The following is a 54,305-nucleotide window of genomic DNA, read 5'->3' on the forward strand; positions in this document are numbered from 1 at the left end:
CAGCGTGACCAACGATTTTGGCGTGTTGCCAGAGCAAATTCGCATCGAGATCACCGAGCGGGAAGAACTCGTGTCCGCTGCCGCAAAGAGCAACATGCAGGCCCTCTCAGTTCTGGGATACCGGTTCTTGATCGACGACTTCGGGACCGGCAGCGCCAACTTCTCCCACCTCGCCCAATCGCCATTTCGAGGAATCAAGATCGATCGCATGTTCGTGGCCGCTATCAACGAGGACTCCCCCCTGCGGCCCGTTTTGCCAGGGATGTATCGCATCGCACGTGAGCTTGGGCTGGATGTCATCGCAGAAGGCGTCGAATCAGAGGCGCAAGATTTGCTGCTCTACCGGATTGCTCCAGAGGCTATTGGCCAAGGGTGGCACTATGGCTGCCCTCTCTCAACCAAAGACGCGCTTGCCGCCATCCAAGTTGGGTAGCCCTCGCGCACGGGTCGACCCGAGCGCGTTCACTGGCGCTTGACGTTCGCCCTAGCAAGATGTCCGTGCGTCCGATGGACGCGACAATCGTGAAAATCTCCGCTATGGCGCTGACCCCAGTTGGCGCCGCCGAACCCAACGGGGTGACTCCCCCTCCCCTAGGTGACGCCCCGGCAGTTCAGGGCATCGTCGTGATCGGCCCCCCTAGCAGGCGGCCTCTTTAGGGCAACGCGCGACACACACCCTCAGCAGTGGTCGCAACCGACTGGCCGCCGGTCTGGCCTTTTGCTGGTTAACGAACTGGCTCAGCGCTTTCCAACAGCGCCGCTCGGTTACTTCCCTGTGCCTAAGGCTGTCGCCGTGCAGCCCGCCTCTTTATCATGCTCCTGCGACGGCAATAGAGGGATCGGACAGCGGTATCTGGCGTGCGGACTGCGCGGACGACCCCGTAGATGAATTCTTCAGAATCCAATTGTCTCATCTGGTTCCGGTGGGGTTGTCGCGGTGCATCATATGCATTCCGCTCTGTTCAGCTTTTTGTTCATCTTCATGCCCAACATTGGACGTTTCTTCATCGATCAGATTGAGGGTGTGCGGCGGGCCGACGGCTCGCTCTTGCAGGTCACGCGGATCAGTTGCGCTTGTCTGGAATGCGGCCGCCAACTGCGATTGGTTCCAGGGCATGGCCTGCTGGACTTGGACGGCGCCGCCGTGCTCACTTGCCCGCTCTGTGACAACCGCTAGGCGGTGGCACGCGCGAGGTTGGAAAAGCTTTGCCCCCAACCTAACCACCCGCGCATGGCGAGTCTTGATTGAAGAGTGGACCGCTGTGTGCTGGCCCGAAAGGGCCGATTGACGGTGCAGTCAAGCGGAACGCTCACCGGTTTCCAACGCTTGAGCTTGGGGCCACCCTGCTGCCAGACCGCGATTCGGTGGCCAGCCAATGGAGGAGGGGTATGCACAAGGCTGAGACGGAGGCGTTGGTCAAGTTGGAGCTCCGCCTGAGCGAGTGCGAGAGGCGCCTGCCCAACGCTGAGGGCGAAACCAATGCCTTGGAGTATGCGGTCAGGGCTTTGGTGGCCAGTTCTGCCAATCCCACCGCGGTGCGCCTTGCATGGGCCCACCTGATGCCCATGATCGTCGACATCCATGTGCCTCCCCAGCCAACGCTCCAATGCGGACTTTCTGCTTGGCTTGCGTCATGGACTGAGGTCCGTGGCCGAGCAAATCGACGCTTTGCCCTGCCCCCTAGAGACCTCCCAGATCGAGAACGGTTGCTTGGCCCTTTGAGAGAATTGCTGCCAACAGACGACCGCCCGCTAATGGCCGCTCGCTGTCGCCATTGAGGTAAGCGGCTTGCAAGCGTCCTGCTGCCATCAACTCCGCCCGTCCCATGCCTGCTGGCTGATTCCGCAAGGGCTCTCCTGGCGACGCCAAGCCTCCCACCAGCGCTTGGACCACGGCGGGACGGCCATCTTCGGACTTTGCATAAGCGGTGGCAACCATGCGCTGGGCGTGCGCCGACCAGCCGCCCAAAACCAACTCGGTGTGCATAGCGCTGATGGGTATGCCAGCGGCTGCCGCCGCGCTCACGTAGTTTGGCCAGAGGCGATCAATCACGCCGCCAAGCTCGCCGGACAGCCGCTCTATCGTGAAGTCTGCTCGAAAACTGGCTTGGAGACAGAGCTCGTAGATTCTTAGGAAGAACTGGGCCGACCCACGCGTGGCCAAGACGGCGTTGTGCTGAGGCAGCAGAAGCAACTTGGCGCCCTCTGAGTGCGCCCCGGTTTGAGCATCTTGCGCAAGGGTATCGACGGTCACAGCCAAGTGATCGGCACTCAGCAACACGTTCAAAATGCTCATCTGCCGTCCTTGGGATCCATTCAGTCGATTGAACCTTCCAAAGCCAATTCAGCCATTGGGGTTGTTGAGAATCTCAGACGCAATCCGCTCTCCCGCGTCCAACGCATGGAGGCACGACGACGCTTTGATGCTCAAATCCGAGCGCCCTCCCACGCCGTGGACCTCGACAGCGAGAAGAACCCAACGGCTTTCACTGAGCCGCCAGATCTCGGAGGTGTAAACGTGCTCTCCCACCGACAAGGTGACCCGTTCTAAATCTTTGCCCGGCTTGGAAGTACCCATGGCCCTCGAACCCTGACTGTTAAAAAGCAGTGTGCACGCGAACGCCGCTGGCCTCAACCAATCCCGTATGTTCCACGCTTGCCCTTCCTGCGACGCGGAAAGTCAGGCTCAGACGACTGCAACCTAGCAATTCATCCCTCACTGGCGGCCGGCAATGTGACTCCGAGCGTCGCTTCGTTCCTGTGTAGCAGACCGCTTGCCTAAATGCTCAGTTCGCCCCTCCTTTGCTAAGTGGCCTAGACAGGGGCCCAACGTAGACCGAGGCAGCCGGCCCACCTGTGAATCGCACAAGGAGATCCATCGCCGTAGCATTCATTGCTTCCGCATCGCCCCGCTGCGCGAAGCCGGCCCAGCCCGCCATCGCGATGCTCTGCAGCTGGCCCTCATTGGCCTCAAACAATCGCATTGGCCACCGCGGCAGCCGGCGTTGCGAGACACGTCCGCGTGCCAACTCAATCAAGTTCAGGTGGCTGCGCGCTTCGGATGCCCTGGCGTATGCAACGCGAAGGCCGTCCGGTGCGCCTTCCATGTAGGACAGGAAGCGGGCCCCGTCGTAGAGGGTCACACCAGTCACCCCGGCTTGCCTGTTGAACCGCTCAGCATCGGCCATCAACTCAACCAGTCGGCCAGCGGAGAGGTAGGGGCTGGCCTCGCTCACAAAGACCACCGCACGATTTGGCATGACATGCTCCAATGACTGCTTCAGACCAAAAAAACTGCCGGGTCGTGGAGAGCGACACGCGCTACTCGGCACCCTTTGATTTTGCCTTCCAAGCGCCGGTTTCCAAGTCCTTCCGCAGCACCCAATCCTTAGCGGGAATCTTTGCACCACGGGCGGTCAGGTAGCTCGGCATGGAAAGAATGATCTCACCGTCTTGAACCAGACAATTGGTCGAAAGGACCACGCCATCGCTGAGCTCGACCAAGCACGTGGTTCCCTCGCCCGATTCGGCCTGCTCTCCGTTCAGGGTCGCTGCGGCCCCAGGGTAGATGTGGCTGTGAGTGAATTCCAACCGCATGGCAGGCCCCTATCGACTGTGCCAAATTGCCAACGCCCGTGCTTCCGCTTGTCCGATCTCAACCGCGGGACCTACAGGCAAGTCCGCTACCCCGTCATCGCGGGATGTCATTCATCCGACTGTTGACCAATTCGGCAAGCCGTTCCATTCCCGTTTCAGGCACGAACTTCCCACCGAAGCGCTGGGAGAAGTTAACCCAGTCCGACCTCATCAACCCTTTCATCTCGGCCTCCGACACTGGCAGGAAGAGCAACGCATGCGCAGGGAACCGCAACTGCTGGATGGAGCCCCGCGCCAGCTCAACGATTTCGGTATGCAGGGTGAAGGACTGGGTGTAAACGGAGCTCGCAGCCACCGCACTCGCTGTGCCTTCCAAATACGTTAAAAACCTGCTGCCGTCGAAGCATACAACTGCACGCGAGCCGCACTTGGCATTGAACTCTCGGCCTGCACGCATGACTTCGGGCAAGCGCTCCTCACCGATCTCTTCCACAGCCGCGCTTACGAACACCACCGCACACTTAGACATTACGGGCTACCTTTCACTCGGCACCAGTGCAAGCCGGCCAACGTGGATCAGCTGTGTACAAAACGCAGGCCAGCTTGAATTTCAGTTTTCAGTTGCGCTATTCCTGAACCTTTAAGAGTGCTCCATGGCTAGCCCCGTCCCCGACTCAAGTTGGCTGCAAGAGCGATGACCTCGCTAGGGATCACGGCCCCGAGGTGCGCGAGAACCGCGGCTTTCGTCCCTCTTGTGGCTCCGTGGGCGGCGCGAACTGCGAGCTACGAACGATGGACAGGATCAGTATCCGACAGCGGCAGCGGTGAGAGCAACGCCTGCGCGCCGCCCGTCATTTCGGCCGTCCGGGTAGATGGGCTCACCGCACCACAAACGGCCGATCTGTAAGCGAAACAAACCGAGCGGGTTGTGTAGGGCTTAAATCCTTTGGCGGCCCGCCAGGCTCAGCCGAAGCGATCATTGCTCCGCCGATTCAGGCCCCCGGTGCACGCGAGACAGACGCCAGCGACCGTGCGACTTGAAATAGCCGGTGTCGCCCGTAAACGAATAGCGGACTCCGGCCCAAATCGATGTCGCTACGGAGCTGTGCCAATCGCGAGCCTTCCGGTAGGCGTAGTGAAACGAACGCATCATCTCGCTCTCCTACGGCGCAACCATTTCCGGCAGGACGGCGGCTTGAAGAGCGCGATCACAAGCTGGAGCAGCGCCAGACCAGTTGCGCAGGCCAAGATAACCATAGCAAGACGCAAAAGTAGTTCCATGATGGGATCCTACAGGCCCGCGGGTGGCAGCAAGTCAAGGCGCCCGGGCCATTGGCGCTCAGCAATCTCCTGTTCGCTTGGAGTGAAGATCGCCATAACCGCGTGACAGTGGCGTGAAAGTCGTGTGGCGATCGCAAGTAGCTGGCGCATAGCGAGCTGCCGTCCGGACGCAGGTTGGCCCCCGTGTGCGCAGCCATGACCGCAGCCCCCAACAGGTGCACCTGGGTGCGCCCGTTGTCCTGCCACCCTTTGGGCAGCGATTCAATGGCCACCAAGGCTTCTTGCCCTGACAGGCATTGGATGCAGGTCAGGTAGGGCCATTAGGCACACTTCCTCGCGCAAGCGCCTGCCTGCGGGCTTCTCGTCCAATCGCCCCTCGGCACTGTCCAGCAGCACGTGGGCGGCCGCGATGGCGTTGCCTTGCGGCGAGAGCCGGCTCTTCTTCTTGGGGAACAGGCCGCGCATGATCAGGCCTTCTTGCTGGCCTTCTTGGCGACGGCATTCTTCGCAAGTTTCTTGACGGCCTTCTGGGCGGCCTTCTTCACCGGCTTGCCCGCCTTCTTGGCCACCCTGGCGGGAGCTTTCTTCACCGTCCCATCAGCCGACGGGAACTTCGCTCCGGGGTTGGCCTGAGCCCACGCCTTGCCCTCGGTGGACTTGGCCCACGCGGTGAAGACCTTGGGGGCCAAACCCCGACCGGCCCACGTCTCACCGGTTGGGAGGCGATACTTCGGCGCCACCTTGCCAAGCTTGCGGCCCTTTCGGGGTCCCGGGGCAGCCTTGGCGGCACGCGCCGGCTTGGCGTCGATCGTTTCCCCGATGAGCTTGGCCACCTGCCGCCGCTGGGCCGGACTGAGGACCTTCGCATACTTCTGCAGGACCGCCAGGGCTTTGGGCACCTCGCCGTCGCGCTTTTCGACCAGCTTCTTCTGGGCTTCGAGCTGTTTGATTTCGGCGTTGAGGGATTTCAGGGTGGTCAGGGCCAAAGGAGCGCTCCGTTCGGGAATCCAACGGTTATAGCCCATCGCCCATCGCATGGCCACCCGACCGGGCGCCGGGCCAGCCCTTCTCTGCAAATGAAAACGCTGTGAGAGTTGCACCTCTCACAGCGTTGAAGCTTCCGTTGGCTGCTACATGAGTTGCCTCTCTTGCAGCAAAGACACTTCGGGATCAAGAAAACGATCCGAGAAATCAAGCTCCTTCACGGTTTACTCACAAACCCATGAAGGTTTAATCCACCAGGCCGGCTTTGCCGGCCTTCCTTGTGCAGCACCACCCCATTCATGGACAAGCGCTACAGTTTCAGGAAACCACGTTTTCGGGGCCTGTAAAGGGGCACCCCACTTCTCCACTAAAAAACTGCGACGAATTCCCGCAAATTTTTTGCGCGCTGAAACACCCCTGCCCTACGCCTTCCCGCCACCGTCAAAGGTCGGTGGGGCAGGCGCCGTCTCACCCAACACCTGAGCCAGGCCCATGTCGCGCAGCATGGTGACGATCTCGAGTTGCTTCTCCGCAACCCATTGCGGCCGGGTAGCCACTTCTTCCTCTGGCACCCGCTTTCCGGCGAGTTCCACGGTTTCGAGAGAAGCATGGAGCGCCATGGACGCGCTGAATCCCAGCAGGTCCACCACCTCGTCAGGGGACGTGTCGATGACGCCGGAACGACGGATCAGGGACTGGTAGCCATGGTGGACGTAGCCGTGCATCGTCTTTTGAGACTGCTCCCAGGTATCCAACAAATCCGCGTAACGCTTTTCACCGGAACGCTGGACCACCCTGCGGATCATCTTCTCTGGGGTTGCAGTGTCATGGCCCTTCTGGAACCGCGCCAGCTCTTGGTCATCGGCCCATTGCAGCCACAGCCCGCGCACGAACGCCTCAAAGGCAGGCCGCATCAATGCCGTCGCAGAGCCCAACAACCCATGTTTGACCAGGAGCATGGCTGACGATTGGTGCTCGTGCACCACCGCGACAGCCACGACCGCCATGTGGTCTGGCTCCGACCCATGCAGGACCAATCCATAGAGTTGCTCCTCGTTCCAACGCCGCACGTGGTCGGCCCACTCCAGTGCCCGCTGCACGCGCGGCTCTTTCAACCAAACGGGCCATGCGTCCGGTGCTGCTCCGCCCTCAGCCATCGGTCTCCTCCCCGCTGGCCGGAACCGGACACAACGTTACCGAGGCGTCGAGCAGATCATTGGTTTGGTCAAAGGTAGTCATGGCCCATCTTGACACCCACCGCCCTGGGGCGCGATAACTCCCTTGCCGCGAGGGGAAATGCCCCCGGCGTATTGCCTGCTTAGCTCAAGGCAACAGGTTCCCGATTCGATCGCACAAGCGACGACGGGATGGTTTTTTCCTGTTTTTTGAGATCTAAGCATGCCCAAACTCCAACGCTTGAGAACCGACGCTTTCCACGCCCAGAAGGGCCGGTGCTGCTATTGCAGCGTGCCGATGTGGAACGCCTCTCCCGATGAACTAAAGCCGTTCGGCCTGCGCGCCAAAACGGCCACGCCGCTCCGTTGCACCGCTGAGCACCTGGTGGCCCAGCAAGAGGGCGGCAAGGACGTGGTAGGCAACATCGCTGCCGCCTGCTGGCTCTGCAACACACGCCGGCACAAACGCAAATCGCCGCCCTCCCCCGAGGCTTACCGCGCCTTCGTGCAGAAACGCTTGGCGAAGGGCAAGTGGCACCCGCCGGTGGTGGCCAGACTACGTGTCAAAGCACCTGGAACGCCACCACACGACGGATGAGCTCCGCTACGCTCACGTTCTGGCGCTGCGCCTCGCGGCGGACGCGGTCGGCCAGGTCTCGGGAAGCCCGGATAGGCGGCAAGCGGTCGTCCCTGGGGCCGGCAACGGGAGAGCGCAGCAGCTGGGGGCGCGCCAGGTAGGCGGTGAGCCATTGGCGCACGGCTTCGCTCTCGCTCACCCCGGCTGCTCTAGCGCGTGCGGCCAATGCCTGGCGCAAGGTTGAAGAAAGGGACACTTTCGGCAGCACGGCCGTCAAGGGAGGCTTGGGCGTCAGCGTCACAGCCTCTGCCTCGGTCGGCCCACGGGGGCTGGGCGGAAGAAGCGCTCCAATCGTTTGGTCTCCAGCAACGCTTCCATGAAGGCACCCATGGCGTGGGTGTAAGCGTCCTCGCTGGCCGCCAACCGCAAGCTCAGCGCAAGCCGTTCCCACTTTCCGTTCGGTGCGCATGCGATGGCGAACAACCAGTGGTGCGTCCAGTCATCCTCCAACCGATCGGATGCAACGAAGAGCACCCGGTGATCACGCTGGAACGGCAGGGACGACAGCGCCTGGTCAACGGCGTGGCGTTGGGCAGCCTGTAGCCGTGCCCTCTCCTCGCCGTCGGTGTCCAGTAACGCCGCGAACCCTTTGGGCAGGCGCAACGAGACTCGGTAGCCCGCCGCACAGGTGTGGTGGTCTTCGCCTTCCCACAACCGCTGTTGCCCATCGAGCTCCTGGCCCATAGCAAAGCGCCGCATGGCGTCCTCGGTCACCGGCCCACCGGGCTTCAACTGGGTCAACCACGCACCACCCCAGCGCAACGCGGCCAAGGGCGCGTCCAGCAGTTCTGCGAAGGAAAACCCATCGGCGAACACGTCCCCCCGGCAGAGGCAGGTGAGTTGCAGGTTCATGGGATCACCCTCATAGCCGTGCCCTACTATTCGGAACGGCTTTCGTTGCGCCAGGGAGAGTCGCATCCAAACGCAGGGCCTCTTGTTCCGTTTTCCATCTGCATAGGCGATCGCGTATTTCCGGACGTTGCTGTTCGAGCCACGCATCGGGACGTGGCTCTGCATTGACAAACTGCAACCAAGCCTTCGAACGCGGATTGGCCCCTGCCTGCAACAACAGGTCGAGCAGCTCCACGTTGCCCGCCAGATAGGCGAAATAGATAGGTGACCGCCTTATCTCGCCACAGTCGTAATCCGCGTCCGGATCTGCGCCAGCTTCGAGCAGCACGCGACAAACCTCGAGCCACCTTCGCCCATTTTCTTCCCATGGACTGTCCTGCATAACAGCAAAAATAAGTGGCGTTATTCCATCTTTTCGCTCCCGAGCGTTCACATCAGCGCCATCTGCAATCAACTGCTCAAGCTCCCTCAGCTGGAACCCTCCTTCGCGGTCGAATAGCTGAAAGATGGGTGGCATCCGGCGATGTCTCCTCCATTTACCCATGCGTTTCTCAATGACATAGCGGGGGATCAGGATTGGAGACAGCAGCGTCAATACAAGGAACTCCACGCGAACCTTCCAGATCGGCTCTTGAAATAGATTTGGTGGGTCACGCAAATCCTTTAACCATCCCCGCACACCCTTTTTGATACTTGCCACGAAATTCATGTCATCCCCCATGGAATACATTTGTATCCCTTCAGATCCATGCAAGCAGAAAGGGACATCCTGTCCAGGGGGCTTTACTGACTAAAGCGAAAAAATGCTGGGGTTGCACGACAGTTTTCCAAACTGTTCCCCTCCCCTTGCGCGTTTCCGCTACAGCGGAAAATCAGTGGGTCAGGAGGACGCATGGCCAACACCGACTTACTCGCTGCAATTCAACAGCGCAACCCCGCCCAGGTGGCCCTGGCGATCGGGCGCGGGGCCCAACCCAACGCGCACGACGCCCGTGGCTACTCGCCGTTCCACGTCGCCCTGCTGACCGCTGACGCACCAACGGTTCGGGCGTTGCTGGACAGCGGAGCTGATCGGTTGGTGAGCACGAAGTTGGCCCAGGCCCGGAACATGGGCGCCAAGACCGGTCGCATATCGCCACGGTCGGGCGCACGCGCACCCGCCGGGCAACCGGGAGCAGGACGCAGAGTTCGCCGTGTGCGAAGCAATGGAACGCCTGATGGATGAGCGCGGCGCGCCGGCTACCCTGGACGACACCCACTGGTGGATGAAAGGGGTCGAGGACGCGGCGGACATAGCTGCCCGGCAGGGGCGTCCGTGGAAGGCTGCGGGGTAGCAGAGGCTGGGCTACGATGTGGCCATGCCCGTGACCGACGAAAACGCGCTCCCCTTGCTTCGCGCATTTGCACGGCTGGAGTTCCGCCTCAAGAACGACCCCGGCTTTCTACGCGCGGGCCCCTACCGAATGGCCCAAGTGAATTGGCCGGCCGTGGGCGATGATGTCCTGGCGACAGACGCACGAGAGATCAATCACCAGAGGCCTTCCTTCTTGCACGCCTCAGGGTATTGGCTGGAATGGCTGCAAAGAAGTTCCAGGACCCTCTTCGAAGACTCATAAGCGCCAAGCGCGTAGTCGGCCTCCCAATCCACCAACTCCTTGTTGTCGCCTTTCAGGAAAACCGCCCATTGGTAACGCTTGACCTCGCCTTCTCCCCTCTGGAAGAGCTTGTAAGCCTCTATCTTCTCAGTGCCCGGCACGTTCATCCGGTAGAGCACCTTAAAATTGCCGGCCGCCGCCACACGTGCCTCGTTCAGCCTGCACGTCAGCCCATCTCTCTCCCACGTTCCATCGGAGCATTCTTTGGGAACGCCCTCGTCGGCCACGGCAATGATCTCGGCAGCCATGGGCATCGCCGCCTCGATCGCTTCCGCCCTCTTGGTCACCGCATCCTTCTTTTCCAGCTTCTCCGTCAAAACGGCGATGGTGAAGAGGACGCAAAAAAACGCCAACATCCCCAGGGTGAACTTACCAACCTCGCTCAGGATGTCCCACGCCCGGCCCCAACCTTTCATGCGCCCTCCTTTTTTGGAATACGTTTGTATTCCTTCTCTCCCATGCAAACAGAGAGCGGCGCGGTGTCCAGTGCTTCGGGACGGCTAAACTCAGAATGTGCGGCCTCTGGCCGACAGATTCAGAAGCCCGCATCCTCCACCGACCTTGAAGGCACCCATGCCCGTCTCTGATCCCCTCGCGTTCGACCTGCTGCGGGCATTCGCGCAGCTGGAGTTTCGCCTCAAGCGCGATCCTGGCTTTCTTCGCGCCGGTCCCTACCGAATGGCTCAGGTGAACTGGCCCGCGGTGGATGAGGCGGTGTCACGGCTGGACGATTCACTCTTCTTCGATCGGGCGTCGGACAGCACGCGCGAGCAAATCCTCACACCTCCACGTGATCGCCCGATGGTCCAGGAGGTGGCGGTGGTCAACGGCCTCAACCGCGCCGTCTTTCAGCGCCTGTCCCTTCAGCAATCCAATGCCGGTGCTTTGGTCGAAGCGGCACGCCGGGTGCGCAACAACCTCTTCCACGGGGGCAAGGAAGAGCCGCATTTGGGCGATGATGACGAGTGGGCCGCCGCCGCACTGGACGTGGCCGAGTGCCTGCTTCACCTGCTGAACTATGGAACGCTTAGATCGGGGGTAGGCCCGTGAGGGAGATGGGACGCCCATGCTTTACCTGAAGACCGAATAGCTTGTCGCCGGCATACACCGCCCGACCGGTAAGCTGCTGCGCGCGCGGCAGCAGATCCAAGAGGACGCATCATGGGATGATAGAGCCCGCCCCGGCTGGACAGCAGATCTGACATTGGAGTTGCAATGGACCTAGAAGTGATCGAAGCAGTGCTGCTGAAATGGGCTCGCCAAGAACCTATCATCGCGAAGATCCACTTGTTCGGGAGCCGACTAAGAGGCGATCATCGCCCCGACAGCGACATTGACATCGCGGTGGAGCTTGATCTTTCAGCGGCACCAGGAGTCGACTTTAGCGATGGGTTCGCGACCTTCAGCCGATACTCCGAGCAATGGGAGGCCGAACTAGCGCAACGACTGCCCATCCCGGTTGACTTGGAGTTCTACCATGGCCCCGAGGAAACCCCGATCCTCCATGCGGGGCTCGAACGGTCGGGAAAGCTCATCTACGAAAAGTTTCGTTAGAACATCGCGCTCCGGAGCACCTAACGCCGCCGCCCCAGCCCCGACTTCCGCCCTGAGCCACGAGCGCTTCGATTCCACCATTTCACTATTTCGATGGAACCAAGCGCTCACCCGGGCTACTCAAAGAGACAACACCGGTTAAATGTCGTGCTGTTTGACAAAGCGAGATACCTTCTGCGCCTCAAGGTCTTTGTTCCAGGCCTTTGCAAAATCGTCTGGAACATCTAGGTTTGCCTCGTCGAACTTTACGGTAGCCGGCAATTCACGCCAGAACAGTTCAATAGACGCAGCAAAGTCATCGACGTGAACATCCGACACCTCCATGTCGGTGTCGTCGAACAAGTTCCATCCGTGAGAACTTGTTCGCAAGAACTCCGGGTAGCGCAGCTGGAGATCGTCCAATGACTTCCCCTCCCCGTGCTTGAACACATTGACGACCAACCGCATGGCATCAATGCGTGGGTAACAGGCGAGAGCAGAAAGGTCCAAGCCGATGGCTTCAAGCAACCTCTCCAGCTTCGCGCTATCCAGCTTCCAAAGAGCGCGCCGCGTGTTGTCGCCGATCACCAACTTGGGCCACCTGAACTCACGAACGAGGAAGCGTCGAAATGTCTTGTCCCAATGGTGATACATGCCAGCCACCACACTGAGGCGGGTTCGATCATGCATCTCACTTAGAAGCTGGTAGAACTCGACGCCGTGATCGCGCGCAGCGTCCGCTAGATCGCCAGGGTCGTGCCAGTCAGGGTCGAAGGACTGACCGCTGCGCTCCCAGTGCTCGGATTCCGCTTGATCGGCCTCCGCCTCAATGTTGGCGAACTGAGACAGAAGGCGGGCCTTGGCCTGCTCAACGTAGAACCGATGCTCCGAGACGCGGAGCTCCCGTTCGGAATCCACCAGCTGATAGGCGCTCCACTCGCGGCCGCTCATGCCGGCTGAACCGCAGGCGGGGCATCCAGCCATTCGATCAAGGATCGAATGCCATCTGCGTCCGAGCAGCAATCTTCCAGTGGCTCGCTCTCCAATCGGACTTGGAGAGATAGCCAGGCGTGTTCCGACTTCTCCGAAATCCCAAGGTGAGGCTCAATGGCACCAGCGCCCCACAACCAAAGGCCTTGAGCACGCAGTTTCTGTATTAAAGCAGCGATGTGGGGCTTTGCTTCGTCATCGGCCGCAAGCAACTCGAATGCCTTCGAAGCCGGCCCTTGAATCCCCTTGCAAGGCAACGCTCCGTCTAAAGACACGAGGCCCGCGCCTGCCATCCTCGCGAGAACGTTCTTGCACGCAGCAACATCGGGATCATCCGCCTGCAGGAAACCATGCTTTGTTGCTTGGCGGAAAGCGAAATCCAAGTCCACGATGGCACACGCAGGCAACCCGAGGGCAGACAAAACTTCCATTGACTTACGAGTATCCGAGACCCCACTCATCGCAACAATTGCCAACGATGACTGCCCCATGGTTTTGCCCGCCACCAACTGGAAAATGGATGGCAACAGCCGGAGTTCGGTCTTCCCTTCTGTGAGCACGACTTTGTCGGCAAACAATATCTGAGACGAATTTGTCAGGCTGAATAGCTGCTGGAGTTGATGCGTGGGATTGTCCACCAATTGTTCTACGACGGATTGCATGCGCGGACGTGCTTTGGTTCCCTCCGGATGCTTTTTCGTCATTAGCAGCGCGTTCTTCGCGTCCTTGGCCAAGATCATCTGAGCAGAGTGGGTTGAGAACACGACCTGATATCCAGCCTCTGACAACGCACGCAAGGCTTCACGCACCTGCTCCACTGCAAACGGGTGCATGAAGAGTTCCGGCTCGTCCACCAGCAGCAGCGTTACTCCGCCCGCAGCCGCTGCTCCACGCTTCAGATCCGCTAGATGCCGGACCATGGCCATCTGGATGGCGCGCTGCGCGCCATGGCCGTATGACCCGAAGGCACGTCCACGCCCCTCCCCTTCGTAAACTTTGACAGTTCCCGCCTTAATGAGGTCGTTGAAGACCGGCACTGGGAAATCCAGCTTGATGTGGATACCAGGAAAAAGATCCGAAATCTTACGATTGATTGAATCGTCGATGCGACCCAACTCTTTAAAACGATCCCCACCTTCTGCAGAGATCATTCCTAGGATGGCTGCCAAGTGCGGGGTCAAGGCCTCCTCGTGCTGCTCTTGGATAGCGGCAAGCATCGAGGCCAGCAGCTTGCCGATCGTGGTCGTCGTCTTGGCCTTACTGGCGTCCTCCTCAGCATTCTCCATTGCTCCGATGCGAATAGGATCTGGAAAGAGTGCTGAGATGGCGTTATCGATGCCCGTAGGGTTCGGCTCCCAGTCGCCTGTGTCGGGATTCATCACGGTCAGTTCGGTGTCGCCCCCAGGCACCTGCTGTTCGCGACGAACCATCAGCGCCCCGTCCCGAACGTGTCCTTCAATCTTCTTTCGGTGCTTTTGCTCCAGGACCGCCAGATCAGCCTCGGTGATCCCACGCAGTGTTCCCATCACTTGCACCGGCAGGGTCGGCTCGTGGAAATCTTCCACACCAAGCTTTGCCTTACGCACGAGCCATTGGAGCGCGGTAAGGCAATTGCTCTTCCCGCAATTGTTCAACCCAACCAGCGGTGTAAAGCTGGTCAGCTGCAAGCTTGTGGAAACACATGATCTAAAATTCAGAACATCCAAACTTGAGATGTAGACAGCCATTCCATTGCCCCCTGTTATCCTGATTACTTACCGATCGCTGCCTTCAGCTGATCCGTAAGGCTGCTGTTGTTTTCATCCCTCAACTGCGCCATGAGGTAGACGGCCCGCCCGTCGCTGCGCTCGGCCCACAACTGTCCGACCAACCGCTTCTCCTTTTCCTGATCAGCGGAGAATCGGTCACCTCCCTTGTATTCCACCACCAGCAGACGCCCATCGGTAAGACGAGCGACGAAATCCGGGTAAGTGCGCTGCTTAGAAGTTGGCATCCAGAACTGGGATGGGTGAACCAAGTTTCGCACCCAAAACTCAACCTCGTCCATCATGTCGATGGCCTGAGCGCAATCGAACTCTTCGGTGACCTTGCCCTTTCCCGTCTTCCAATTCATATCGCCAGGGACCGGGTAGTAATGCTTCTTGAAGCGATATGGCCCCTGGTAGTAGTAGCGCGCAGGATACGCCGTCATGTCTGCCGGGTAGGTGTAAGAATGACCAGGATCATCACTGGTCACGACGTCCATGCCACCTCCGAACAACGCCTGTTGAAATCCTCGCTTGTAAGCGTTCGCCTTTGAGGCAGCGAGCTGTTCGACGAGCTTTCGACGCAGGACGAACTGCCCTTTGAGCAACTGCTCCAACGAAAGACCCCTATTCAGCAGACCATCAACGGACTTTCGAAGCCACTCGCGCAGCACCGGCTGCTTGACGGTGTGATCGCGGACCTCGTGATCCAACCAGCCAACCAAATCGGTGACCGTTCGGTCCTGGGCGAAACCTGGCAAGTAAGTAGCCACATCATCCTTGATGAGGTGGTAGCTCACCTCCTTACCATCCAAGTCGACTTCAAATGTCTTGCTTTCCTCGTTGAAGCGGAAACTGCCTAGGTCCGGCGGACTTGCCAACAAGTCCCACGCAAAATCGGTGGCTACCATACCCTGATCAATGAACTCGAGCTCGCCCTGCTCGACCATGCAAAGACGGGGCACGCCGAAGACCGCACCGTTCTCGCTAGGAGCCTTTACCGCCACCGCAACCTGCTGGTGCCGGCGCAGCTTCTCTTCGGTCTCCTCGCGCGCCTTGGCTGGCACTGCCTCCAGGATGGCTTCGCTAGTGGATTCGTCCACCTCACCAGTGACTTCAACCACCCCGCCCTTCCCCAGCTCGCTGGGCACATACACCACCCGCTCGTGGTCCTTTGCAGGGGTGTTGGTCAAATCGGGCTCTTGCGCCACCGTCAAACGTAGGACCGGCGTCGGCAGAGGGTTGTGCTCCCCACCTTGCAGATCCAGCTCGTCGCCAGGCTTGGAGTCGGCGCGGATGCCGCTCGCGGCTTCGATAGGATTGAAGCCGATCTTCATCAAGGCATCGGTCAATTCGCCGGCCACCGCGCCAAAGCGCTCGGTGGTTACGTGAGCGTAGGCCTTGTTCATCGCCTCCTGCTTGCGAGCAGTAGCGTAGGGCATGCGAAGCACGCGCCCCAACAGCTGTTGGATGTCCTTGTCACTCTTGACCTGTGCCACCGAGCAAAACACATAGGCGAAGGAGCAATCCCACCCTTCCTTGAGCGCCTGCTTGGTGATGATGATCTCAATTGGGCAATCCTTGGCGAACAGATCCAGTCCGTCGATACCCCGATGATCGCCGGTGGCAACTGCAATGGCTGCCTCAGGAACCTTCTCGACATCCATCAGGTGCTTCTTGACCTGCTCTACCGTGGCCGTTCCTTTGGCGCTTTCAGCTTGGATGAGCAGAATTGGACGGATGTAGTCCGGCTCGCCCAGCGCTATTTTGGCCAAGGTATTGCGACGGGCGACCGAACTACTGACCGCCACCTCCCACTGCCCGTTGTGCTCCTTCAGCACCACCGGGAACTTAATCATCTTTTCGTCTTTGAGCTCAAAGGCAGCCACGCTTACTAAGACATTAGAGCTACTGGCATCCGGCGTGGCCGTAAGCTCCACTACGGCCTTGGGACCCAAGCGCTCATAGACCTCGTAAGAGAGCTTCGTGGTGGCATTGTGAGCCTCATCCATGATGACCAACGGCCCGTGGAGCTTGAGCAAGTTAGCAAAGGACGCAAGCGACTTGCCATTTGGCCCTTTATCCAGGTAGTTCAGATCACCCGTAGATCCGCCGAAATGGGGCTCCAGGTCCTCGTGGTGCTCGTAGACCTTGCGTCCTTCTTTATCGGTTACGCGTAAAGCCGCGACGGTGCCGATGACCACGCAGGTCTTGGTCCCCAAGTCTGCTGGGCGAATCTGAGCAAAATCCGCGACGTCAAAGATGGCCACCTGCCCGCCAAAGGTTCCGTCCAACTCTTGGCGGTATGGGTGGCGCGGATCGCGGAAGGCATCCAGCGTCTGGTTCTTGATCTGGGTGGAAGGCACCATCCACAAGACCAGTGGACGGGTGCGCTCCAGGACAGTGTCCGCGGCCGCCTTGATGATGTGCGCACCCATCACAGTCTTACCACCACCGGTGGGAATACGCAGGCACACGTATGGCACTGCTGGTTGGCCTGGCATGGGCTTGTAAGTGGACACCAGTCCCTTGTCGACATTGTCTTCAAAGGCTTGGACCGGTCCAGCAAGCCGAGCATCGCCCAAATACGCCTCCAAACTGGCCAGAGCACGCTTCTGATAGATCTTTAGAGAAAGTGCCATAGTTAACGCGCCTTGATGTCGTAGGGGGTTTGCTTGAACGTGATACCAAGCTCGCGAAGTTGCTCTTCAGCCAAAGCACTTGCCTCCCCGTAGATCACCTTGGGGCCGTCGAACTTGGGAAGCTTACGCACCAAGGCTCGGGTCAGGACGTTCCCGCCTGTCTTGGTGATGTCCCCCAATATCCCATTGAAGAGCAGGTAGTAGCCAACTCCGCTGTGCTCACCCAAAAAGGCGTCCTTCGGAGCGCGTGTTGATCGTGCCGTTCCTGTCTCCGCGAACCAAACATGGGCGGCCAGATGCTCAAAGCGAATGCCCTCCCGGATGTGTCCGTTTTCATCAAACACGGGCACGCCGAGCTTGTAAAAGCGGAACCCCCCTCCGCCCTCCCACTCGACCAGCTCGGACACGCCACCTTTTTCTCCATCAACTACTTTCGTCATTCGCTCAACGCAAAGCGTCCGTGCGTGATCACCAAGCTCGACGCCGATCCAGTTCCGCCCCATTTTGTGCGCAACTGCAGCCGTAGTCCCGCTCCCCAAAAAGCTATCGAGCACGATGTCCCCGGGGTTGCTTGCAACATGAATTACTCGATGAAGAAGGGCCTCCGGCTTCGGGGTTTCAAACGCTGCCTTTTCCCCAAAGAGGAGCTCCATCTCACGACTTGCATGCTGATTGAGACCAGTGTCTTCCCAAATGGTGGGCGTTGTCATGCCCTGTTTTGCCTCATCAAGGAATAGCTTCCGCATGGGCGTTTTAGCTTGACCATCCACACCCCAGTAAAGACGACGATCTTTCTGAAGAGCCTCCATATCTGCCTTGCTATGCCGCCAACAGGTGCCCTTTCGAGGCCAGACTTCCTCACCGGTGTGCGGGTTCGTGACGGGATAGAACAGGCTCTGAACAAATCGCCCCCCTTTGCCGTTAGCCGTCGTGTCAATCTTCCGGAACGGCCCGCGATCATCCGGGCCGTCAGGCTCTGCGAATACCCGATACTGCGAGTTCGCCTTATCGGTGCGGGGCATCAAGTTAAAGCTCAACTCCGCGAGCGTCGCTTTTCCGGTCGAACCTTTAGCTTTACCCCATACCATTACATGATCATGGACACTACCGATCTTGCGATCGTTCGGCGCACCATCACGCTTCCGCCAGGCGATGCTTGCAATGAAGTTTTTCCGTCCAAAGACCTCGTCAGCGATGACCTTGAAGTAATGAGCTTCATTGTCATCTAGCGACACCCAAAGCGATCCATCCGGCGCCAAGAGCTCTTTGAGAAGCTCCAGCTGGGGATACATCATCGACAACCACTTGGAGTGTTCCAGGTTGTCGTCGTATTGCTCGAACGCACTTTTCGTGTTGTAAGGCGGATCAATGAAGATACATTTGACCCTTCCTGCGTAGTATGGAAGCAGTGCCTTGAGCGCATCGAGGTTGTCTCCCTCAATGAGCATGTTGGGCGAATCCTCTTCCCCGTAGGAAAGCTTCGCAACCGGCTCCAGCAGCCGGTAAGGAGCCAAGGCGACGCGTGTAAGGTCTGCGTCGCGATTGAACCAAGAAAGCAGTGGCATCCAGTGATCCCCTAAGACAAGCGCCAAGTATCGTTCACCCCCATGGTAGAGGGCCACTTCCGCAGCACCTGCGACGTAGCAAGCCTTTGTTTCCAAAGGCTCTCCCCATCAGCGGCAAGCCACCTCGGCCACCATTTGCGCAGCCCCAAGGTCCGCAGGCAGCTGGGCCTTGCAGACCCCTGCCACGTCCACCGTCTGGCCGGGGCGCGGCTGCTCCAGGTAGAGCACCCCGTCGTAGCCCACCTGGGTGGTCTCGGTCGCCGTCTTGGCCACCGTGCCCGCTTCGATGGCCGGGCCAGTGAGGCGGAAGGTTCGTGCGGCCTCGGTCAGGACTGGGAAGGTGAGGTGCATGCCAGCCTGGCGGCCCGCGGTGGCGGTTTGCTCGATCTCGGCCAACTGCGTGCCCAGTGGCAGCGCCCGATCATCTACGCGGACCTCGGTGGGCACCATTGGGGTCACCTCGCCCGCCACCAGGCGGCCCTGGGCGTTGGTCTTCCCCACCAATCTGCCGCCCACCCTCACCGGCACCCCGGCTTGACCGGGCACGTCCACCACGGCGAAGGATTCGGCCGGCCCCAGGAACGTCACGCCCTGGCGGTCCAGGTGGACGGCACCGGCCATCGAACCGGAAGCCCACGTGCCGCTGGGCCCGTGCTCGGCGTTGATCTGGGCCCACCCTGCCCGGGTGGTCCAGTTGGCGTTGGCCCGGGCCGTCTGGCCGGCCGCTCCCTCGTCCACTGAAGCGGACAGACCCACCGGGGTTCCAAAGACCGTGGGTCGGGCGCGTCCTTGGACGGCCCAGGCCGTGGCATCCGGGGCTTGCCGGGCCCTAACGCTCACGCCCTTGCCCCGGCCGAAATCGTAGCTGTAGCCCACCTCCACCCGGGTTTCCTTGCGCTCCAGATCGCGCAACGCGGAGACGGCCACGGTGTGCCCGTTGCCACGCCAGGTCAGCCCGGCTTCGGCGTAAGCGGTGCGAAAGCGCGGTGTGCGCACGTCCGAATAGCTGGCCCGAAGGGACCACTGGGGCGTGGGCCGCCAGAACACCGAACCCCGGGTGCGCTCCTCCACCTCCAACGCACTGGGGGCGCGCAGGCGCCAGTAGTCCTGTTGGCGCTCGTGCTCCAGGCGCACGCCAAACCTCGGGCCGCGGTAGTCGTAGGCCACGGCCTGCCGTTGGCCGCCTTGCGTGGAAGTGCCCAATTCCAGATCCAACGTGCCGTAGGTGCCAAGCACCGTCGTGGCCCCCAACGCCACGTTGGCCTTCCCGTGCGTTGAGGTTTGGGCGGTGCCGCGCAGGGTCCACCGGTCGTTGAGGCCCCAAGCCACCGACCCGGTCGCGCCCAAGGTCCCATAATCGATCTCCCCTTGCCGCACCCGGCCTGCCGCGACCTCCCAGGTGCTGAGCCCTTGACGGAGCAACGTGGGGGCGACGTAGAAACGCTGATCGCTCACCACGGTTTCGCGGCCGTAAGGGTCTCGCACCACCACTTGGGTTTGCTGCGCACCGGTGCCCAAGGCGCTGCCATCGGCCGTGAACGGCCCCTTCCCCACCCGGCCTTGCAGCACGCGGGCGCGATTGGCCAGGACTTCGACCGTGGCCGGATCGAGCGCCACGCCGCCGAGCATCGGGACGGGATAGGTTGGGGTCAACGGATCCAAGGCCCGCGGGTCTTTGGCCACGCGCACCCCGCCCAGGTTGACCGGAGAGGAGGACGGACCGGCGAACACATCGCCTGCCTGGTAAGTCACCAAGCGGTTGGAATCGTCCTTCTGCCAGCGCGTCACGCCGCGAACGTAGCCGGCGCCCGACGCGTCGGTGTTGACCTGCCCGCTGGTGCTGATCACGCCCCAACGTCCCGCCTTGCGGACCTCGTGGCCCAACGAGAGCGCCTGCTGTTGCTCGGACAGCATGCCTGCCACGCTGTAGTTCACCAGCACCCCGGGAGCGGGCGGCGCGATGGGCCCTCGCTCGGTGCGATCACGGGCCACGCGTTGGGCCTTGAGCCGGTCAGCCGGCAGGTCCAGAGCGACCGTGGCGGTGGCCTCGTCCACAACAAAGCCCAGTCCCAACGCTTGGGCGCTCATCGGCTCCGTTTGACCCGGGGGAAGTTGGAGCCCGACCTCGCGCCACGTGGCCGGCTCGGCGAACCACTGATCGCCTTGCTGCCAGAACGTGAGCGGATCCGCCTTGGCCTTGCCGCCGATGACCGGCACCAGGAACGCGGGCGCCACGCCGTCGGGCACCGCTGCGCTGGCCGACGATGCAGCCAGCAACACCAAGGCCAGGGCCCGGCCACGCATGGATCACCGCCCCACGGGGACCGTGACGGGCTGGCCGTTGACGGTGATCGAAAGGGTTTCAGCGCGCTGCCCGGCTTGGGTCTCGTAAATCATCGAAGCCCCCGGCAGCGTCCAACCCAACGCACCCTCGCGCCATCGCTTCCCATTGGCCGGGCCGATGGACGACACGCGGGCGGCGGTCTGGCCGTGGTTGGTCAGGCGGTAGCCCTTGGCCACCGCTTGGACGGTCACCTGGGGGATGGGTGCGTTGGTGGCTTCAAAGGCCACGGGCAAGTCCTGGTTGACCAACAACTGGACGCCTTGAGCGTTGGGGTCTTTGAGCTGCATCAGCAGCACGCGGTAGTAGCGCCGCTCGCCCAGCGCGCCCACCCGCATCAACCGGGCGGTGCGCTTGGATTGGGGCGGGACGTCCACGAAGGTCGGCGCCCCCACGATCTCCGTGGTGGGTGAAAACACGTTCTGCCCCGTGGCCTGATCCCACCCCACCGCTTTCACCTGGTAACGCACCGAGGCGTCCCCGCTGTTGTGCAGCGTCACGGCGACGTGCTTGGCCGAGGTATCGGCCATCAGGGTGGTGGGGCCCACGGAGATGGAACCGGCGGACGCCGAAAAGGACAGCAAGGACGCAGCGACCGCGGCCAGGAAGCGTTGGGAATGGGTCATGGGATCTCCTTTGGGGGTCTCCATTCAAGCTAGATCGGAATGCAATTCCGTCAACCCATACCTACTCACCTTTTCGACAACAAAAAAGCCCCCAGCGCGAACCGGGGGCTTCGGGACAACCGAGGGGATCAGTTGTAAGTGGCGGTGACGGTGACCGTGTCGGTGTAGTTGCCGCCCACGGCCTGCTTAAGGGCCAGGAAGCGCACCGCGTAGCTGTAACTTTGGACGGTGCCGTCGCCAACGCCGGTGAACGCGTCGGCGTCACCCCCCCATACTTGGCTTCCCTGCGGGTCCTTGAAGAAGCCGTAGGGGATGTAAGCTCCGGCGCCGTTGGTCACAGCCCGGTAGGTCTCATACCCGGACAGCAGGCCGAAGTTCTGCCCCTGGCCCGGCGAAATGGAGTAAGTCGTGCCCGCGTTGCACACGATGCTCAGCCCGGAGGTGCGGGCGGCAGCTTCAGAGATGCCCGACCAGTCCATCCCTTCGATGGAGGTCACGGACAGCTGGCAGGTGTTGGTCAAGGTGCCCTGAATCGTCAGGTCCGCGGTGGTGTCGGCGGCGAACGCGGGCAGTGCCAGCGAAGCCAGGGCGATGGGCAGAAGGGCGCGAAGGAAGGTCTTGCGTGTCATGGGTATCGTCTCCTTGAGAGGGATTGAGTGGGGATGAGTAGCCCCAGAAAGGGCCATCCCCTTACCGATACCTCGAATCTGAAAACGCGCAAGGGGGGGCATTGAGCCAGCGGTCACAGCCTGGGCCGCTTGCCACCTGTGGCAGCTGGCTGCCAAACCCCATCCAGCTCACACGCACGGTGCTCAGCAATTGCCTCCTGAATCATGCGCTGAAGAACGAACGCAAAAGCGTCAGTCACAAAAACGCCCACGCCGATCCCGCAATCATCCGGCAAACTGGAAATCTGTTTTATCGATGGCTGGTGAATGACCTCGTCGAGCTCAGGGGGCAACGGGTCCACGAACGTGTCAATGAACGCGCTCACCTCGGTTTCGGCTGCTTTGCAGAGGTCGGCGTCGGTGAGCAGCGCCCGCAAGTCGGCAAGCGTGGGAAGCCACACCGTATTGAAGAGCGGGCTACCCACCGAGGGACTGATGAAATGGATGCCGTGAAGCACGGATGCCCTCTCACTCTTTCCGAGCTCCCCGTCTCCCCAATGACCGTTCATCCGAGAGGGCCCGTCACCCATCACAACCGCCACATCTTTGGACTGGGAGAACCTTCGGGCCACGCTTGGTCCAACGCGTGCGCGTTGTGCCGCGCAAGTGCCTCGCAAACCATCTGGTTCATGAAAATGGCAAACGCCCCAATGTCCTCATAGTCAACGACGAGCTGCACATTGGCAGAGGTCATTGAAAGTCTGTCCACCGTTGGCCCCCACAAACCCATCCAACACTGCTCTCTGCGGGGTTCGACGCTGCATTCAGTATAGTTCCGCAACTCGCGCGCCGCCACCCGGCAAAGGCTGACATCCGACAGCGTAGCCCTAAGGTCCGCCAAAGTGAGAACACCTGCGCGCTCGCCCAAGCGTGAAAAAACACTCGGACTTGCGAATCGAATAGCCCCCATGACAACGGTTCTCTTTCCGCGTTTCGTCCTGGCTTCACACCAGCGCTCTTTCATCCATTGGATAGGGCAATCCACCACCGCCTCATCTTCCCTGTTCGCAGAGCGGTTTCTCACGAGATCAGTGGCCATCCCGAGCCTCCCAATAAGGCAATTCCGCGCACCGCCCCTGCTCTTCTCGCCAGCACTTGAGCAAGTGCTTGTAACCGGGCTTGGCTTGCGTGACGTGAAAGGATCGGCCGTTAACGTAGACCTTCCCGCCATTGTGGAGCTCGACGGCATGAACCGCACTCCAAGTGGTCGCCCAGCCCAGGCTGTCCTCTTCTTCAAAGCTCACGGGCACCAAGGAGACCGCTGCATAATCTTCAATCAACCCGGGGTTCAACCCCAACCCGGTCATCGCGGCTTCGTTGGTTGTGACGGCTGCGCTCATGTGACACCTTTTGGCTTGGTCGGCGGTATTGCCTACTCATACATTAAAAGTAGACCGCCACTGGATTTTGTCCACATCATGAGTGGACAAGACTTTGACTAGATACAAAAAGTGCGAAGCGACGGCAGCAGTTTCTACGGGTTTTCGCGCCGGAGGCGTTGGTGCTTTCCATCCATGCGGATGCTTTCCCCGATGCCGGCGCGCAGCGGCCGGCGGCGGCTTCCGGCACAGGCTTTTTTTCTCACGGGGGTGGTCACACCCACCCCCGTGAAGCCATCGACACGTGCGAGGTGCCCGCGATCACCAGGTGATCCAGCACTCGAATGTCGAAAAGGGCAAGGGCCTGCTTGAGGCGGTCGGTGATGGCGCGGTCGGCAGCGCTGGGCTCGGGGTTTCCGCTGGGGTGGTTGTGAAAGAAGATGACGGCGGCGGCGTTGTGGTCCAGAGCCTTCTTGGCGACGATGCGGGGGTGAACCTCGCACCCGTCGATGGTGCCTTGGAAGAGGTGCTCGGTGGCCAGGATGCGGTGGCGGGTGTCTAGGAACACCGTGCCAAACACTTCGTGATCCAGGTGCGCGCAGCGGGCAGTGAGGTAGTTGCTGGCGCTGGTGGGGTCGGTGATGGCCCCTAGGCGTTGCAGGCGGCGCTCCAGGATGTGCGAGGCGGCCAGGAGGATGCCCTCTTCGTCCATGGCCAGCTGGTATTGGGCCCGAATGTCGTTGGCTCGCTTCATCTGCTTTCTCCACCGGCGCGGGATGCGCCTCGTGGGAACCGATGGGCGAAGCGTTGGACGAATCCGCACCCGGGAGCGAGCACCGCCAGGCGCGCAGCAAAGGGCCGGAACGCCGTGGAGGAGGCCTGTCCTTGCGCCTGCGTCAGCGGAGCCAGGATTCCCAGTGAAAGAGGCCACTGCCCGGATGGGGAATTCAATCGAAGGATTGAAGCAAGGGTTTGAAGGCTTGAGGATGAGGCATCTGGCCCCGCAAACCGTCACGAGACCCCGATGGACTACCCTGACCTTGCCTCACTGGAGGAAATCTCCGGTCCGTTCGCCCTTCTTTCGAAGGGCCCAAAATTCATCGCCGCCTGGCTTGCCAAGCGCACTGAGGAGCGCTACCGGGAGTTCACCCGTGCCGCGCTTGAGGGTCAGGTGTTCCCCGAGAACGCGGAGGCCATGACCTCGGAAGATTTTCTGGCCATGCTGCGGGCATTGGAGATGGACATCGAGGCCGAGAAGGCCACCGTCTATGGCCGCCTTGCCTGTTCAATCGCTACCGGCAAAACCGCAGGCCATCTCAAGCGCCACTTCATTAAGGCGCTGAGCGACCTGTCGTTTGGCCAGGTCGATCTTCTGCGACGCGCTTGGATCGCCGAGCGCCACCAAATCTTTCCTGGGAGAGGCGGGGGAAATTTGAACCCTAAGGAATTCTTAGGACTGCACGGGAAACCCGGTTTCAATAGGCAAACCTTTGAGCGATGGGCCCTCATTGATGAAAAGGGACTGAGCCTGATGGGCCGGAAGTTCGTAGAAGCGTGCTTCGCCGGCGAAGAGCTACAGCCCTCTGCGGTAGGGTTTCAAGAATGGGCGAAGGGCCAAATCCACATCGTCTGCAATGAAATGGATACACCAGCCTGCTATGACTTTCTGCTGAAGCTAGACGAGGTAGGCCACGCGAGAGCAATTCATGTGCACCATGGCGCCGCCGTTCGTGGGCGCTCCAACCGCCCGCTGACACCCGGGCCCGTCATGGTGGTCCTTCTCACCGATAAACCCCAGCGTCTCGCCGACGAATGGACCACGGTGGAAGACACCATCCGAGGAAGAGTCCTGGCCGTGGTGGCCACGACCGATCCGAATGCGCCGTTGCCCGCCGCCATGACGGGCTTGGAACGCATAGATGCGTCACCGGACCGTGCCGCAGAAGCCGTGACGGCGATACTGGAGCGCTTTGAAGCAAAAGGGTTGCGGGGCACCTGAGACCGCGATGTTAAACGCGACTCGACCGGTCATTGGAAGTGGCCGCCAACTTTATGGCGGCCAACGAGCACTACTTACAGACCAAACGAGGCTTCACGGACAGCGACTTCCATGCCGGACAGAAGAGCCCCAAGTTGATCTTCCGCTGAAAGTGATGACTGCACTTCTCGCAAACAAAAAGGTAAGGCGCCCCTGGAACGAAGCCGGGCATCACTTTCCTTCCTTGCGCTTGAAAATGACCTTCCCGCCTGCCTCGTATTCCACATCGTAACCTTTGTAGATTGCGAGGATCAAAGAAAGACCTAGGCTTGCGGCGGTGATGATGCCGATGATCTCGACTCCCGTGACTGCCGCGACCGCCCCCAGGCTGAGCGTGCTGAGCCCAGCCGTTACTGGAGCGAGTCCAACCGCAGTAACGATTGCTGCAACACCGACCGCACCAAGCTTGGCGAACTTGCGCGTCTTCTTCAGGTCGTCTGCCAACTTGCCCACAACCACAATCTGCTGCGCCTTTGCATTCTTGGCCGCTTCCAGCTCATCCCGCGTCCTTACTGTCACGCTTGCCATAACGCCCCCTGTTGTTAGCAATACCAGTGATGGATACCCTGGGCAGGATAGCCGAAGGGAACAACGTGTTCCTAGCAGCAATGATGGTGCCCAACTGTCTCTCCAGCTGAGACTCGAACTCAGCGCATCCGCTGCCACGGGGCGTCCTTGGGAGCCTCCACCGTAACCTCGGCAACGTCGTCTTCAGCGCGCCATGCCTTCCCTTCGAGCACCATGGCGAGGCCTCTGGAACGTGCGATGGCGGCCTCTTTGGCGGTCGGAGGGTTCCACGACCGATGCTCCTGCAGGTAGCGCTCCATGGACGGCCTCAACTGCAGGCCGCGCTCGGCAAAGGCAACGCCCGATCATGGCGTTCGTCTTGTTGACGGGCATAGGCGACTTGCTCGGGCTCCCCAAACGCCTGCCGGTGGGCATCGAGCATGCGATCAATGGCGTCCACGTCCCCGCGGGCATGGAGCGATTCGGTGTAAAGCGCTTGAAGCAACGAATCACGCTCTTGATGAGCTTCCTCGCCCGTGACTTCGCCCTGAAACAGCCCATCGTGGCGAGGGCGGGCGTCGACGGCGTCTGGGCGGAACCGCCCGTGGCTGGTCCTCATGCTCGCCTCCGGGTCAGCCCGCTGCCCTGAAGCAACCCACACGTGATCGAACAGACGACAAGCGCCAGCGTGGATGACAGGTATAGGTTGGAAGGGCCCAACCAGACGTGGCTCAACACATGCTGTAGCTGGTAAGGCAGCAGTGCCAGGCACTCGTAGAACACGGCCAAATGCCACACCAACGCAACCACGGATGGGACGTCTTCCCGGCCGGCTTGGAACGCCTCCCAGGCCCTGCGTGCGCTGCGGGCTTTGGAGGCGCGCAGCCACGCGATCCCGAAAGTGACCGCGGAGAGGACGAGCTCAGACAGCACGACCACCAGAAAAAGGGTCATGGCATCCTCCTCTGGTTGGGGAGCAGGCCATGGGCCTGCAGGTAAGCGTGGACCGCCTGCCGGGTCACGCCCAGGCGCTTGGCAATTGCAGGGCCGTTGTTCCCCCGCTCCAGGAGGCGCACCACCAGGGCGTGCTGGTCAGCCAGTGGGCGCCTGGGCTTTTGCCGCAACCCCAGGTGAGCCAGGTCGGCGCTCACCACGGGCGACGGAACGCCCAGGGCCTGGGCGATGGCCGCCCGGCGGTGTCCCTCTCGAAACATCCGGGCGACCTCGGAGCGGCGGTGGGTAAGGTCTCGGCTCAACCCTGGCTTCTCAGTGCTGCCCGGCTCCACCCTTTTTGGAAGAGCAGAGCGTCCACGAGGACAACTGCGAGTAGAACAACCACTTTGGAAGCTGAGATTTCCGTTTGCGCCTCTGAGAACAAGACCAACCAGATTCCGAGCAGGAACAACACGCTGAGCAGCCCAGCCAAAGCATTGAGAACGACGACCGTGGAGATTCCCTTGCGTCGTCGGCGCAGTCCGTCCCACACCAGTCGGAAACGGTGCCCGGCCCAGATCGGCGCAAACGCGGTTACGTAGGCAAACGCGCCAAGGAACAGAACAGCAAGGATGGGGTTCGCGATGTCCATCAGCGCATGTCCCCTAAACTCACGCCACAAGCGTCCACCCCGCACGCACTTGCGTTCTCGGCACCACCCCACGCTGCGTTCTCGGCACCATCCCACGCTTCAATCCGCGCCATCGGCACCACCCGGGTCTTCTTACCCTTCCCCACCAGGAACACCCGATCACCTTCGCGCACGTCCAAGTCGGCGTCTTGGACCACCGCGAGGACGCGCTGGCGGCGATCAGACGAGTCGCGCACGTAGATCTCCACCGCACGCCGGCCGCTGAGGCCCTTTTGAACCGCGGTTCCGGCAACCGCACCGATGACGCCACCGGCCACCCGGGCTGCATTGCGGTAGTCCCGGTTCTTGACCTGGTTAGCGGCCCCATAACCAACGGCCGCCCCGATGGCAGAACCGGCGTTGAGCCGCTGATCGGACTTCAGTTGAACCGTGCGGATCATCAGGACCTCGCCCAGTCGGGCATCCTGGACGGATAGGGCCTCGGACGAACCGTAACGGCGAGCGGAGGTGGAATCGGCAGCAAAGGCGGCCGGAGCAGACAACGCCAGCGCAAGGGACAGAACAATGGATTTCAAGGTGCACCTCCATTTCATGAGTAGGTTCACCTATGCATAGATCGATTCTGGAAATGCGCAAGGGGGTGCGGCTTGAGAACCAACGATCCAAGCCAGATAATCGATGCAACCACCACTAAGGAAGGCATCCGTGGCATTCGATCGTGAACGCTGGTCCGGGACCTACGACCGAGCCCATTTCCCCCACTTCCCTTGCCCGAAATGCGACAAGGGGCGCGTCAGGCACGATGGGAAGACTGTCCAGATTTCCGAACCCACCTACTCAACCAAAGACCGCGACCACCCGGATTGGGAGCCGGGTTGGGATGTGGAGCGTTTCAGCCTCCAACTGATCTGCGACAACGGCAGCTGCGGTGAAGTGGTGGTTGTGTCCGGAGATACGTCACTCGTGGAGTATTACGACGATGAAGATGACCGCTGGGTGTATTCGTCTTATCTTCGCCCGCGCGCGATGTTTCCAGCCCCGCTCACCATTGAAGTTCCCTCTCAGGCTCCAAGGAACGTGAGGGACAACATCCGCCTTGCCTCCTCACACTACTGGTTTGATACGAGTGCAGCCGCCAATCGACTCCGGGCCAGCGTTGAGTTCCTGCTGGATTTCCTTGAGATCCCTCGCGAAACCGTCAATGCCAGCAGCGGAAAAACAAATCGTCTGGATCTGAACGCCCGGATTGCACACTACGAGCAATCAAACGCCGAGCACGCGCCTTCGCTGACGGCCCTGCGAATGATCGGCAACCTAGGCTCGCATGGAGAAGACGTCCAACAGGAAGCAATCCTGGACGCTTTCGAAGTCTACGAATACACCCTCGACGCGCTGTGTGGCCAACGGAAGGACCGCATCGAAGCGCTGAGGCAGAAGCTGATAGCAACGAAAGGGAAATACAGCTAGGTCGTCACGCGACCATCGTGCGGCTTCGCTGCTTCGTCCGATTGCGCGGGTTTGTGGAAGACTTGCCTGCAGGTTTTTCAAGCTCCTGCTGGTTGGCCGCCACCGGCTGCCGCTCCCACTCAACCTTCGGGAGCGGCTCGCGAACCAACTCGGGCACCTTCAGGAATTCCACCACCCGCTCGGCCGCCGCCGCGGCTCGGAAGAGCTCCCGGGGATCGTCCCGGAGGATTTGGATCCACGACTTCACGTAAGCCGCGTGCTGGGTGGGATCGTGGCCAATGCTTAAGCGTTCGCCCACCAGCATGCTGGAGATCTCGGCGACCAGTTCTTCTTTGGCGTAGTCGATGCTCCCAAAAGCCCCCTTCTGATCGCGGTTGAGGCGGGTTGGAAAACCTGTCCAGTGGCCCAGTTCGTGCAACGCGGTGGCGTAGTAGCCGCTGGCCGAGTGGAAGGTGTTGCGCTGGGGCAGGTGAATACTGTCCGTCATCGGACGGTAGAACGCCTGGTTGCCCCCGTCGTGGTGGATCTCAGCCCCGCTGCCCTTGAGCACCGCTTCGCATGCCTGGTGGATGTCGGGCTCTGGGCGCGGGGGTGGCAGGGCCAGTGCCGGCAACCCATCGATCTGCATCGCGTTGAACACCCGGGGGAAGAAGACCTTGGGGTGGGCCTTGGCGATGAGCTCTGGGTCCCCGCTCTTCTCTTCTTTGCCTCTTCGACCAGGGACAAATCCCAGTATTCGATAACGCTGGCTTTCTCGCCTTTGCGCACCTGAGCGCCCACGGCCGCGGCTTGCTTGTAAGTCATCCACCGGTTGTCCTGGGTGTCCCAGGCGCTCTGAAGGGCCCACAGGTGGAGCAAGTTACCGCCCCGGTAGTTTTTGCCGGTGGTCGGGTTCATCGGCAACCCGAGGTCCACTCGGGCGTCCCACGGCTTGAGGAAGGGACCGGTGCCCTCCTCCATTTGCCGAATCAGGCGTTCGACGACGTCGCGGGAGTGGCGCTGAAGGAAGCTTTCGTTGGCGGTGGCATCGGACACGGACACGGACAGGCTCTCCTGGAAGGCAAGGAAAGGCGCCTGTCGGCAAAGCCAAGGGGGTTAGGCTGGAAACTTCAATCGTGAATGGTGACGGCGCGTCCGTGCTCCAATAGGTTCTCCAGCAACGCCAAGGCCCGGTCGATGGTCAAACCGGTGCCGGGGTCTGTGTCGCCCTCCTGGAGCTGCACGCGCATGCCCTCGGGGGTTCGGTGCACGGTGAAACGGGGGGAGGCCGCCAAGACGCTTTGGCGGCCCATGCTGTCGTCTACGAAGGCATCGGAAGGAGTCATGGCTTCAGCATGCGACGCAATAAGGATTTGGCAAGCCCGGTCACAAACGCATCCGGTGGAGGGGAGCTTCCTGGAGGGCCGTGGGCGCTGGTGCTTTGGCCACCTCCCGCGGGTTGAACAAGTCACCCCCTACAATCAAGCACGGGCCATCGCTCGATTGCCGCTTGGAGGGTGCCAATTCGCCAACTTCCTGAATCTTGGCTTCGAGCCGTTGTTGGCGAGCTTGGGCCTCGGCGGTTACCAGGTGTGCCTGGACTTCTTGATGGAAAGCAAAGAACGAGGCGGTTTTCCCCTTGTCATTCTCGGCCAAGATGTCAGCGCCCTTTTCGACGAGGTTATCCACCAGTTCAATACTCGACTGGATGAACACCCCATACTCATCAGCAGCTGCGGCTGCGTTAAACAGAGGAGTTCTGCCCCAGATGTCGCGCGCGTTGGGATCCGATCCCGCCTCCAAAAGCAACCTTGCCGTCTCACCCAATTTCGACGTGTCGATATCCCTTATTTCGATATCCCTTGTCCCGTATGTTGCCCCGTATGAACACACCGAATGCAGCGGGGTTTGCCCATACTCATTGGCATGATTCGTATCAGCGCCTGCGGTCAGCAACGCTTCAACCACCTCAAAACACCCCAACTGCGCGGCGTATTGCAGAGGCGAGTTTCCATTGTTGCCCAGAGCATTCGGATCCCCTCCTGCCGACAACAACTGAACGAGAATGTCAGGTTGGGCAAACTCTGCGGCATTGACCATTGAGTAACTGTTTGGCTTCGCCCCTGCATCCGCAAGCAGGGTGACTTTCATCAGATCGTTCGCATCAATAGCGATATCAAGCGCCAATTCTTCTTCAAATTCGGCATTGGGATCCCCCCCCCGCCGAAAACAGCTTGGCGAGAGTTTCAGCTGAAGCGAACTTGGTCGCGTTGAAGACTGCGAAACTACCGGGATTAGCGCCAGCCTCCAATAGCACGGTGACTTTCTCCACAGCAAAATCTGATGCAAAAATAGCGACATCAAGGGGTGTGCCACGTCCACCAAAGCCAAATGCGTCGGGAACATCAGCATTGGGATCACCACCCGACGCTAACAGCTTGGTGAGCATGCCAGGTTGTTGGGATCTTGCAGCAGAGATCATGGAATGACTATCAGGCTTCACTCCGGCCGCCAAAAGGACGTCAACTTTATCCATGTCGTCATGCAAGACGGCCCGATAAATCTGCGATATCGAACTACTCTCTTCTTCTGCGTTCATGGCACCTCCATCTGATGTTGTCGAAAGCACCCTCATCGGTAGTGACATAGGGTGCCGGGAAATTCGATCTCAACAGGAGAACCTTCCCTACATTTGTTCTACCGCTTCGCGGGAAACGCGCAAGGGGGGTGGGGGCAGCGAAAGGAGAGTTTTCAAAAGAACCCGCCACCTCGACCGCCATCGCTTTAGTCACAAGCGCATCTCCTGGCAAGGTGCTTGCTGGACGGCAACCGGTTGTGGCCGAAAAGCATCGCGCGCGCTCCTGACCGCGCCCCGATCACCTCGGTTGGCGGCCCAGGCCAGCCGGCATTGGTGGTCAGGGGAAAGTCGTCGTGGCGCACCCACAGCAATCCCTGCTTCCGAGTCCTTTTAATAGGATGTCTCGGGCGAACAGCTTCACACAGGCGTTTCCAAATCTGCCATGTCCCGCAGTGGTTTGATCCCCGCAATTCGAATCTCGGCCACGCGAGGCTTCTTGCCCCCATGGGAGATTTGGTAGATGCCGGCCTCGGGAAACTTCTCGCGAACGCGCTTCCAGAAGTCCTCCGCGTTGACAGGCTTCTTGCCTAACTCTTCCAACACGTATTGGCGGTAGTCGGCGTAAATGGCCGTCTTGTCGGTGCAAACACCGCTGTCGTAAGAAGCGTCGCGGTCCGCCATGTAGGCCATGGTCGTGTCCGATTCCATTCGGTTTTGCTCGGCCAGCGCCAGCACGGCGTCGGGCAGCTTCTCGGAAAACCCGCCACGTTCCATGAGGCGCAGCGCCCCTTCCAGCACCCAGTCCAGCACCTGGGCCATCTCCTCCTCGCTTTCGGTGATCTGAAGGTGGAAGTCAGGCTCACGCTTCTTTCCATTTCCACCCTTCGCTCCCTCATGGGTCTTCTCACCCATCCGAACATTGAAGGGGATGGCCAGGACCTTTCGCCAGAACCCGTGCTCATGCCCGGAAACCGTGAACCAGGCGTTGACGCTGGCGAACAGGGTGCCGATTGGGAGCGTGGTGTATGCGTCCTTGCGCTTGGCCTCGACTTGGATCGGGTCACGGGAAATGAGCGCTTTCAGGACCTCCTGGATGGATGCGGCAAGGACCTTTGGCGTCTCCGTGACAATGTAGGCGCTCTTGCCCACCAGTGGGGCCATGGCGAAGGTTCCGTCCAACTTCTCCAGACGCAGCGACACGTTGCGGGGATGAAGGGCGCGCAGGATGTGGAGGAACGTGGACTTGCCATTGCTGCCCGACCCAACCAGGAAGAAGGCCTTCTCAAAGCAGATCGACATCAACGAGCTGGCCACCGCCTCCTGAAGGAGTGCACGCACCTCCAGGTCGGGCTGAAAGAGATCCAGGTATTGACCGAACTTCGAACTGGGATCCAGCGGCTTGGGAGTGTAGTAGCCATCGCCGTCAACCTGGTCCATCCGCAGCGTGGCAGGGACCTGGTAAGTGATTCCATGCCCCTTGGTGGCCGCAAGGACCCGAATGCGCGTCCTAGACGGCGTCTCGTCGTTTTGAAACAGGAGTGCTTGGCGCGGGCCCAAACTCTGTCCATAGGTCGCGGAGAAAACGTCCTGATCAACGACCTCTTCTCCAACCGCCGCTGCGCGAGCACAACGCGGTTCGTCAGGCTTGACGATCTCCAGGTAGCCCCCCTTGAGGGGAACGATGGCCCTGCGATCAGACTTTTTGGGCAACCAGCATTTCCGATCCCCCATCAACTCAAGCACCGCCGTGTTCATGCAACTGGTTGCATGACCTGCGTTCGCCTTGTCCTTGCGCTCCAATCGCAGCCAAGAAAGCGCCTTGGCCGCCATGTCCTTCTCCGAGCAACGGTCCCAGTAGCCTTGCTCTGGAAGCCAACGGAAGAAGCTGCAGTCGTCGTCGCCATCCGGCAACTTGCCTCCGATCGCATACTCCTCCGTCGCTTTCAAGTAGTCGGCAAAGTCGGCCTCGAATGCTTGATCGCTCGAGGTTGCCTTGGGCGCTGGTGCTCCAAAAGCTGCCTTGGGGGCTGCATTCCCGCGGAAGGAAAGGATGTTGCTGGGGCGCCCGTTGACACCCGAGGTTGGTGTTGTATCGTTCATGTGCGTGTTGTCCGTTTTTTTGAACCCCGGTTGGCGCCGGGGTTTTTTGTTGATTACGCGGCCTGCTGGACGCGACTCATCCATTCCACCAGCGCTTGACGCATGGCTTCCGATGAAGTCTTGCCCTGGGCATCAGCCGCCGCTTGAAGCCGCCGCTTGAACGCTCGACTCACCCGCGCCTTCAGCATTTCGTCTCGCGGTTGCGTCGCCTTCTTCGATGTGGGGGAGTTCGTCATTGCTCGTTTCCTGGGTGATGTGGTCCCGTTGTGGCCACAACCCCATCCAAACAGAGCTCACGAACTTGTCCAGATCGACTTCTTGACTAAAACCAATATCCGTTGCCTCAACAGCATTTTTTGCATAAACGAGAGGCAATTCACGCTTTTCAGCCAAGGTGTAACAGGTGCTTGTTACACCCCTTGTTACGGCTGAAACCCTTACCAGGCAAGGGTTGTCACGGGTGTAACAGGTGTAACAAGTAGATCCATTGATTTGAAAAAAGTGATTGGCTCTGACGCCAAAATCTCTGATGCAGCTGCAAGTAATACCTACCCACCCGTTACACCCGTTACACGCGCCTTCGCCTCTGCAAAGCCATTGAATCCATTGGACAAACTGCCGTAACAAGCACTTGTGACGGGTGTAACGGGTGCTTGTTACGTCTCCGAGAAGATCACTCTTCGCCATCGGCGTCACTCGCGGATGACAAAGAAATTTCCGCACACCCGCACGCAGCTGCCGGTCGCTTCGCGCCGGCTTCTAAAATCTAAAAGCCCGTTTGGAAGTGAATAACTCCGCCTTCGGCGCGATAGCGACAGGCCCGGGTGGGCACCACCGGCGTTAACCGTCACTGGCACCCGGCAAGGGTTGAGCCCTGTGCGAACCGCACGGCAGCTTTGACTGGGACACTGCCCCTATCCGCAACCATTTGCTTGCTACAAATCGTCCCGCACGAGTTCGAATGGGCAATCCTCGCGACACTCCGACACAAACACCGGCACCAAAAGGTGACGCTGAGCCATGATGTCTTTGCATTCCACGTGAACGGCTCCGATGGGGCGCTTCCAGACCAACTGATTGATCAACAGCTGGAGAGCGGTCATTGCAGCGCAGAGCGGATCCCTGTCGTTGGCCGACACTACCAGGTCCATCAACGCGTCCGGATCGTTGGATTGGCTCCAAAGAAGGGCATGGACACGGGCCAGAAGCAGCGTTCCAGCACCGCAAGTGAAATCGTTGAACAGCGGTTCCTGACACCCATCGCCCAAACCCCTGGGAAGAAACCTCATCGCGCCCTGAGCAAGGGCCCACGGGGTGAAGTCCTGGCAATCCCTTTTCTTCTGACCCGATCCCGCCAGCTCGTTGAACACCCACCCCAGGATGCACTCAAACGGCTCAGCGCTTTCGATGGCGGCGATGTAGGCGTCGGCCACCTCTGCCCCCCAATCCCCGTCTTCAAGATCCACGTCGCTGAGCAGGCCCACGTCCATCCAAGGCAACACCGATACCCCCACCCCGTTCTTGCGCTTTTCCAGCTGCTTGTGAACGGCCGCCCTAAGACCGTATGCCACGAATTTGGACATGCGTTCGCGAGGCGAGAGAGCAGGAATGCAGTTGACGGCCTTCACCAGCCGCTTGTAGGCCTGCACCTTCTTTTGGAGTTCCCGCTCCTCCCATGCCTTCGCAACATTGACTCGGCCATCGCGACCCTCAATCCTGCCTTCCATATCGCTCATCCTCTGCAGGATATGGAGGGCTGCCTTGGTTTGGTTACTCATCGTTCGCACTCCCCTGGTTCGCAGTGGCCACCTGCGCCACCCGCTGGATGGCAAAAAACTTCCCGCGCAGCGCGCCGCTTGCCTGCGCTTGTTGAAGGTGACCGGCTGCGCGCTTGCCGTAAGCCACCACCAACGATCCCGAAGGCGCCGCAGTGCCGGTGGTTCCGTCGGGACGCACAAACTTCAGCCTTCCACGGCTGAAGAGGATCGCCGTCACGTTGGGGTGGGAAAGCACGCAGTCGTGCATCCATCCCGTCTCCATGCTGACCGGCACCAGGGCGATACCGCCGCCGGGGTGGGCGGCCAGCTTACCCAACCATTTCTCGATGCCCTTCCCGTAGGGCGGGTTCATCCACACGAATGCCTGCATCGGCCACGGCGTTGCCAAGCCGTCCTGGCTCGGCGGGATCATTCGGCGGGCCGTGGGCGCCGGCAGCCGCGACGGGTCTTCGGGCGTGCAAGGATCGAGATCAAAGCCGCGTTTTCCACCCAGCTTCTTGACGATGGCAGGCGGGGTATACCAATCCACGCTCGTGTGGGCCTTGTCGCTTGCCTTGTAGCAAACGGAGGTGAGCCGGGTGGGTTTCTGTGCCAGAAGGCGCTTGGAGCGGGTTGCTGCGTTGAACGGCAGAACGTTGGACTTGGGCTGCATGAGGATTCTCCAGGCAATGCTCCGCCAGCACGGCTGCGTTGCCGCGTTGAAGGAATGGGTTTTGGGAGGTGGGCTTGAACTAGCCCGAGAGGCGCTGCTGGCGGCGGGTTACCACCAAGAGTCGTAGAACACGTCCCAACCGTCGTTGATCAGTGCGCGGGCCTGCGCAATGAAGTCCAGATCTTCTTCAGCTCGATCGGGATCCGATTCACCGAAGAAGAAGCCTTGGGTATAAGGCAAATCATCGTTCAGGACAGCCTGTTCCAACGCATCAAGATCGTCCAATCGAAGGAATACGGGAACTTGGTTGAAGTCGAAGGGATCAACCTGCCCCGTCCTAGCACTGTGCAACTTGCACATCCAACCGTGAAGGTTCGGATGCTTTCGCCAGTAGAAAAATAGTTCTTGAGTGCGATCTCGCACATCAGTGCGGGTCTTGACCGCATACATATCGAGGCCCATCGGCTTGCTCCATCGCCCCGACCACCGAGGCGTTGGAGTAATCATCCGAACTGAGAGCTTCCATCGATACGGATATTGGAGGCCTCCAATATCCGTTAGCGGCCGTTACATTCGCCCATTGCGCTTGTCGGGCATCTTTGGAGGCGCCGGCTGCAGGCGTTCGTCCAGCGCTTGTTCGATCACCCTAGCTCGCGAGGCGTCGAGCTGCTGAGCCAGGTCTCGCAGACGGCTGGCCTGGGCTTGGGCTGCGTTGTTGAATGCGTCCACCCACTGGCGCTTTACGTCAGGGTTTTGCCAAGGCTGGGCGAATGCCTCGGCCAGCGTGCAGACCCGAATCCCAAGCCCGATCTGCACGCCAAATGTTTGGAGCTGGCGAATTAACGCATCGGTGATCGGTTGGTCAGTCAGTGGCTCCAGGAAGAACTGCTTAGCCTTAGACCCTTTGGCCACCAGAAACGGTAGTTCTGCCGTTAGGAGGGTGTCGATCGCAACGCCCCGTTCGCTCAGCGGCTTCCAGAGGCCCTTGGCCTTGAGCTCGGCTGCCCAGGCCATCAACGGAACAAGGGTGGTCGAGCGCTTGCGAGTTCCCTTCACCGTGAACAGCGTCCCCGTTGGGGGGTGTTCCTTCAAGAGGTGTTGCAACTGGGCCGTGCTGATCGCCAATACCCCAGCGGCCTCATTGAAGCTCAACGGCACGTCCACCGTGGGGCGCTGCTTCGCTAGGCGCAAATGGTCTGCAACCTTCTTCTCCATCTGGCCCACGCTTTCGCAGCCAGAGAGTTTGCCGAGAAAGCGGTCGATGGCTCGGCGGTAAGCATCGGCGGCAGTGAGGGCCATTAGTTTTGCTCCCTCCCCTTACCACCGACCTTCGTAGGGCGTGCAGAGGTATTGCTGCTGCGCCGCCCGACCTTGCGTGCCGGCAGGGTGCGCAGCGCCTCTAGGTCGATTCCGTAATCTAGGACACCCAAAGCTGGCGTTCCTCCGGCACCGTTGAGCTTCTCACTCACCGTAAAGGGCCTGCTGTAAGTCGCGTGGTGTTCGTCGTCCAATTCGTGGCCGACGATTTGGGCTCGCATTTCAGAGGCCACATCGCTGCCCTGCATCTCCTGAATCACGGTCTTTCGGAGACTATGGAAACCACGCTTTGCTTTCGGCCACCCACCACAGTGCTTTTGGAGATAGTAGCTGAACGCCTTCGATATCCAGTTCCCCGCACCATTCTTCGCCTTACTGTCAGCCTGCGGAAACAATCGCCAGTCCCCGTTCTCCCTTCGTTCGGCGACGTAGTCCAAGAAACCGAGCTTGATCAGGTCGGGATGCAACGGGACGACCCGATTGGAAACATCGGTCTTCAACCGCTGATCCTCCCCCTCATCGGTAAACCGTATGCACGGGATCCCCTCCTCCTCCTTGACGTCGAGGGTGAACAGCTGCCCCACCTCACCCGCCCGGGCTCCCGTATACAGGCCCAACAAAGCCGCCCAGCGCGCTCCCGTTGAAAGCTGCCTGAAGCTATCGGGTGCGAAGAGTTGATGGACCTGCTCCAAGGTAAAGGCCTGGAAGCCAAATTTTCTACGCTTGCGCTTCTCGGCCATCGAAACGCTGACGTGTCCTGCGGCGACATTGTCTCCCTTGAGCACATAGCCTGAAGCCATTGCCCAAGTGAAGAATCCTCTCTTTCCTCCGAGGTAGCTCTGGCGATTGTTGAGCGTAGAACGCGTTAACCCGCGCTTGGCCAAATGGTCGTAGAAGCGGGCCATCTCAGGCCGCGTGATGGTATGCAGCTCGCGCTCGGCGCCCAAGAACTCGATCAGCTCTGTCACGGGAAGCAGTTTGATGCCGACCGTTTTGACCTCGATGTCCTCGGCGGCGACTTTGTCCTGCCAGATTCGCTTCGCATCGATGAGGCTGATCGTCTCAGCTGGCAGGGGCTGCGCCGCCACTGATTCCAACGGGTTTGGCCCAGCCGCCGCCGGAACTGCACCCGCATCACGGAAGTGGAACTTGCCGATTTCTTCCAGCGCCTCCATTGCTCGAGCATGGTCGGCCGCGTCCGTGGTCCGAAGACGGAAGCCCGGCAGGTCAATGTCATAACGCCGGGAGCCGTTCTCCGCGACGCTGCGCAGAACATCCTCAACCGTGAGTCCCTTCTTGGTCATGCACCCATCCCTGATCGCATCGAATGCTTGAGCATAACGCCGCGCGATGGCCAAGGCAGCCACTCGTGCGCTATGCAGGTGGATGCCCAGGGGATGCTTGACGAAGGGTTTGCCGACGATGCCGCGCATGTCCGTCGGAACGCGCATGCGAAACTGGTAACGACCAGTGGAAGAGCGAGTCAGATAGCTTGGTAACCGCATCGGAGTTGTGCCCCGATTTGTGCCCCAAGCCGCCCCTCAAGACCCTAAAAAATGTTGTTTAAAAACAAACACTTATTCAGGATTGGCGGAGAGAGTGGGATTCGAACCCACGGAAGGTTTAACCCTTCGCCGGTTTTCAAGACCGGTGCCTTAAACCGCTCGGCCATCTCTCCAATCGGGTCCCGGTCGCCCGGGCAGCGGCGTATTCTCGCACGTGAAGAGCATTTGCCCAAGACCACCCTTGCCCCCGCCCTTCGCATCCGGCACGGTGGGGCCTTCACTGCAATCGGAGCCCCCATGGCCCACCTCGATCTGGCCAACCTGCGCACCACCCTGCTGGACGACACCCAGCTGGCCGCAGTGGCCCTGCACCGCACGTTCGCCGGGCACCTGCCGGTCAGCAGTGGGCATGTGGTGGTCTGCGATCCGCTGGTCCAGGCCGAGGCGCCGGCGCTGGCCGACTACACCGCCCCCCTAGGCCGGCATCCGGTCGAAATCATCGTGCACAGCGGCCGCCCGGCCCTGGCCGTGGTCTGGTTCAAGCCCCGCGAAGCCCTCACTGCGTCTGCCCTGCACTGGCAGATGGCGCGCTGGACCACGCAGGACCTCACTGGACTGGATGAGGACAGCTTCATTGGCTATCCGGTCGACGCCGGCATCGGATGCTTCATGGATACCAACACCCAGCAGGCACTGCTGGCCCTGATCGAACAGGCCGATGGCGACGAAGACAGCGAATGGTCGGATGCGCTGATCGACCATGACGGCCTGGATGAAGGCGCCGAGTACCGCCCGTGGGGCGAGGACTCTCCACACGGCCTGGTCGTATTCACCAGCGGCTGGGGCGACGGCGTCTATCCCAGCTACTGGGCGCTGGATACCTCCGGCATTCCGGTCGCCCTGGTCACCGACTTCCTGTGCATCCAGGGCGGTGATGGGCGCGACGAGCGCGAGATCGCCGACCAGGCCTATCGCGATAGCCTCCCACCCGAAGAAGCTGAAGCGCTGGCACGACTGGTTGCCGCCGTGGACCGCGACGACCCGGATGCGCTGCGAGAGCTGTTGAAGGATGCGCCACAGCGCGCCAACCAGATCGAGCCGGGCTGTGGCGGCACCGCGCTGTTCGAGGCGATCCGCCTGGACCGCCCAGAGGCACTGCGGGTGCTGCTGCAGGGCGGCGCGTTGCCCGCAATGCCCGAGCGCCTGCACATGAGCAAGGTGACCAGCTACTTGGATTACGCCCGCTTCCTGAAGAAGCCGCGCAGCGCGGAGCTGATGGCGGTCCTGGAAGCACCGGTCATTGCCGAGCCCACATCGGCCGCACCGCCGCGGCGCAGCTTCTGGGACCGGCTGTTTGGCCGGAACTGACCGGGGCCGGAAAGCAGCAACGCCGGGCATGGCCCGGCGCTACCGTTTCACAGATTGGCGGTGCAGTTACGGGTGGGTGCCTCAGCCCGCGTCCACCGCCAACGCGCCCAGCGCACTGGCCTTGATCCGCTCCTTGGCCTTTTCACAGGCGCCACCGCAATCCAGGCGCGAGGCCTCCAGTTGCGGCGGCAGGTGCTCGGCCAGGAAGTCGATGAACACGCGCACCGCCGGCAGCAGGCCGCGGCGCGAGGCGAACACGGCATGGCACACGCCCTGCGGCAGCGACCAGTCCGGCAGCACCACTTCCAGCTCGCCGTTGCGCACGGCGTCGGCGCACACGGTTTCCGGCAGCATGGTGATGCCGAAACCGTCCTTCACCATGCTCTGCAGCAGCGGGAAGTCGAAGCCGGCCACGCGCGGCTGCAGGTCGACCCGGCGCACTTCGCCTTCCGGCCCGTGCAGCTCCCAGCGTTGGCGGGCTTCGTCTTCGCTGATGCTGAGGGTGACATGCTGGGTCAATTCTTCCGGATCCTTCGGCCGGCCGGCGCGGTCCAGGTACTTCGGGCTGGCCACCAGCAATTCCTGCACCTGGCCGAAGCTGCGCATCACCAGGCTGCCGTCATCGTCCAGGCGCGAACGCACGCGCAGGGCCACGTCGTAGCCTTCGTTGATGATGTCCACGCGGCGGTTGCTGATGTTCAGCTGCAGGCGCACCTTCGGGTACTGCTCAAGGAACTTGGGCAGCAGCTTGGGCAGCTGCATCTGCGCCAGCGATACCGGCACGCTGGCGCGCACCACGCCGCGCGGTTCCGCGCTGAGGCGGTCCACCACTTCGCGTGCGGCCTGTGCCTCGGCCAGCATCGTCTGCGCGTGGCGGTGCACGCTGGTGCCGACATCGGTGACGGCGAAACGACGCGTGGAGCGCTGCAGCAGGCGAACGCCCAGGTCGGTTTCCAGCTGGCTGATGCGGCGGCTCAGGCGCGACTTGGGGATACCCAGTGCACGCTCGGCGGCGGCGAATCCGCCATGGTCGACCACCATCGCGAAGTAGTACAGATCATTCAGGTCATGCATGCCCGAGTTCCATATCTAGAACAATACGTGGCATTCAACCACCTTTATCCCGCCTTTGCAACAACCTATCGTTCTCTCCGTCGGCGGCAAGTCCGCCACCTCTCCCGAACATAGGTACTGCCATGAAGCTTCTGCACATCGACGCCAGCGTGCTTGGCGACAACTCCGTCTCCCGCCACCTGACCGCCGCCGTGGTGGCCCAGTTCACGCAGCAGATCGACGGCCTGCAGGTTGATTATCGCGATCTTGACGCCAATCCGGTACCGCACCTGCGCAGCGGATCGCTTGCCAAGGCCGACGCTGCCGAAGCCGCCGATGCTGAACAGGTACTCGAGCAGTTCCTGGCGGCCGACATCGTGGTGATCGGCGCGCCGATGTACAACTTCAGCATTCCGTCCACCCTGAAGGCCTGGATCGACCGCGTGGCCGTGGCCGGGCGCACCTTCAAGTACACCGAGAACGGCCCGGTCGGTCTGGCCGGTGGCAAGCGAGTGATCATCGCCAGCAGCCGTGGCGGCATCTACACCGATTCGCCCGCGGACTTCCAGGAGCCGTTCCTGCGCCAGACGTTTGCCTTCTGGGGCATCAACGATGTCGAGTTCGTACGTGCCGAAGGCATTGCCTACTCGCCGCAGCACCGCGAAGACGCCATTGCCGGCGCACTGGCTGCGCTGCCGTCGCACGAAGCGGCCGAGGCCGCCGCGGCGTAACGCGTTCCAGCGTTCGGCGCCGCTCTCTCCTCGTCTGGGCGCTGAACGCGGGCCGGGATCCCCTCCCCCATCCCGGCCCACCCTGGCGGCCCCGCTTTGCGGGGCCGTTTTTTTGTGGCGTATGGACTGAGCGCTACGTCATCCACGCATGGCGTGGCTCTACCGCACGTGCGCATGGATACGCTGCCATGCGCGACGCTCACCAGAACGTTAGGCTGGGGCCATGAACTACATCGTGACCACTGCACACCGCAGCGAATTTCCGCACCCGATCACCCTGCGCCGTGGCCAGGCGCTGGTGGTGGGCGAACGTTATGAAGGGCCTGAAGGCTGGGAAGACTGGTTCCTGTGCGAGGCAGAGGGCCAGCAGCCGGGATTCGTGCCCGCGCCGGTGATCGGCCGCGACGCGCAGGGTGGCGCATTTGCCACGGAAGACTACTGTGCGCGCGAACTGAATGTGGATCCCGGGCAGCTGCTGCGTGGCGAGCGCACGCTCAATGGCTGGACGTGGTGCGTGCCGGAGACGGGTGAACCGGGCTGGGTGCCGTTGGAGAAGGTGCGGGTTGTGGAGTGATCACGGTGGTTCATCCACGCATTGCGTGGATGTAGCCCGCATCGTAGATCCACGCCATGCGTGGATACGGTGCCATGCAAGCATGGCACCCACCAGAGCCGCAGCAGTGCCATGCAAGCATGGCACCCACCAGAGCCAGAGCAGTGCCATGCAAGCATGGCACCCACCCCATCAGGCTATCAGCCGATGGTTTCCAGGCCACCCATGTACGGGCGCAGGGCCTCCGGCACGGTGATGCTGCCGTCGGCGTTCTGGTAGTTCTCCATCACCGCGATCATCGCGCGGCCCACCGCCACGCCCGAACCGTTCAGGGTATGCGCCAGTTCCGGTTTGCCGGTGGCCGGGTTGCGCCAGCGGGCCTGCATGCGGCGGGCCTGGAAGTCACCACAGTTCGAGCACGAGGAGATCTCGCGGTAGGTCTCCTGCGACGGCAGCCAGACTTCCAGGTCGTAGGTCTTCACCGCCGAGAAGCCCATGTCGCCGGTGCACAGCAGCACCTTGCGGTACGGCAGGCCCAGCTTTTCCAGAACCACTTCGGCGCAACGGGTCATGCGCTGGTGTTCGGCGTCGCTGTCTTCCGGGCGGCTGATCGAGACCAGCTCGACCTTCTCGAACTGGTGCTGGCGGATCATGCCGCGCACGTCGCGGCCACCGCTGCCGGCCTCGGCACGGAAGCACATCGAGTGGGCGGTCATGCGCAGCGGCAGGCGCTCGGCATCGACGATCTCATCGCGCACGATGTTGGTCAGCGGTACTTCCGAGGTCGGGATCAGGTAGCGCGTGGAATCGCCCACGGCGGTCTTGAACAGGTCGTCCTCGAACTTCGGCAGCTGGCTGGTGCCGCGCAGCGAATCGGCGTTGACCAGCAGCGGCACGTTGGTTTCCTCGTAGCCGTGCTCACCGGTGTGCAGGTCGACCATGAACTGGGCCAGCGCACGGTGCAGGCGCGCGATCGGGCCGCGCAGCACGGTGAAGCGCGAACCGGACAGCTTGGCGGCGGTTTCGCCGTCCAGCCAACCGTTGCGGGCGCCCAGTTCGACGTGATCGAGCACCTTGAAGTCGAACTGGCGCGGGGTTCCCCAGCGCGCCTGCTCGACGTTGTCGTTCTCGTCGGCACCGGCCGGCACGTCATCGGCCGGCAGGTTCGGAATGCCCATCGAGATGGCGTCGATCTTCTCGCGCAGCTCGTCCAGCGCCACTTCCGAGGCCTTCAGCTCATCGGCGAAGGCAGCGACCTCGGCCATCATGGCCGAGACGTCCTCGCCCTTCGCCTTGGCCTGGCCGATGGCCTTGGAACGGCTGTTACGCAGGCTCTGCAGCTCCTGGGTCCGCACCTGGATGCGCTTGCGATCGGCCTCCAGGGACTCCAGGGCAGACACGTCGAGCTCGAAGCCGCGGCTGGTGCGCAGGCGTTCGGCGAGGTCGGCGGGCTGGTGGCGGAGCAGGGCTGGATCAAGCATGGCAGGTGTCGTGGTGGGTATCAGGGATGGGATTATCGCTTGTTATACGGATTTCTGCCGCCCGGTTCATTCCCGGCGTGGCAGAATCGGGCTATTCCGTACTGGTCCGGTCCATGTCTGCACCCCGCTCGTCGTCCGCCAAGTCGTTCACTGTGCATATCCCGCGCAACGCCCTGAAGATCGCCGGCATCGCCTTCGGCGTGGGCGTGCTGCTGTTCGTGCTGGTCTGGCTGACCGGCCGTGACAAAGAGTTCTTCCGCGCCGACCCGGCCGCACAGACCCCGCAGGAAACTGCCCAGGTCGAGCCCCTGCCGGAACCCTTGGCCGCTGCAGCCGGTTCCAGCGACATGCCTGACGCCAAGCCGGCACCGGTGGAGGAGGAAGCGCCGAAGCTGGTCGAAACCGCTCCGCCGCCACCCGCCCCGATCGCCGAGCCGGCCCCGGCCGCCCCGGGCGCTGCGCCGGCTGCGACCGGCAACAGCCAGCCGATGCCGATTGCCGGCCAGTCGCCGCCGCCGTCGTACCCCGCCGCCGCCCTGCGCGCCGGGGAAACCGGCACCGTGGTGGTACGCGTAGACGTGGACGCCACCGGCTATCCCAACAACGCCACAGTGATCCAGCGCAGTGGTTCACGCGACCTCGACCGTGCCGCCACCGACGCGGTGCGCCGGTGGCGTTTCACCCCGGCGCAGAGCAATGGCCAGGCCGTGCCCGGCAGCATTGAAGTACCGTTCGACTTCAAGACGCAGTAACTGAACGCTTCCCGGCAGGCAAACTGAACCCTGCCGGTGGCGTTGACGCAGCGCTGACACTTCCCGTCCATGGCTCGGGCAACACTTCCCACGTCGTCAGTTGACGGAAGGAGTTTGCGATGACTGCCACCACCCACGAAGACCTTCATTCGCCGCAGCTGCAGCAGGATTCGAGCGTGCAGCACAAGCCCACGTCGCCCTGGATGTGGATCGCGCTGATCGTGGCGATGTTTGCGGCCGCCCTGCTGTGGCTGCGCCATTCCAATCAGGAGGATGTGGCGCCGGCACCGGTCGGTGAGCGCATGTTGCCCGCCCCTGAGCAAGCTGCGGTGACTGATGCAGCAATACCTGCAGCGCGCCAGGCTGCCCCTGCCTCCAGCCAGCACAAGGCCGCACCGGCGGTACGTAATCGCGAAGCGCGCCCGCTGGCCAGCAACCGCATGCCCACCTACCCCGCTGCTGCACTGCGCAGTGGCGTGCAGGGCAGCGTGATCGCCAGCCTCAATGTCGATACCCGTGGCAATGTCGCCAACGCTGCGATCGTTTCGCGCAGCGGCGAGCGCAGCCGCGACCTGGACCGTGCGGTGCTGAACACCGTGCAGAACTGGAAGTTCCAGCCTGCGGTGCATGACGGCCGCGCAGTAGCAAGCGTGGTGCGGGTCCCGGTGGATTTCCGTACCGAGCAGCGTTGATCGCGGACGAGGGGTTCGTGATGTTTCGACGGAGGCTTCGGCCTCCGTCTTTTTATTTGGAGAAGCGTGCCAACCAAGGTTGGCACCTACCGGGCGATATGAGCGTGCCGACCGAGGTCGGCACCTACCGGGTGATGTGAGCGTGCCAACCAAGGTTGGCACCCACCGGGTTACGTCATCCGCCGGGCGTGGCCTTTCAGGCCAGATTGAACCCGGCGCTGCGCGCCAGGCCATCGAAGTCCGGGAAGGAGGTGGCGACGTTGGCGATATCGTTGATGCGCACTTCGCCGTCACTGATCTGGCCGGCGATGGCGAAGGCCATGGCGATGCGATGGTCACCGTGGCTTTCGATGGTGCCACTGCCCAGGCGCACGCCGCCGTGCAGGGTGGCGCCGTCTTCGGTTTCATCCACCTGCATGCCCAGCGCGCGCAGGCCGGTGGCCATCGCGGCAAGGCGGTCGGATTCCTTCACCCGCAGCTCGGCCGCACCGCTCACCACGGTCTGGCCTTCGGCGGCCGCAGCGGCCACGAACAGCGCCGGGAACTCGTCAATCATGTCCGGCACCAGTGCTTCCGGAATGCGTGCGCCCTTCAACTGAGCGTAGCGCACCACCAGATCCGCCACCGGCTCACCGCCCTGCTCGGCCGGATTTTCTTCGGTGATGTCCGCCCCCATCAGGCGCAGCGCGTGCAGCAGGCCGGTGCGGCGCGGGTTCAGGCCGACCTGCTTCAGGCGCAGCTCGGAGCCCGGAATGATGCTGGCAGCCACCAGATAGAACGCAGCCGAAGAGAAGTCCGCCGGCACCACGATGTCAGTAGCGCGCAGGCGCTGGCCACCACGCAGGTGTGCCTTGCCGGGCGAGAATTCGATGTCCACGCCGAACGCGGACAGCATGCGCTCGGTGTAGTCACGGGTCGGGTGCGGCTCGGTCACCTGGGTTTCGCCCTGCGCGTACAGGCCGGCCAACAGCACCGCCGACTTGATCTGCGCGCTGGCCACCGGCGAGGCGAAGTCGATGCCGTGCAGCGATTGCCCGCCATGCACGTGCAGCGGCGGCGTCCCGTTTTCCTGGGTGTCGATCTTCGCGCCCATCTGCGACAGCGGGCCGGTCACGCGGCGCATCGGGCGGCCGGACAGCGACTCATCGCCGATCAGCGTGCAGTCGAATGCCTGGCCCGCCAGCAGACCGGCCAACAGGCGCATGCCGGTGCCCGCGTTGCCGCAGTCCAGCGGCGCATCCGGCGCCTTCAGGCCGTCGATACCGACGCCGTGCACGATGCGCTGCGACGGGCTGGGGGTTTCGATGCGCACGCCCAGCTGGCTGAAGATGCGCGCAGTGGCGCGGGTGTCCTCGCCTTCCAGGAAACCCTCGATATGCGAGGTGCCATCGGCCAGCGCGGCGAACATCACCGAGCGGTGCGAGACCGACTTGTCGCCGGGAATGGTCAGGCTGCCCTGCAGCGGCTGGCCCTTGCGGGCAATCCAGTGTTGCGCGTTGCTCATCGTTCGATCATTCCGTAAACGCCGGCAGCACCGGCGATGCATCAGGGGGCGGCAGCCGCAGCCACCGCAGCAGCACTCAGGGCACGGCCACCGGATAGGAGCCGAGCACCTTGATCTGCGCCGAGTGCGCTTCCAGTTCGGCCAGCGCGGCCTGCATCGGCGCGTCGTCGATGTGGCCGGCCAGGTCGATGAAGAAGCCGTATTCCCACTTGCCGTGGTGCGACGGACGCGACTCGATGCGGTTCATGCTGATGCCGTGGCGGGCGAACGGGCTGAGCACGTCGAACAGCGCACCGGGCTTGTCATGGATGAACACCAGCACCGACGTGCGGTCGTGGCCGGAGGTCGGGAAGATGTTGCGACCCACCACCAGGAAGCGGGTGGTGTTGTCGGCGTCGTTCTGGATCGGCTTGGTGACCACCTTCTTCAGGCCGTACACGTGGCCGGCACTCTCGCCACCGATGGCCGCCGCGTCATCGGCGTTGCGCGCACGGCGCGCACCTTCGGCATTGCTCGACACCGGAATTTTCTCGGCCTTCGGCAGGTTGGCGCGCAGCCAGGCTGAGGTCTGCATGAACGACTGCGGGTGCGCATAGATGCGCTCGATGTCCTCGATGCGGCCGCTGCGCGACATCAGGTACTGCTGCACGCGCAGTTCCACTTCGCCACAGATCTTCAGGTTGGAGGTCAGGAACATGTCCAGGGTGATCTGGATGGTGCCCTGCCCGGAATTCTCCACTGGCACCACGCCGAAATCGGCGTTGCCCGCTTCCACTTCCTGGAACACTTCCTCGATGCTGGCCATCGGCAGGCCCAGCGCCGAGCGGCCGAAGTGCTTGAGCACGGCCTGCTGGCTGAAGGTGCCTTCCGGGCCGAGGTAGCCGATCTTCAGTGGCTCCTGCTGGGCCAGACAGGCCGACATGATCTCGCGGTAGACGTGCACCAGCAGCTCATCGCTGAGCGGGCCTTCGTTACGGTCCACCACCATGCGCAGCACCTGCGCTTCGCGCTCGGGGCGGTAGTAGTCGACGGCGGCGGCAAGCTTGCCCTTGGCCTTGCCGACCTGGTGGGCGAAGCGCGCGCGCTCGGCGATCAGGCTCTGGATGTCGCGGTCGATCTGGTCGATCTTCGAGCGCACATCGGCCAGCGCCAGCGGCGCCAGGGTGGGTGCCGGGTTCGACGCGGCCTTGGCCTTGCCCTTCGCCTTGGTGGGCGCGCTGTCCTTGGCCGGTTCGGCCTTCTTTGGCGCCTTCTTGCTGGATTTGCTGCTTGCCATCGGAGTTCCTTGTTACGGGGCCCGCACCCGACGGTGCGCGCCGTTCATTGCTCAGCCGTGACGCTGCTGGAAATCGGCCATGAAGGCGACCAGCGCCTCGGCCCCGGCCAGCGGCATGGCGTTGTACAGCGAGGCGCGGATGCCCCCGACCACCTTGTGCCCCTTCAGCGCCAGCAGGCCGGCGGCCTTGGCTTCGGCGACGAAACGGGCATCAAGCTCGGCATTGGGCAGGAAGAACGGGATGTTCATCCGCGAGCGTGCCGGGTGTGCGACCTCGTTGCGGTAGAAGCCCCCGGAACCATCGATGGCGCCGTATACCAGCGCGGCCTTGGCGGCATTGCGCTTGGCGAACTCGGCCACGCCACCTTCGGCCAGCATCCACTTGAACACCAGGCCGGCCAGGTACCAGTTCCAGGTCGGCGGGGTGTTGAGCATCGAATCGCGGGCAACGTGCGAGCGGTAGTCGAAGATGTCCGCGCGCGGCTGGCCGCTGCGCTCGAGCAGATCGCGGCGGATGATCATCACCGCGATGCCGACCGGGCCCAGGTTCTTCTGCGCGCCGGCGTAGATCACGCCATAACGGCGCACATCCAGCGGTTCGCTGGCGATGGACGAGCTGAAGTCGGCGATCAGCGGGACGCCGCCGGTGTCGGGCACATCACGGAACTCGACGCCGTGGATGGTTTCGTTGGCGGTGATGTGCACGTAGGCGGCATCGGGCGACAGCTGCCAGTCGGCGCGCGGCGGCAGCGTGCGGTAACCATCGGCCTCGCTGCTGGCGGCGATGTTGACGTCGACGTAGACACCGGCCTGCTTGACCGCCGTCTTGCCCCAGTGGCCACTGACCACGTAATCGGCACGCTGGCCCGGGGCGGCGAAGTTGAGCGGGATCAGCGCCTGCTGGGTGGTGGCGCCACCGGACAGGAACAGCACCGCATAGTCTTCGGGGATATCGAGCAGGCGACGCAGGTCGGCCTCGGCCTCGGCGGCCACGGACATGAACTCCGCGCCGCGATGGCTCATTTCCACGATCGAGGCACCGGTACCGTGCCAGTCCAGCATTTCCGCCTGCGCCTGGCGCAGGACCGATTCCGGCAAGGTTGCAGGGCCGGCACTGAAGTTGAACGCGCGCGTCATGTCACACCTGTGGGGCAAGACCCCTAGTATGCCGCAGTGCACCAGCCTTGCGGCCTTGTGCGGCAAGGGAAATTTGGTTTCATTGGAATCCATTGGCCAGCAGCATTGCCCCGGTAGTCGCCGACCTTGGTCGGCGTACGCCGTCAGGCGTCATCCCCGCCGAAGGAGCGTGCCGACCAAGGTCGGCACCTACCAGAGCGGATACGGCCGGTTCAGATCAGCGCGCGCCGAACCAGAGCAGCAGACTGAGCAGTGCGGCCAGCAGCAGCGCACTCACCAGCAGCCACGGCCAGCGCCGGACCTTGCGCGGCGCGGCCGGCAGCATCGGCGCCTGCTCGGCGTCCTGGCTGGACTCGTCTTCATCCGGCAGCGGGCGCCGGCGCGGGTCATGCGGCACTTCCAGCACGAACCGGTGCTGGCCATCGAACACCACCTGGTCGCCTGCCTGCAGCCAGCAGTGGCGCACGGCCACGCCATTGACCCGTGTGCCATCGGCACTGCCCAGGTCACGCAACAGCACGCGCTCGCCATGCACTTCCACGCGGGCGTGCTGTTCGGCGAAGGCCGGCTCATTGATCTCGATGTCAGCGTCGCCACCGCGGCCGATCAGGCGGGACCGCGACAGCGTGAAGCTGCGGCCATGGTGCAGGCCACCGACACCGCGCAGCAGGCGCTGCTGCTCATTGGTGCCGTCACCGCTGTTCGGTGCGGGGGCCTGCAGCAGGCTCTCCACCTCGCCCTGCAGGACCATTTCCACGCCGTCCACATACACCGCATCGCCCGCACGCAGCAGCGCCATGCGCCGCACCGGGCGACCGTTCACATGAATGCCGCGGATACCGTTGCCGACCTGCAGCCAGAGGCCGCGATCATCCACGCAGAACTGCGCCAGCAGCAGGGCACCGTGGCCGGCCTCGCCCAGCCTCACACTGCCATTGGCCTGGCGCACGATGCGTTGCACCCCGGGCCGCAGCGGCTGGTCGGGCTGTTGTTGTTGGCTGAAGTGAACAAGCAGGTTCTGCACGCGGCGCAGCCTAGCAGGTTGGTCGCCAACGAAGAAGAACCCACGATGAGTGCTTGGCGCGAAGGCCCTCGATGCGCACAATGCTCGCCCTCATTAATCATCCCCGCTTTGCGCCAGGAGCCTGCATGTCCACCATCGATGTCCGCCACGCCCACGCCCTGCCCGATGCACAGGCGCGCGCCGCGATCGAACAGGTCGCCGCCAAGCTGTCCGAGCGCTTCGGCCTGAAGTCGTCCTGGACTGCCGACGTACTGAATTTCTCCGGCAGCGGCGTGGACGGTGCGATCGAACTGCAGCCGGGCGCCGTGCGCGTCACGGCCAAGCTGGGCTTCCTGCTGTCGGCGATGAAGGGCATGGTCGAAGGCGAGATCCAGCGCGTTCTGAAGGAAAAGCTGGGCTGAACCCCGGCGGCGGCCATCACGGCCGTGCAACGCCAGCGCGCGCTACTCTCGGGGCAGGCCCAACTCCCACGGGAAGTGCGATGAACCACTACGAGAACGACGACCGCCGCAACGACGACGCCTCTTTCGGTGACCAGGCCGAGCGCTTCTCGCGCAAGCTGAGTGACTCGGCGCAGCAGGTCTGGTTGGCCGGCCTGGGCGCTCTTGGCCGTGCACAGGCCGAAGGCAGCCGCTTCTTCGACGGCCTGGTGAAGGAAGGCGAAGCCTGGGAAGCCCGCCGCCGTGAACGCAACGGCGAACAGGGCCCGGGCTGGCGCGACAACGTTGAAACGTCGCTGGACGAGGCCCGCGAGAAGGCTTCCGGCACCTGGAACAAGGTTGAAAAAGCGTTCGACGACCAGGTGCAGGGCGTACTCAAGCGCCTGCACGTGCCAACCGCCGACGAGGTGACTGCGCTGGAGGCGCGCATCGACGCACTGCAGGCACGCCTGGCCAAGCTGGAAAATCGCGACGCCTCGGGCACTGATGCACCTGCACCGGGCAGCCATCAGTCGCCAGGCAGCGTGCCCTGACCGGCCATTGTTGCAATGCAATAAATTTTGATTGACAATCGCGAGCAACCCGCCAATCGCTTCGGCTGCCGTTTGTTCCCTCCCCTCACGGCTTCAGGATTGGCGGGTTTTTCGTGCCCGCCGTATGCCGATCTGAGCGTTCCATCACGCTTCCTGTCAGGAACGTCCTGACCCAGCCGGATAGTACGACCTTTACACTGTCGTCTTCCGCATTCGCCCCTTCCGCGCACCTCCTGCATGCTCCCTTGGATCCTGGCCCTGCTGTCGGCCCTGCTTACCTGTTCCCTGGCTGTTGTCTATCTGTGGTGGATCAAGCGGCGGCAGAAGGAGATGCAACTCGGCCTGCAGGCCCTGGCGGGCATGCACTGGCGCGAGTTCTCGGTACTGGTCAAGCGCATGCTGCGCGAGCAGCGCGGCCTGCGCGAACTGGATGACCCGGGCGAGGAATCCCGTGAGCCAAGCAGCGATTTCCTGCTCAGCGACGGCCCCAACAGCTGGCTGGTCTCGTGCAAGCACGGCTTGGCCTATCGCATCGGCACCGCCGCGGTGAACGAACTGGGCGCGGCCGCGCGCCTGGCCGGCGCCCGCGGCGGCGTGCTGCTGACCGAAGGCCGGATGGAACGCGACGGCCGCAGCGCCGCCGAAAAGCAGGCGGTTGAGGTGCTGGACGGCCCGCGCCTGTGGCCGTTGCTGCAGCCCTATCTACCGGCGGAAATCGAAACCCGTGTACGCGCCAGTGCCCGTCATGAAGCCCTGCGCCGGATCGCCATTGCCGCGCTCGGCTCGGTCACGCTGGGCCTGCTGGTGGGATTGAGCCTGCAAGGCTTGCATGTGCAGGACACCGCGCCTGTTGCCGAGGTGGCGGACACCCCCGCGCCGGTTGCGCCTGTGGTTGAAGCGGCGCCCGAACCGGCGCCGGCCCCCGCCACCACGCCGCCGGCCGCTGCGCCTGCACCGGCCGCGCCCTCAGCCGACGCGCGCAGCAACCCCAACCCGGATGCCGCCACGCTGGAGCGCTTCCAGGCCGATCTGTCCCGCGCCTTGGCCGGCAAGCCCGGTATCGCCAGCGGGGTCTGGCTGACCCGGCAGACGCTGGCGATCAACCGCACGGGCGAGCTGGAAAAGGTCTGGCCGCAGGTCTGCGAGGAAGTGCTGCACTACCCCGCCCTGCGCAACGTGCGCATCCAGCTCAACGCCCGCCCCGGCGTGGATGAGCCGGTGCGCTGGCGGCAGTGCGCCACGTATTGATTGGGGTGTCCGTAGATCGACGCCATGCATGGATGCCCTTGTAGCGTCGAGCCACGCTCGACTCATCGCGCATCGCGCCAACAGCAGCCGAGCATGGCTCGGCTCTACATGGCGCCTGCTCAGCCCAATGCCGCGAGATGGGCGATGTAACTGGAGCGCGATTCACCCGCCGCTCTGGCCTGCGCATCCAGCCTCGCCAGGATCCGGCGTGGCAGGCTGATATTGACCCGCTCGATGGTGTCGTCCAGCAGAGCCGGATCAATGCAGATGTACGCAAGAATCCAACGGAGGTCCTTGGATGCCTCGGCGGCGATCTTCTGTGGCGCGGAAGGTGTCGGAATCGAGCGCCCCTCATCCAGGGCCGCATCAATCCAGGCGAGCGCAGCTTCCTCGGCAGCGCTGAGCGCATCATCAAGCGTGTCGGCCGCCGAGAAGCACCCCGGCAGATCTGGAACGACCACACCCCACGCGGTGCGCTCATCGCCTGCCTCGATCAAGACTGGATATCGCATGGGCCCTCCTACGTCAGTCCTGCGAGCTTCCGCAACGCCAGCAGCAGCCCTTTCCCCAGATCCTTCCTAGGGTGAGGCACGGTGATGATGTGAGGGTGCTGCGGGTGCACGAATACATGATGGGATCCGCGAATCCGGCGCCAGGTCCAACCTGCCGCCTCCAGATCCAGGATGAGGTCCCTGCTCTTCATGCGGGGACGATACACATCGTACACACGCCCCGACAGAGTTCAAGGCGACAGCGTGTCCCGAGCGGGGCCGACCCTACCTTGCGCCAGGCGCAAAGCGCGCGACCAGGTCCCAGGCGTCGCCGAGGAACACCTGGCGCACACGGGTGATCGGCTGTTCGCCGCGCCAGGTCAGGCGCTCGATCACCAGACAGGCGGTGCCGGGCTTCACCTCCAGCAGCTTGGCGGTGGCGGTATCCGCGCCCCAAGCACTGATGCGGTGCTGGGCACGGGTCCACGAGACGTTCTGCAGCAGCCAGCTGCCCGGCGCGGTGGTACTGAAATCGACCTCCAGCACCTCGGGCACGCCCACCGGGCTGATCAGGCGGTGCTCCAGCGCCAGCGGGCGGCCGTCGGCCAGGTGCAGGCAGCGCATCGCCAACAGCATTTCGCTGCCGGCCAGCCCGACTTCACCGGCATTGCCGGCGTCGGCCAGGCGCAGGTCGCGCTGCAGCAGACGATACGCGTACTGATGACCGCGTGAGCCGACTTCCATCGCGATGTCGGGAATCTCCAGCGCCACCTGTTCCAGGTGCGGGGGCTGCCGCGCCACGAACGAACCAGCGCGGCGGCGGCGCTCGATCATGCCGCTCTCGGCCAGTGCGGTCAGCACCTTGTTCACGGTCATCCGCGAGCAGCCGTACTGCTCCATCAGCTC

The 54,305-nt window shown here is 62.2% G+C and carries 63 protein-coding genes and 1 tRNA gene (2 of these 64 only partly in view); 14 read left to right on the forward strand and 50 right to left on the reverse strand.

The genetic code is table 11. The features are described 5' to 3' along the window. Positions 1–433 carry the 3' end of an EAL domain-containing protein gene (locus tag ACZK2R_RS14150; RefSeq protein WP_049430810.1) on the forward strand. Its footprint begins 1,013 nt before the window's first position, so the window shows 433 of its 1,446 coding nt (coding positions 1,014–1,446); its start codon lies beyond the left edge, outside the window; its stop codon occupies positions 431–433. A 477-nt stretch (positions 434–910) separates the two neighbouring features. On the opposite strand, the gene ACZK2R_RS14155 is transcribed toward ACZK2R_RS14150, so the two are convergent. The 9 genes from ACZK2R_RS14155 to ACZK2R_RS14195 form a co-directional block, all read right to left on the reverse strand. Beyond that, positions 911–1,117 carry a hypothetical protein gene (locus ACZK2R_RS14155; protein WP_153643642.1) on the reverse strand — a complete coding sequence of 69 codons (207 nt, stop codon included), beginning with the start codon at positions 1,115–1,117 and terminating at the stop codon, positions 911–913. Between the two features lie 564 nt (positions 1,118–1,681). Further along, positions 1,682–2,296, reverse strand: coding sequence for a hypothetical protein (locus ACZK2R_RS14160; protein ID WP_032971128.1), 615 nt, complete (start codon positions 2,294–2,296; stop codon positions 1,682–1,684). A gap of 48 nt (positions 2,297–2,344) precedes the next feature. After that, positions 2,345–2,578: a hypothetical protein gene (locus tag ACZK2R_RS14165; protein WP_071227533.1), complete on the reverse strand. Its 234-nt coding sequence runs from the start codon at positions 2,576–2,578 to the stop codon at positions 2,345–2,347. A gap of 208 nt (positions 2,579–2,786) precedes the next feature. Then, positions 2,787–3,260, reverse strand: coding sequence for a BLUF domain-containing protein (locus ACZK2R_RS14170; protein WP_049396662.1), 474 nt, complete (start codon positions 3,258–3,260; stop codon positions 2,787–2,789). 61 nt (positions 3,261–3,321) lie between these two features. Continuing rightward, positions 3,322–3,504, reverse strand: a complete 183-nt coding sequence (locus ACZK2R_RS14175) for a hypothetical protein (protein WP_138927470.1) — start codon at positions 3,502–3,504, stop codon at positions 3,322–3,324. A gap of 187 nt (positions 3,505–3,691) precedes the next feature. Continuing rightward, a complete protein-coding gene (locus tag ACZK2R_RS14180) occupies positions 3,692–4,126 on the reverse strand; it encodes a BLUF domain-containing protein (RefSeq protein WP_049430714.1) in 435 nt (144 codons plus the stop codon). A gap of 1,013 nt (positions 4,127–5,139) precedes the next feature. Beyond that, a complete protein-coding gene (locus ACZK2R_RS14185) occupies positions 5,140–5,343 on the reverse strand; it encodes a hypothetical protein (protein WP_049430716.1) in 204 nt (67 codons plus the stop codon). Positions 5,344–5,345: 2 nt separating this feature from the next. Further along, the gene (locus ACZK2R_RS14190; RefSeq protein ID WP_049430718.1) at positions 5,346–5,864 is read right to left on the reverse strand and encodes an H-NS family nucleoid-associated regulatory protein; all 519 of its coding nucleotides are present in this window, start codon (positions 5,862–5,864) and stop codon (positions 5,346–5,348) included. Positions 5,865–6,284: 420 nt separating this feature from the next. Beyond that, positions 6,285–6,962, reverse strand: a complete 678-nt coding sequence (locus tag ACZK2R_RS14195) for a DUF6988 family protein (RefSeq protein WP_478487348.1) — start codon at positions 6,960–6,962, stop codon at positions 6,285–6,287. Between the two features lie 298 nt (positions 6,963–7,260). Here ACZK2R_RS14195 and ACZK2R_RS14200 point away from each other — a divergent pair, with 298 nt between their 5' ends. Beyond that, the gene (locus ACZK2R_RS14200) at positions 7,261–7,635 is read left to right on the forward strand and encodes an HNH endonuclease (protein WP_080354639.1); all 375 of its coding nucleotides are present in this window, start codon (positions 7,261–7,263) and stop codon (positions 7,633–7,635) included. Between the two features lie 276 nt (positions 7,636–7,911). Here ACZK2R_RS14200 and ACZK2R_RS14205 read toward each other — a convergent pair whose 3' ends face one another. The 3 genes from ACZK2R_RS14205 to ACZK2R_RS14215 all read right to left on the reverse strand — a co-directional run bounded on the left by ACZK2R_RS14205 (position 7,912) and on the right by ACZK2R_RS14215 (position 10,597). Then, the gene (locus ACZK2R_RS14205) at positions 7,912–8,526 is read right to left on the reverse strand and encodes a relaxase domain-containing protein (RefSeq protein ID WP_478487349.1); all 615 of its coding nucleotides are present in this window, start codon (positions 8,524–8,526) and stop codon (positions 7,912–7,914) included. 10 nt (positions 8,527–8,536) lie between these two features. Then, on the reverse strand, positions 8,537–9,235 hold the full coding sequence (locus tag ACZK2R_RS14210; protein ID WP_478487351.1) for an ankyrin repeat domain-containing protein: 699 nt from the start codon (positions 9,233–9,235) through the stop codon (positions 8,537–8,539). Positions 9,236–10,054: 819 nt separating this feature from the next. Then, positions 10,055–10,597 carry a hypothetical protein gene (locus ACZK2R_RS14215; RefSeq protein ID WP_478487353.1) on the reverse strand — a complete coding sequence of 181 codons (543 nt, stop codon included), beginning with the start codon at positions 10,595–10,597 and terminating at the stop codon, positions 10,055–10,057. 157 nt (positions 10,598–10,754) lie between these two features. On the opposite strand from ACZK2R_RS14215, the gene ACZK2R_RS14220 reads away from it, so the two are divergent. Together ACZK2R_RS14220 and ACZK2R_RS14225 are read left to right on the forward strand one after the other, a co-directional pair. After that, positions 10,755–11,231 (forward strand): hypothetical protein, encoded by a 477-nt coding sequence (locus ACZK2R_RS14220; protein WP_478487355.1) that lies wholly within the window; start codon positions 10,755–10,757, stop codon positions 11,229–11,231. A 165-nt stretch (positions 11,232–11,396) separates the two neighbouring features. After that, complete coding sequence (locus ACZK2R_RS14225; RefSeq protein WP_478487357.1) at positions 11,397–11,735, forward strand: nucleotidyltransferase domain-containing protein; 339 nt, start codon at positions 11,397–11,399, stop codon at positions 11,733–11,735. 138 nt (positions 11,736–11,873) lie between these two features. Here the strand turns inward: ACZK2R_RS14225 and ACZK2R_RS14230 are convergent, their stop codons facing one another. The 10 genes from ACZK2R_RS14230 to ACZK2R_RS14275 form a co-directional block, all read right to left on the reverse strand. Continuing rightward, positions 11,874–12,665 (reverse strand): hypothetical protein, encoded by a 792-nt coding sequence (locus ACZK2R_RS14230; RefSeq protein ID WP_478487358.1) that lies wholly within the window; start codon positions 12,663–12,665, stop codon positions 11,874–11,876. Continuing rightward, the gene (locus ACZK2R_RS14235; protein WP_414577226.1) at positions 12,662–14,431 is read right to left on the reverse strand and encodes an ATP-dependent nuclease; all 1,770 of its coding nucleotides are present in this window, start codon (positions 14,429–14,431) and stop codon (positions 12,662–12,664) included. Before ACZK2R_RS14235 ends, ACZK2R_RS14230 begins: the two co-directional genes overlap by 4 nt. Positions 14,432–14,454: 23 nt before the next feature. Next, the gene (locus ACZK2R_RS14240; protein ID WP_478487359.1) at positions 14,455–17,091 is read right to left on the reverse strand and encodes a DEAD/DEAH box helicase; all 2,637 of its coding nucleotides are present in this window, start codon (positions 17,089–17,091) and stop codon (positions 14,455–14,457) included. A gap of 2 nt (positions 17,092–17,093) precedes the next feature. Continuing rightward, on the reverse strand, positions 17,094–18,656 hold the full coding sequence (locus ACZK2R_RS14245; RefSeq protein ID WP_046272137.1) for a site-specific DNA-methyltransferase: 1,563 nt from the start codon (positions 18,654–18,656) through the stop codon (positions 17,094–17,096). A 108-nt stretch (positions 18,657–18,764) separates the two neighbouring features. Continuing rightward, a complete protein-coding gene (locus ACZK2R_RS14250) occupies positions 18,765–20,960 on the reverse strand; it encodes a fimbria/pilus outer membrane usher protein (protein WP_478487361.1) in 2,196 nt (731 codons plus the stop codon). Positions 20,961–20,963: 3 nt separating this feature from the next. Next, positions 20,964–21,623: a fimbrial biogenesis chaperone gene (locus ACZK2R_RS14255; RefSeq protein ID WP_414611978.1), complete on the reverse strand. Its 660-nt coding sequence runs from the start codon at positions 21,621–21,623 to the stop codon at positions 20,964–20,966. A 128-nt stretch (positions 21,624–21,751) separates the two neighbouring features. Beyond that, positions 21,752–22,252, reverse strand: a complete 501-nt coding sequence (locus ACZK2R_RS14260; RefSeq protein ID WP_366593563.1) for a Csu type fimbrial protein — start codon at positions 22,250–22,252, stop codon at positions 21,752–21,754. 113 nt (positions 22,253–22,365) lie between these two features. After that, positions 22,366–22,749 carry a hypothetical protein gene (locus tag ACZK2R_RS14265; protein ID WP_478487364.1) on the reverse strand — a complete coding sequence of 128 codons (384 nt, stop codon included), beginning with the start codon at positions 22,747–22,749 and terminating at the stop codon, positions 22,366–22,368. Between the two features lie 570 nt (positions 22,750–23,319). Then, positions 23,320–23,631 (reverse strand): hypothetical protein, encoded by a 312-nt coding sequence (locus tag ACZK2R_RS14270; protein ID WP_366593568.1) that lies wholly within the window; start codon positions 23,629–23,631, stop codon positions 23,320–23,322. Between the two features lie 253 nt (positions 23,632–23,884). Further along, the gene (locus tag ACZK2R_RS14275; RefSeq protein WP_478487366.1) at positions 23,885–24,364 is read right to left on the reverse strand and encodes a JAB domain-containing protein; all 480 of its coding nucleotides are present in this window, start codon (positions 24,362–24,364) and stop codon (positions 23,885–23,887) included. 270 nt (positions 24,365–24,634) lie between these two features. Between ACZK2R_RS14275 and ACZK2R_RS14280 the strand changes: the two genes are divergently transcribed. Further along, positions 24,635–25,609 carry a hypothetical protein gene (locus tag ACZK2R_RS14280; protein WP_478487367.1) on the forward strand — a complete coding sequence of 325 codons (975 nt, stop codon included), beginning with the start codon at positions 24,635–24,637 and terminating at the stop codon, positions 25,607–25,609. Positions 25,610–25,819: 210 nt separating this feature from the next. Here ACZK2R_RS14280 and ACZK2R_RS14285 read toward each other — a convergent pair whose 3' ends face one another. The 6 genes from ACZK2R_RS14285 to ACZK2R_RS14310 all read right to left on the reverse strand — a co-directional run bounded on the left by ACZK2R_RS14285 (position 25,820) and on the right by ACZK2R_RS14310 (position 28,315). After that, positions 25,820–26,176, reverse strand: a complete 357-nt coding sequence (locus ACZK2R_RS14285; protein WP_478487369.1) for a hypothetical protein — start codon at positions 26,174–26,176, stop codon at positions 25,820–25,822. Between the two features lie 119 nt (positions 26,177–26,295). Then, on the reverse strand, positions 26,296–26,475 hold the full coding sequence (locus ACZK2R_RS14290) for a hypothetical protein (RefSeq protein WP_478487370.1): 180 nt from the start codon (positions 26,473–26,475) through the stop codon (positions 26,296–26,298). An 8-nt stretch (positions 26,476–26,483) separates the two neighbouring features. Further along, positions 26,484–26,774: a hypothetical protein gene (locus ACZK2R_RS14295; protein ID WP_478487371.1), complete on the reverse strand. Its 291-nt coding sequence runs from the start codon at positions 26,772–26,774 to the stop codon at positions 26,484–26,486. After that, on the reverse strand, positions 26,771–27,109 hold the full coding sequence (locus ACZK2R_RS14300; protein WP_478487373.1) for a hypothetical protein: 339 nt from the start codon (positions 27,107–27,109) through the stop codon (positions 26,771–26,773). Before ACZK2R_RS14300 ends, ACZK2R_RS14295 begins: the two co-directional genes overlap by 4 nt. Before the next feature lie 298 nt (positions 27,110–27,407). Continuing rightward, a complete protein-coding gene (locus ACZK2R_RS14305; protein WP_478487374.1) occupies positions 27,408–27,740 on the reverse strand; it encodes a hypothetical protein in 333 nt (110 codons plus the stop codon). Beyond that, positions 27,740–28,315, reverse strand: coding sequence for an outer membrane lipoprotein (locus tag ACZK2R_RS14310; protein ID WP_478487375.1), 576 nt, complete (start codon positions 28,313–28,315; stop codon positions 27,740–27,742). The genes ACZK2R_RS14305 and ACZK2R_RS14310 overlap by 1 nt, the downstream gene beginning before the upstream one ends. A 130-nt stretch (positions 28,316–28,445) precedes the next feature. Between ACZK2R_RS14310 and ACZK2R_RS14315 the strand changes: the two genes are divergently transcribed. Beyond that, positions 28,446–29,207 carry a DUF4145 domain-containing protein gene (locus tag ACZK2R_RS14315; RefSeq protein ID WP_478487377.1) on the forward strand — a complete coding sequence of 254 codons (762 nt, stop codon included), beginning with the start codon at positions 28,446–28,448 and terminating at the stop codon, positions 29,205–29,207. Positions 29,208–29,211: 4 nt separating this feature from the next. Here ACZK2R_RS14315 and ACZK2R_RS14320 read toward each other — a convergent pair whose 3' ends face one another. The 13 genes from ACZK2R_RS14320 to ACZK2R_RS14380 form a co-directional block, all read right to left on the reverse strand. Beyond that, a complete protein-coding gene (locus tag ACZK2R_RS14320) occupies positions 29,212–29,757 on the reverse strand; it encodes a zincin-like metallopeptidase domain-containing protein (protein ID WP_478487378.1) in 546 nt (181 codons plus the stop codon). Next, entirely contained in the window at positions 29,691–30,167 is a 477-nt protein-coding gene (locus ACZK2R_RS14325) for an ArdC-like ssDNA-binding domain-containing protein (protein WP_478488037.1), read from the reverse strand. Before ACZK2R_RS14325 ends, ACZK2R_RS14320 begins: the two co-directional genes overlap by 67 nt. Positions 30,168–30,316: 149 nt before the next feature. Continuing rightward, complete coding sequence (locus ACZK2R_RS14330) at positions 30,317–30,532, reverse strand: hypothetical protein (RefSeq protein WP_478487379.1); 216 nt, start codon at positions 30,530–30,532, stop codon at positions 30,317–30,319. Positions 30,533–30,572: 40 nt separating this feature from the next. After that, positions 30,573–31,373, reverse strand: coding sequence for an ankyrin repeat domain-containing protein (locus tag ACZK2R_RS14335; protein ID WP_478487381.1), 801 nt, complete (start codon positions 31,371–31,373; stop codon positions 30,573–30,575). A gap of 7 nt (positions 31,374–31,380) precedes the next feature. Further along, positions 31,381–31,785 carry a hypothetical protein gene (locus ACZK2R_RS14340; protein WP_478487383.1) on the reverse strand — a complete coding sequence of 135 codons (405 nt, stop codon included), beginning with the start codon at positions 31,783–31,785 and terminating at the stop codon, positions 31,381–31,383. Between the two features lie 396 nt (positions 31,786–32,181). Continuing rightward, positions 32,182–33,864, reverse strand: coding sequence for a DNA primase family protein (locus ACZK2R_RS14345; protein WP_478487385.1), 1,683 nt, complete (start codon positions 33,862–33,864; stop codon positions 32,182–32,184). Positions 33,865–33,996: 132 nt separating this feature from the next. Continuing rightward, positions 33,997–34,257 (reverse strand): hypothetical protein, encoded by a 261-nt coding sequence (locus tag ACZK2R_RS14350; protein ID WP_146256924.1) that lies wholly within the window; start codon positions 34,255–34,257, stop codon positions 33,997–33,999. A gap of 542 nt (positions 34,258–34,799) precedes the next feature. Beyond that, complete coding sequence (locus ACZK2R_RS14355) at positions 34,800–35,642, reverse strand: hypothetical protein (RefSeq protein WP_414611990.1); 843 nt, start codon at positions 35,640–35,642, stop codon at positions 34,800–34,802. Next, the gene (locus ACZK2R_RS14360; protein WP_478487387.1) at positions 35,635–36,294 is read right to left on the reverse strand and encodes a DNA N-6-adenine-methyltransferase; all 660 of its coding nucleotides are present in this window, start codon (positions 36,292–36,294) and stop codon (positions 35,635–35,637) included. Before ACZK2R_RS14360 ends, ACZK2R_RS14355 begins: the two co-directional genes overlap by 8 nt. Positions 36,295–36,402: 108 nt before the next feature. Continuing rightward, the gene (locus tag ACZK2R_RS14365) at positions 36,403–36,756 is read right to left on the reverse strand and encodes a hypothetical protein (RefSeq protein ID WP_049404456.1); all 354 of its coding nucleotides are present in this window, start codon (positions 36,754–36,756) and stop codon (positions 36,403–36,405) included. A gap of 105 nt (positions 36,757–36,861) precedes the next feature. Then, entirely contained in the window at positions 36,862–37,593 is a 732-nt protein-coding gene (locus ACZK2R_RS14370; protein WP_478418722.1) for a hypothetical protein, read from the reverse strand. After that, on the reverse strand, positions 37,593–39,062 hold the full coding sequence (locus tag ACZK2R_RS14375; RefSeq protein WP_478487389.1) for a site-specific integrase: 1,470 nt from the start codon (positions 39,060–39,062) through the stop codon (positions 37,593–37,595). The genes ACZK2R_RS14370 and ACZK2R_RS14375 overlap by 1 nt, the downstream gene beginning before the upstream one ends. Before the next feature lie 137 nt (positions 39,063–39,199). Next, positions 39,200–39,289: transfer RNA gene (locus ACZK2R_RS14380), tRNA-Ser, on the reverse strand. A 124-nt stretch (positions 39,290–39,413) separates the two neighbouring features. Here ACZK2R_RS14380 and ACZK2R_RS14385 point away from each other — a divergent pair. Further along, positions 39,414–40,484: a DUF4241 domain-containing protein gene (locus ACZK2R_RS14385; protein ID WP_125892015.1), complete on the forward strand. Its 1,071-nt coding sequence runs from the start codon at positions 39,414–39,416 to the stop codon at positions 40,482–40,484. An 81-nt stretch (positions 40,485–40,565) separates the two neighbouring features. On the opposite strand, the gene ACZK2R_RS14390 is transcribed toward ACZK2R_RS14385, so the two are convergent. Continuing rightward, entirely contained in the window at positions 40,566–41,558 is a 993-nt protein-coding gene (locus ACZK2R_RS14390) for a LysR family transcriptional regulator (RefSeq protein WP_005410175.1), read from the reverse strand. Between the two features lie 122 nt (positions 41,559–41,680). Between ACZK2R_RS14390 and ACZK2R_RS14395 the strand changes: the two genes are divergently transcribed. Next, positions 41,681–42,268 carry an FMN-dependent NADH-azoreductase gene (locus ACZK2R_RS14395; RefSeq protein ID WP_032129793.1) on the forward strand — a complete coding sequence of 196 codons (588 nt, stop codon included), beginning with the start codon at positions 41,681–41,683 and terminating at the stop codon, positions 42,266–42,268. A 223-nt stretch (positions 42,269–42,491) separates the two neighbouring features. Continuing rightward, a complete protein-coding gene (locus ACZK2R_RS14400) occupies positions 42,492–42,842 on the forward strand; it encodes an SH3 domain-containing protein (protein ID WP_125892017.1) in 351 nt (116 codons plus the stop codon). 179 nt (positions 42,843–43,021) lie between these two features. On the opposite strand, the gene serS is transcribed toward ACZK2R_RS14400, so the two are convergent. After that, positions 43,022–44,302 (reverse strand): serine--tRNA ligase, encoded by a 1,281-nt coding sequence (serS, locus tag ACZK2R_RS14405; RefSeq protein WP_125892019.1) that lies wholly within the window; start codon positions 44,300–44,302, stop codon positions 43,022–43,024. Between the two features lie 113 nt (positions 44,303–44,415). Between serS and ACZK2R_RS14410 the strand changes: the two genes are divergently transcribed. Then, complete coding sequence (locus ACZK2R_RS14410; RefSeq protein ID WP_121503608.1) at positions 44,416–45,054, forward strand: energy transducer TonB; 639 nt, start codon at positions 44,416–44,418, stop codon at positions 45,052–45,054. A gap of 119 nt (positions 45,055–45,173) precedes the next feature. Continuing rightward, on the forward strand, positions 45,174–45,746 hold the full coding sequence (locus ACZK2R_RS14415) for an energy transducer TonB (RefSeq protein WP_180837943.1): 573 nt from the start codon (positions 45,174–45,176) through the stop codon (positions 45,744–45,746). 196 nt (positions 45,747–45,942) lie between these two features. Here ACZK2R_RS14415 and aroA read toward each other — a convergent pair whose 3' ends face one another. The 4 genes from aroA to ACZK2R_RS14435 all read right to left on the reverse strand — a co-directional run bounded on the left by aroA (position 45,943) and on the right by ACZK2R_RS14435 (position 50,687). After that, a complete protein-coding gene (aroA, locus tag ACZK2R_RS14420) occupies positions 45,943–47,250 on the reverse strand; it encodes a 3-phosphoshikimate 1-carboxyvinyltransferase (protein WP_180837942.1) in 1,308 nt (435 codons plus the stop codon). A 76-nt stretch (positions 47,251–47,326) separates the two neighbouring features. Further along, positions 47,327–48,526 (reverse strand): prephenate dehydratase, encoded by a 1,200-nt coding sequence (gene pheA, locus ACZK2R_RS14425; RefSeq protein WP_014037689.1) that lies wholly within the window; start codon positions 48,524–48,526, stop codon positions 47,327–47,329. A 51-nt stretch (positions 48,527–48,577) separates the two neighbouring features. Continuing rightward, a complete protein-coding gene (serC, locus tag ACZK2R_RS14430) occupies positions 48,578–49,663 on the reverse strand; it encodes a 3-phosphoserine/phosphohydroxythreonine transaminase (protein ID WP_125892025.1) in 1,086 nt (361 codons plus the stop codon). Between the two features lie 217 nt (positions 49,664–49,880). After that, positions 49,881–50,687, reverse strand: a complete 807-nt coding sequence (locus tag ACZK2R_RS14435; RefSeq protein WP_125892027.1) for an FHA domain-containing protein — start codon at positions 50,685–50,687, stop codon at positions 49,881–49,883. Between the two features lie 125 nt (positions 50,688–50,812). Between ACZK2R_RS14435 and ACZK2R_RS14440 the strand changes: the two genes are divergently transcribed. The 3 genes from ACZK2R_RS14440 to ACZK2R_RS14450 all read left to right on the forward strand — a co-directional run bounded on the left by ACZK2R_RS14440 (position 50,813) and on the right by ACZK2R_RS14450 (position 52,908). Then, positions 50,813–51,088 (forward strand): polyhydroxyalkanoic acid system family protein, encoded by a 276-nt coding sequence (locus tag ACZK2R_RS14440; RefSeq protein WP_005417302.1) that lies wholly within the window; start codon positions 50,813–50,815, stop codon positions 51,086–51,088. An 80-nt stretch (positions 51,089–51,168) separates the two neighbouring features. Next, on the forward strand, positions 51,169–51,660 hold the full coding sequence (locus ACZK2R_RS14445) for a phasin family protein (RefSeq protein ID WP_032127716.1): 492 nt from the start codon (positions 51,169–51,171) through the stop codon (positions 51,658–51,660). 237 nt (positions 51,661–51,897) lie between these two features. After that, on the forward strand, positions 51,898–52,908 hold the full coding sequence (locus tag ACZK2R_RS14450; protein WP_125892029.1) for a restriction endonuclease: 1,011 nt from the start codon (positions 51,898–51,900) through the stop codon (positions 52,906–52,908). Positions 52,909–53,027: 119 nt separating this feature from the next. On the opposite strand, the gene ACZK2R_RS14455 is transcribed toward ACZK2R_RS14450, so the two are convergent. From ACZK2R_RS14455 to hutC, 3 genes are all read right to left on the reverse strand, one after another. Next, entirely contained in the window at positions 53,028–53,420 is a 393-nt protein-coding gene (locus ACZK2R_RS14455) for a type II toxin-antitoxin system HicB family antitoxin (RefSeq protein ID WP_125892031.1), read from the reverse strand. An 8-nt stretch (positions 53,421–53,428) separates the two neighbouring features. Further along, the gene (locus ACZK2R_RS14460; protein ID WP_125892033.1) at positions 53,429–53,611 is read right to left on the reverse strand and encodes a type II toxin-antitoxin system HicA family toxin; all 183 of its coding nucleotides are present in this window, start codon (positions 53,609–53,611) and stop codon (positions 53,429–53,431) included. Positions 53,612–53,684: 73 nt separating this feature from the next. Beyond that, a protein-coding gene (hutC, locus tag ACZK2R_RS14465) for a histidine utilization repressor (RefSeq protein ID WP_125892035.1) crosses the window boundary here: on the reverse strand, positions 53,685–54,305 show its 3' portion. Its footprint extends 108 nt past the window's final position; the window shows 621 of its 729 coding nt (coding positions 109–729); its start codon lies beyond the right edge, outside the window — the gene reads right to left on this strand; it ends in the stop codon at positions 53,685–53,687.

It is taken from the genome of Stenotrophomonas sp. 96582_Sma (genome assembly GCF_056480905.1).

Coding starts and splice junctions, on each gene's coding strand:
- ACZK2R_RS14155 (WP_153643642.1), bottom strand. CDS start 1,117: ATGCCCTGGAACCAATCGCAGTTGGCGGCCGCATTCCAGACAAGCGCA.
- ACZK2R_RS14160 (WP_032971128.1), bottom strand. CDS start 2,296: ATGAGCATTTTGAACGTGTTGCTGAGTGCCGATCACTTGGCTGTGACC.
- ACZK2R_RS14165 (WP_071227533.1), bottom strand. CDS start 2,578: ATGGGTACTTCCAAGCCGGGCAAAGATTTAGAACGGGTCACCTTGTCG.
- ACZK2R_RS14170 (WP_049396662.1), bottom strand. CDS start 3,260: ATGCCAAATCGTGCGGTGGTCTTTGTGAGCGAGGCCAGCCCCTACCTC.
- ACZK2R_RS14180 (WP_049430714.1), bottom strand. CDS start 4,126: ATGTCTAAGTGTGCGGTGGTGTTCGTAAGCGCGGCTGTGGAAGAGATC.
- ACZK2R_RS14185 (WP_049430716.1), bottom strand. CDS start 5,343: ATGCGCGGCCTGTTCCCCAAGAAGAAGAGCCGGCTCTCGCCGCAAGGC.
- ACZK2R_RS14200 (WP_080354639.1), top strand. CDS start 7,261: ATGCCCAAACTCCAACGCTTGAGAACCGACGCTTTCCACGCCCAGAAG.
- ACZK2R_RS14205 (WP_478487349.1), bottom strand. CDS start 8,526: ATGAACCTGCAACTCACCTGCCTCTGCCGGGGGGACGTGTTCGCCGAT.
- ACZK2R_RS14210 (WP_478487351.1), bottom strand. CDS start 9,235: ATGAATTTCGTGGCAAGTATCAAAAAGGGTGTGCGGGGATGGTTAAAG.
- ACZK2R_RS14215 (WP_478487353.1), bottom strand. CDS start 10,597: ATGAAAGGTTGGGGCCGGGCGTGGGACATCCTGAGCGAGGTTGGTAAG.
- ACZK2R_RS14220 (WP_478487355.1), top strand. CDS start 10,755: ATGCCCGTCTCTGATCCCCTCGCGTTCGACCTGCTGCGGGCATTCGCG.
- ACZK2R_RS14225 (WP_478487357.1), top strand. CDS start 11,397: ATGGACCTAGAAGTGATCGAAGCAGTGCTGCTGAAATGGGCTCGCCAA.
- ACZK2R_RS14230 (WP_478487358.1), bottom strand. CDS start 12,665: ATGAGCGGCCGCGAGTGGAGCGCCTATCAGCTGGTGGATTCCGAACGG.
- ACZK2R_RS14235 (WP_414577226.1), bottom strand. CDS start 14,431: ATGGCTGTCTACATCTCAAGTTTGGATGTTCTGAATTTTAGATCATGT.
- ACZK2R_RS14240 (WP_478487359.1), bottom strand. CDS start 17,091: ATGGCACTTTCTCTAAAGATCTATCAGAAGCGTGCTCTGGCCAGTTTG.
- ACZK2R_RS14245 (WP_046272137.1), bottom strand. CDS start 18,656: ATGCCACTGCTTTCTTGGTTCAATCGCGACGCAGACCTTACACGCGTC.
- ACZK2R_RS14250 (WP_478487361.1), bottom strand. CDS start 20,960: ATGCGTGGCCGGGCCCTGGCCTTGGTGTTGCTGGCTGCATCGTCGGCC.
- ACZK2R_RS14255 (WP_414611978.1), bottom strand. CDS start 21,623: ATGACCCATTCCCAACGCTTCCTGGCCGCGGTCGCTGCGTCCTTGCTG.
- ACZK2R_RS14260 (WP_366593563.1), bottom strand. CDS start 22,252: ATGACACGCAAGACCTTCCTTCGCGCCCTTCTGCCCATCGCCCTGGCT.
- ACZK2R_RS14270 (WP_366593568.1), bottom strand. CDS start 23,631: ATGAGCGCAGCCGTCACAACCAACGAAGCCGCGATGACCGGGTTGGGG.
- ACZK2R_RS14275 (WP_478487366.1), bottom strand. CDS start 24,364: ATGAAGCGAGCCAACGACATTCGGGCCCAATACCAGCTGGCCATGGAC.
- ACZK2R_RS14280 (WP_478487367.1), top strand. CDS start 24,635: ATGGACTACCCTGACCTTGCCTCACTGGAGGAAATCTCCGGTCCGTTC.
- ACZK2R_RS14285 (WP_478487369.1), bottom strand. CDS start 26,176: ATGGCAAGCGTGACAGTAAGGACGCGGGATGAGCTGGAAGCGGCCAAG.
- ACZK2R_RS14290 (WP_478487370.1), bottom strand. CDS start 26,475: ATGGAGCGCTACCTGCAGGAGCATCGGTCGTGGAACCCTCCGACCGCC.
- ACZK2R_RS14295 (WP_478487371.1), bottom strand. CDS start 26,774: ATGAGGACCAGCCACGGGCGGTTCCGCCCAGACGCCGTCGACGCCCGC.
- ACZK2R_RS14300 (WP_478487373.1), bottom strand. CDS start 27,109: ATGACCCTTTTTCTGGTGGTCGTGCTGTCTGAGCTCGTCCTCTCCGCG.
- ACZK2R_RS14305 (WP_478487374.1), bottom strand. CDS start 27,740: ATGGACATCGCGAACCCCATCCTTGCTGTTCTGTTCCTTGGCGCGTTT.
- ACZK2R_RS14325 (WP_478488037.1), bottom strand. CDS start 30,167: ATGGAGGAGGGCACCGGTCCCTTCCTCAAGCCGTGGGACGCCCGAGTG.
- ACZK2R_RS14330 (WP_478487379.1), bottom strand. CDS start 30,532: ATGACTCCTTCCGATGCCTTCGTAGACGACAGCATGGGCCGCCAAAGC.
- ACZK2R_RS14340 (WP_478487383.1), bottom strand. CDS start 31,785: ATGAACGCAGAAGAAGAGAGTAGTTCGATATCGCAGATTTATCGGGCC.
- ACZK2R_RS14345 (WP_478487385.1), bottom strand. CDS start 33,864: ATGAACGATACAACACCAACCTCGGGTGTCAACGGGCGCCCCAGCAAC.
- ACZK2R_RS14355 (WP_414611990.1), bottom strand. CDS start 35,642: ATGAGTAACCAAACCAAGGCAGCCCTCCATATCCTGCAGAGGATGAGC.
- ACZK2R_RS14360 (WP_478487387.1), bottom strand. CDS start 36,294: ATGCAGCCCAAGTCCAACGTTCTGCCGTTCAACGCAGCAACCCGCTCC.
- ACZK2R_RS14365 (WP_049404456.1), bottom strand. CDS start 36,756: ATGGGCCTCGATATGTATGCGGTCAAGACCCGCACTGATGTGCGAGAT.
- ACZK2R_RS14370 (WP_478418722.1), bottom strand. CDS start 37,593: ATGGCCCTCACTGCCGCCGATGCTTACCGCCGAGCCATCGACCGCTTT.
- ACZK2R_RS14375 (WP_478487389.1), bottom strand. CDS start 39,062: ATGCGCGTTCCGACGGACATGCGCGGCATCGTCGGCAAACCCTTCGTC.
- ACZK2R_RS14385 (WP_125892015.1), top strand. CDS start 39,414: ATGGCCCACCTCGATCTGGCCAACCTGCGCACCACCCTGCTGGACGAC.
- ACZK2R_RS14390 (WP_005410175.1), bottom strand. CDS start 41,558: ATGCATGACCTGAATGATCTGTACTACTTCGCGATGGTGGTCGACCAT.
- ACZK2R_RS14395 (WP_032129793.1), top strand. CDS start 41,681: ATGAAGCTTCTGCACATCGACGCCAGCGTGCTTGGCGACAACTCCGTC.
- ACZK2R_RS14400 (WP_125892017.1), top strand. CDS start 42,492: ATGAACTACATCGTGACCACTGCACACCGCAGCGAATTTCCGCACCCG.
- serS (WP_125892019.1), bottom strand. CDS start 44,302: ATGCTTGATCCAGCCCTGCTCCGCCACCAGCCCGCCGACCTCGCCGAA.
- ACZK2R_RS14410 (WP_121503608.1), top strand. CDS start 44,416: ATGTCTGCACCCCGCTCGTCGTCCGCCAAGTCGTTCACTGTGCATATC.
- ACZK2R_RS14415 (WP_180837943.1), top strand. CDS start 45,174: ATGACTGCCACCACCCACGAAGACCTTCATTCGCCGCAGCTGCAGCAG.
- aroA (WP_180837942.1), bottom strand. CDS start 47,250: ATGAGCAACGCGCAACACTGGATTGCCCGCAAGGGCCAGCCGCTGCAG.
- pheA (WP_014037689.1), bottom strand. CDS start 48,526: ATGGCAAGCAGCAAATCCAGCAAGAAGGCGCCAAAGAAGGCCGAACCG.
- serC (WP_125892025.1), bottom strand. CDS start 49,663: ATGACGCGCGCGTTCAACTTCAGTGCCGGCCCTGCAACCTTGCCGGAA.
- ACZK2R_RS14440 (WP_005417302.1), top strand. CDS start 50,813: ATGTCCACCATCGATGTCCGCCACGCCCACGCCCTGCCCGATGCACAG.
- ACZK2R_RS14445 (WP_032127716.1), top strand. CDS start 51,169: ATGAACCACTACGAGAACGACGACCGCCGCAACGACGACGCCTCTTTC.
- ACZK2R_RS14450 (WP_125892029.1), top strand. CDS start 51,898: ATGCTCCCTTGGATCCTGGCCCTGCTGTCGGCCCTGCTTACCTGTTCC.
- ACZK2R_RS14455 (WP_125892031.1), bottom strand. CDS start 53,420: ATGCGATATCCAGTCTTGATCGAGGCAGGCGATGAGCGCACCGCGTGG.
- ACZK2R_RS14460 (WP_125892033.1), bottom strand. CDS start 53,611: ATGAAGAGCAGGGACCTCATCCTGGATCTGGAGGCGGCAGGTTGGACC.